Source organism: Stenotrophomonas sp. KH_029, from assembly GCF_057839765.1.
In genome coordinates this window covers 3,256,989-3,313,763 of record NZ_CM174498.1, presented here as the reverse complement: position 1 = coordinate 3,313,763, position 56,775 = coordinate 3,256,989, and the positions used below count along the sequence as shown (strand labels likewise).

Genomic DNA, 56,775 nt, shown 5'->3' with positions numbered 1-56,775 from the left:
GCGACTACCGGTGGCTGGTGGTGCCGATGCTGCTGGCCGCCAGTGGCATTGCGCTGGTGGTGCCGACCATGACCAATGCCACGCTGTCGTCGGTGGATGCATCGCGCGCCGGGATTGCCTCGGGGGTGCTCAACTGCGCGCGGCAGGTGGGTGGCATGCTCGGCGTTGCCCTTTTCGGCTACTTCGTTGGCGATGCGTCGCCGGCGGCGTTCATGCGCGGCATGCATGTGTCGATGGGCATTTCGGTCGGTCTGCTGCTGTGCGCAAGTGCGGTGTGCTGGTTCGGCATCCCGTCCCGCCGCGCCGCGCCTTGACGCGCGCGCGTGATCCGGCGGCCCGGGCGTGGTGGTTGGTGCAGGCACGGTTGGTTCAGGCGCATGGACCGGCCGCCGCGGGGCGCGTTCCATGGCCGAACATGCGCGCGAACCTGCATGCGTTTCACCCCGTGCCGATGCGGTGGCGGGAAGGGCGAACGCCAGTGGCCGCCTTCAGCCCGAACAAGGGACGCAACCAGCGCACGCGGCGGATCAGGTATTCGTGCAGCAGCAGGCAGCCGGCCACCGTGGCGATCAGTACCAGCAGCGGTTCCCACACCGGGCCCAACTGCAGCGGTTTGAGCCAGAACAGCGCGATGATCAACAGGCTCTGGTGCAGGATGTACCAGGGGAAGACCGCCTCGGTGCAGTACGGCAGCCAGTGGAAGGGGCGGTCCAGGTAGCGCCTGGCCCAGCCCAGCAGGGCCAGCAGCATGCCCCACAGGTAGAGCATTTCGCAGAACTTCGACTGCAGCTCCCAGAACGGTTCGGGCCACGTGCGCAGGCGCGAGTCGGCAGGCAGCCATGCGCCCAGTGCTTCCAGCAGGAAATACCAGCTGACCGCCGCAAGCACGGCAACCAGGCTGGTCCAGCGCAGGCGCATCACGCGCTCCCAGAATGCCGGCTCGCGCCCGAGCAGGTAGCCGATCAGGAACACGGTGAGGTACTTGGCATGCTGGTACCGGTCGTTGACCAAGGTGTTGGTGGCCGGATGCGTAGGAGCAAGCCAGGCCAACCAGAGCAGCAGCACCGCTGCCGGCAGGCCGATCAGCACCCAGGCCGGCGCCCGGGCCAGGCGCCCGGTGGCCCTGCGCATCGGCGCGGCATCGAGCAGCGGCTTGGCTGCGATCAGAAGCATGCTGTAGCACCACAGATAGGCCAGATACCACAGGTGGTTCCAGGTGATGCCGAATGCGGCGCCGGCAAAGCTGCCCTGCGGCCAGGGCCGAACCTGCCAGTAGCGCAGCAGGAACGACCAGAACCCGGGCCCGGCGTGCCCATTGCTGACCGCCTCGCAGTACGGTTGGATGGGAACCACCACGAACATGCCGAACAGCAGCGGCAGCAGCAACCGCCAACTGCGCATCAGCGCGAAGCGGCCGCGGCGCAGGCCCGGCCCGAGCAGGGCGATTGCAACGCCGGAGATCAGGAACAGCAGCGACATGCGCCAGCCGTTGACCAGGCGCATCGGCCACTGCAGGCCGGCGGTGGTGTGCACGCTCTTGAGGTGGAACCCCCATCCGTCCACGTAGGCCATGCCCAGGTGGTAGAGGATGAGCAGGGCGAAGGCGAGCACGCGCAGGGCGTCGATATCGTGTCGTCGGGTCATGCCGGCAGGTTGCGGTGAGGGCCGTGCAGCGTGCTTGCCACGCCGGCCGCTTGCCACGCGACAGGGCCGGTGTGGCAGGAAAAAGTGACCGGTGGTGGCTGTGGAGGGACCAATGGGGTGGCGCGCGGGGGGCGAAAAGCGGTCGCGCCGCTTACCCTGTCTGCCGACGGACCGAACCCGGTGGACCCTATGGCCATTCCCCAGAGCAGGACGGAACTATTGGCTGCGATCGATGCAAGCTTCGATGCGTTGCGCGAAGACCTCGGCGCTGTGCGTGCAGAGCAGGCGGCCGAATGCAGCATGGAAGGGCACGTCAAGGGCACATGGATGAGCCCTGCCAACCTGGTTGCCTATCTGCTGGGATGGAATGAACTCGTTCTGATCTGGTTGGCGCGGGATGCGGCCGGCGCAGCGTTCGTGTTGCCCGAGCAGGGGTATGGGTGGAACCAGTTGGGTCCGTTGGCGCAGAAATTCTATCGCGACCATGCCGATGTGCCCTGGCCCGAGCTGCTGGGCCGGCTGGCGACGGCCAAGGAAAGCATCGCCTCGGCTGTTCGTTCCCGCACCGAGCAGGAACTCTATGGGCGTGCGTGGTACCGCACGTGGACCATGGGGCGCATGATCCAGCTCAATACCGCATCGCCGTATGCCAACGCCCGCCGGCGCCTGCGCAGGTGGTTGAAGGAAAGACCCGCTAGCGCGCATGCAACACCGGCGTCGGCCTGACCCCGGTGCCGGTTGCCGTGCCGCCCCGGCCTCCCGGCCAGGGCGGCTGGTGCGGTCGCCGCCGGGCCGGCGCTGCTCGCGCGGGCAGGCTGGTCAGCTACTGGCCCGCTGCTGCAGGGAATAGATGCGTATAGCCGGCTGCCGCCACGAACTGGGGCAGCCGCCACAACTGGCCGTTGGGCCCCCATGTGCCATCGGCGGCGTCGGCAACCATGATCGAAGTGACCAGGCGCTGGCCTTCCGGCAGCTTCAGCGCGGTTTCAATCGCCTGGTGGATGGCGGCGGCGTAGGCGGCGCGGCGGGCGTGGTCCAGTACGCCTGCCGGTGCGAGGATCTGGACGAAGCAGGGGACAACCCGGGAATGGTCGCTGCTGCCACCGCAGAGCCATTGCCCGGCCTGGACCTCTTCAGCGATGACCCAGCAAAGCCTGCGTTGGCCGGGCTCCGGCCCCAGGCCACTGCATGCCACCGCTGCCGTGTCGACCGCGTTGAGCATGTCGTGCAGCTGGTCCGTACGTAGTGCCCCGGCCGGGGTTTTGATGATGATGGTGGGCATGATCTGTCTCGCGGAGTGGGGCGTCCATTGAAGGCCACAGCGGGGTGTCCCGAAAGTGGCGGATCTGACATCAATCGCGCACAATCGGCCAATGCAGGATTTCATCGTTGTGGTCCCTGAGGGCGCGTTCGCCTCCAGCGTCACCCTCACCCTCGATCTGCTGGCCACGGCCGCAAAGCTCGCGCCCAGGGCCGGCGCCGCTGTCCCGCGCTGGCGCGTCTGCGGCCTGGCTGCCGGCAGCGTGCGGTTGTCCGGCGGTCTGGTCCTCCAGGTGAATGCACTGCCTGCGACAGCCGAAAAACGCAGTTGCTGGATCGTGCCCGGCCTGGACATCGATGACACCGGGCAGCTCGACGCCCGCTTGCAACAGCAGGACGTGGTGCCGCTGGCCGCAGCGTTTGGCCACCACGCCCGGGCTGGCGGGACGATTGCCGCGTCGTGCTCGGCGGTCTTTCTGCTCAACGCGGCCGGGCTGCTGGAGGGGCGCTGCGTGACCACTACCTGGTGGCTGGCCGGTGCGCTGCGTCGTGCCGCGCCACGCACGCGTGTTGAACCCGATCGCATGGTGCACATGGACGGCGCGATCATTACCGCCGGCGCCGCGCTCGCCCACGTGGACATGGTTCTGCATCTGCTGCGACAGCGTTTCGGCGAGCGGCTGAGCGCGATGGTGGGCCAGGCACTGCTGGTGGAGCGGCGACGCCTGCAGTCGCCTTATATTTCCCCGGCGATGATGGCGCCCGACAACGAACTGGTTGCCAAACTTACCGCGCACATCGCCCGGACAATTCCGGCGCCGGTGTCCGTCGGTAGCCTGGCGGTGTTGGTAAACATGTCCACGCGTACGCTCTGCCGGCAAGTGACCCAATGCCTGGGCTACGGCCCGCACCGGTTGATCCAGTTGGTGCGCTTGAACAAGGCCCGTGTGCTGCTGGAAAGCAACGGCATTTCGGTGGAGGAGGTTGCCATGCGGGTAGGCCTGGGCGATGCCGCATCGTTGCGGCGGTTGCTGCGCAGGCAACTGGATGCCACGCCAAGCCAGATGCGCGGCTGAATTGGAGACGTTCTTGCGCATCGGCTTGTTTGATCCGGAATATCAATCAGGCCGCGCTGCAGAGGTTGACCCGGTCGCCAGAACCGACGGCATTTTCCCCGCAGCATGGGTACGCAGCAATCGGCTGCTTCCAGGGAAGATGCAGATGAACATGGGAATGAAGAGCATGGTGTTGATGTTGGCCATCCTGCCGGGCCCGGTGCTGGCCGCCGAACTGGTGCTGGCTGGCAGCGCGTTGCCACCACTGCAGGTGCCGGCCGGCACGCGGATCAGTGGCGGGCATGACCCGGCCCTGGCGCCTGCGGCGCAGGGCAATGCGCGGGCGCCGGCCGCGCCGCTGTCGCGGGTGGTGGTGGTGGCGGTCGGTTCCAGCTAGGCCGGCGGCTGGGAGTACATGACCACGCCGGGCCAGCTGTCGACCGTGCAGGACCATGGCGGGGCGGAGTTGAGCGTGGTGATCATGGAGGTGGGCTACGGCGGCTCGCCCAGCGCCAGCATGAACGGTGCGCTGCTGCCGCGGTCGGCCGAGTACAAGACCGAGCCGTTGTGCCTCAACGGCGGCGATTACACCCCCTGCAGCGTCGGGCAGACCTATGTTGCCTGGCTCCGCTACTACCAGGTGGACGGGTCGCAGGAAGGCAACTTCCACTACCAGAACACCTCGATCAACGCGCCGTTCAACACCTTGAGCACGGACATCTACGTCCGTTGAAGGGTCGCACCGCCGCGCGGCGACGGCGTACCCCGTGCGACCGTCGCCGCTGGGCCGATCCGGCACTGGCTGACAGACGCTGCCGGGTCACCTCGCGCCCTATGGCAACACCCGGGCCGCGGGCCGGGCCAGACGGGCCCCCCGTCATCGCGGCGTACCCGCCGCAGGCTATGCTGCGCGCTTTCCCGCCCCTGCACGCACCGCGATGAAACTGGCCATCCTTTCCCGCAACAGCAAGCTGTACTCCACGCGTCGGCTGGTGGAGGCCGCGCGGTCGCGCGGGCATACCGTGCGCGTGCTGGACCCACTGCGCTGCTACATGCGCATCGCCGCCGATGGTTTCAGCATGCATTACAAGGGGCGGCCGATCACCGGGGTGGACGCGGTGATCCCGCGCATCGGCGCTTCGGTCACCCGTTACGGCACTGCGGTGCTGCGCCAGTTCGAAATGATGGGCGCCCGCACCCCCAACCCCTCCGACGCCATCCTGCGTGCGCGCGACAAATTGCGCGCGCACCAGATCCTGGCGTCCAAGGGCATCGACATGCCGGTCACCGTGTTCGGTGACAACCCCGACGACACCGTGGACCTGCTGTCGATGCTGGGGCCGCCGCCGCATGTGGTGAAGCTCAACGAAGGTACCCAGGGCCGCGGGGTGATCCTGACCGAGAAGGCCAGCGCCTCGCGCGGCATCGTCGAGGCACTGCGCGGGCTGTATGCCAACTTCCTGATGCAGGAATTCATCGGCGAGGCCCAGGGCGCGGACCTGCGCTGCCTGGTGGTGGGCGACCAGGTGGTGGGGGCGATGCAGCGCCAGGCCCCCGACGGCGATTTCCGCTCCAACCTGCATGCCGGCGGCAGCGCCCGCGCGGCCAAGGCCAGCCGCGCCGAACAGCAGGTGGCGGTGCGCTCGGCCAAGGCGCTGGGCCTGAGCGTGGCTGGGGTCGACCTGATCCGCTCCAGCCGGGGCCCGCTGGTGCTGGAGGTCAACTCCACTCCCGGCCTGGAAGGGATCGAGGCCATCTGCCAGGCCGACCTGGCCGGGCGCATCATCGATCATGTGGCGTCGATGAAAAAGCCTTCAATTTCAAGAACTTGAATATTAATGGGGGAGGGCGGTCGCGGTTTTAACGAGGCTTTAATCGGGCCCGGCGTAGGCTTCGACGAACCGCAGCTCTGCCCTCCTCAGCAGGATCGGTAATCGGGAAACACACTTCAGGCCCAGGCGGCTTCCGCCTGGGCCTTTTTAATCGGGATCGTTTTAATCGGATCGTTGACACCGCGCAACCGCTGGTAGCCCCTGACAGGGCCGGCCCGTGGTGCTTTCAGGGCAGTGGGCGGTATGCCATCAGTCCCTTGTTCCGTCCCCGGCAGCCTCGTACAGTTGGCGTTCGTTCATGGAAGGATGGGAGTTTGCAGATGCGTAGCTATGTTGTATTGGCCCTTGCCGTGCTGGTGGTGGGGGCTGCCGGTGCCAAGCCGAAAGAGCCGGAAGTAAAGATGACTGCCGATGAGCCGATGGCGGCGCAGGTCCAACGGGTGGAAGCGGCCTTGCGCAGCGAGGCTTACAGTGAGATCTCTCTGGAAGACAAAGGCCGGGTGCAGCAGGCGTTGGGTCGCATCCAGCAGAAGATGGAGGGGCATGTCCTGACCGGCGAACTCAATGCGCACGACCGTACCCAGGTGTTCAACGACCAGGAAGTGGTGAATACGATCATGACCCGTGCCAGGGAAGACAGCCGCATGGTCTGCCGCCGCGAACGCACCACCGGCAGCAACATGGCGCAGAGTGTGTGCATGACCGTGGCCCAGCGCCGCCAGGCCGAAGCCAATGGCCGTGCGCTGTTGAATGACCACCAGCGGCTCAATAATTTCCAGCCGGGCAGTTGATCTTGACGCCCTCGCGGCGCCTACCGGTGTCTACTATTAAGAATGGAGCCTGTATTGTTCAGCAGGCCGCGCAAGGCAGCAGACGCTGCGGCTTACCGCCGCAGTGCTGCAGTTTGGGGCAATCCCTCATGAAACAGAGGTCACAGTGCGAATTCTTGTAATTGAAGACAACAGCGACATCGCCGCCAACCTGGGCGACTACCTCGAAGACCGCGGGCATACCGTGGACTTCGCCGCCGACGGCGTGACCGGCCTGCACCTGGCGGTCGTGCACGAGTTCGATGCGATCGTGCTGGACCTCAATCTGCCCGGCATGGACGGCATTGAAGTCTGCCGCAAGCTGCGCAATGAAGCGCGCAAGCAGACCCCGGTGCTGATGCTGACCGCACGCGATTCGCTGGACAACAAGCTGGCCGGTTTCGATTCCGGCGCCGACGACTACCTGATCAAGCCGTTCGCGCTGCAGGAAGTGGAAGTGCGCCTGAACGCGCTGTCGCGCCGCGGCAAGGGCGTGCAGACCCGGGTGCTGGAAACCGGCGACCTGGAGTACAACCTGGACACGCTGGAAGTACGCCGCCAGGGCAAGCTGCTGCAGCTCAACCCGACCGCGCTGAAGATCCTGCAGGCACTGATGGAAGCCGCCCCGGCGGTGGTTACCCGGCAGGAGCTGGAAACCCGCGTATGGGGCGAGGAACTGCCCGATTCGGATTCGCTGCGCGTGCACATCCACGGCCTGCGTGCGGTAGTGGACAAGCCGTTCGAGATACCGTTGATCCAGACCCGCCATGGCATCGGATACCGCATCGCCGCGCCGGAAGCCTGATCCGGTGAGTGCCAAGGGGGAGCGCCGGCGCGGGCCTTACCGGCGCCGGCTGCGCAGCCGCATCATCGTGTCGTTCGTGCTGTTGGGCTTCTGCCTGACCACGCTGTTCGCGTTCGCGACCAACTGGGCACGCATGCGCGTGGAGAACCAGCTGGTCGAGGACGTGCTCAACCGCAACATCGACGAGTACGCGCATCGCTACGCGCTCGATCCCACCCGCAGTCCCGACCTGCCGGTGCAGCAGATGCGCGCACGCCTGGTGCGGCCGGACAAGTTCGACGCGTTGCGCGAGGAAGAGCCGGACTGGTACGAGTTCGGCAACGGCAACCACAGCCTCAGTGGCGTGGATGAGCGTGGCCAGCCGTATTCCTACAAGCTGGCCGTGCGCAAGACGCCCGATGCCTGGTTCTTCCTGGCCTACGACACCACCGAAAGCATCCGCGGCGAGGCCCAGCTCAATCGCGCGCTGCTGATTTCCGTACTGGTGTTCAGCCTGCTGTCGCTGGTGCTTGGCTGGTGGTCGGCGTCCAAGGTGATGAAGCCGGTCTCGGACCTGGCCGCACGCCTGCGCGCCTACCGCGGTGGCACCAGCGAGCCGGCGCCGCTGGCGCCGCGTTTCCCCGACGACGAGGTCGGCCAGCTGGCCCAGGCCCTGGACGACTATTCCTCGCGGCTGACCGAAGTGGTGCAGCGCGACCGTGAATTCAATGCCGACGTCAGCCACGAGCTGCGCACGCCGCTGGCGGTGATCCGTGGCGCCACCGAGCTGTTGCTGGCCCGTCCGGGCCTGGACGAAAAAGTGCTGCAGCGCCTGCAGCGCATCCAGCGCGCCGAACAGCAGTGCACCGACCTGATCGGCTCGCTGCTGCTGCTGTCGCGCAACGAGCGCGGCCAGGGCAGCAGCAATGTGGCCCGGGTGGCCGAGCAGTTGCTCGATGCGCACCGCGCGCAGCTGGGCGGCAAGCCGCTGGAACTGGTGCTGGAAGGCGAGCGCGAGCTGGTCATCGACGCCCCCGAATCGGCCCTGTCGGTGGCGTTGGGCAACCTGATCGGCAATGCAGTCAAGTATTCGCAGGAAGGCTCGGTCCGCGTGGTGGTCACCGGCAACCGGGTCGATGTGGTCGACAGCGGCCCGGGCCTGAGCGCCGAAGATGCGGCCAAGCTGTTCCAGCGCGGCTATCGCGGCACCCATGCTGGCCATTCGCAGGGGGGCGGGATCGGCCTGTCGATCGTCAGCCGCCTGTGCGATCTGTACGGCTGGCAGGTCAGCGTGCGCCCTGGCGTCGAGCGCGGCGTGGTGGCCACGCTGACCTTCTCACCGGCCGCGTAGCGTCGGATTCTGGGGCTGGTCGCTGTTCACGGGGTATCTGTGCGGCGGCCGGGCAGGGGCCGGCGCCATCGCGGGGTCAGCGCCTGGCGGCCAGTTCCCGGTAGCATCGGTCCAGCCGCTCCACATGCGCCTGCAACTGCGCCGGGTCGCCGTCATTGACCACCACGTCATCGGCCAGTGCCAGCCGCGCCTCCCGGCTGGCCTGCGCGGCGATCATGCGGTCGGCCAGTTCGGCGGTGATGCCGTCGCGCTGCATCAGCCGTGCATGCTGTACCGCCACCGGCACATCCACCACCAGCACGCGGTCCAGCCACGGGTAGTGCTGGTGGCGGCCGCCGGCCTCGGCCAGCAGCGGAATCGCCGCGATCGCATACGGCCCGTCGGCCTGCTCGCAGGTCTGCCGCAGCAACTGGCGGATGGCCGGGTGGGTGATGGCTTCCAGTGCCTGGCGCTCCTGCGCCGAGGCGAAGATGCGCTGGCGCAGGGCGGCACGGTCGAGCTGGCCGTCGGCGAGCAGGATGCCCGGCCCGAACCGCGCCGCGATCCGGGCCAGGCCCTCGCTGCCGGGCGCGACCACGGCGCGCGCGGCGATGTCGGCATCGGCCACGATGACGCCCAGGGCCTCGAAGCGGCGGCTCAGTTCGCTCTTGCCGGCGGCGATGCCGCCGGTCAGGCCGATGATGCAGTCGCTCACCGGCCGGCCCTCAGCGCAGCCCGGCGAAGCCCAGGTAGGCGTTGATCAGCTGCTCGCCCCACATGAACACGATCCAGCCGGCGATCGCCAGGTAGGGGCCGAACGGAATCGGGGTGACGCGGTCGCAGCCGCGCGCATACAGCCAGGCCGAGCCGAGCAGGGCGCCGATGACCGAAGACAGCAGGATGATCGGCAGAATCCCCTTGAGCCCGCACCAGGCGCCCAATGCAGCCAGCAGCTTGAAATCGCCGTGGCCCATGCCTTCCTTGCCGGTGATCTGCTTGAACAGCCACCACACCGACCACAGCGACAGATAGCCGGCCAGGGCACCCAGCAATGCCGGCTTGGCCGGCATGTACAGGTTGTCGCTGGCCGCGATCAGGCCCAGCCACATCAGGGGCAGGGTCAGCTGGTCGGGCAGCAGCTGGGTGCGCAGGTCGATCCCGGACAGGGCAACCAGGAAACAGCTCAGCACGATCGCGCCGAAGCCCTGCCAGCCAAAACCGAACTGCCACACGCTGGCCAGCACCAGCAGGGCGGTCACCAGTTCCACCAGCGGGTACTGGACCGAGATCGGGGCATGGCAATGCCGGCACTTGCCGCGCAGCGCCAACCAGCTGAACAGCGGGATGTTCTCGTACCAGGACAGCTTGTGCTTGCAGTGCGGGCAGTGCGAGGGCTCCACCACGATGCCCGGTGGTGGTGGCTCGTAGATGTCCGGCTCTTCCAGCACTTCGCGCGCGTCGCGCTTCCACTGCCAGTCCAGCCGCTTGGGCAGGCGCAGGATCACCACATTGAGGAAACTGCCCAGCAGCAGCCCCAGGCAGGCTGCGGCCGGGTAGCCGAGGCCGGGATGCTGGTCGAGAAATGCCATTGTCTGTTATCCAACCACCGAGGCGAGCTTGAAGATGGGCAGGTACATGCCGATCACCATGCCACCGACGATGGTACCAATAACCACCATCACAATCGGTTCCAGCAGGCTGCTCAACGCGTCCACGGCGTTGTTGACCTCCTGTTCGTAGTACTCGGCCACCTTGAACAGCATCGCGTCCAGGGCGCCGGCCTCTTCGCCGATGGCGGTCATCTGGATCACCATGTGCGGGAACAGATTGGTCTGCTTCATGGCCATATTGACCGGGTAGCCGACCGACACGTCGTCGCGCATGCGCAGCACCGATTCTTCATAGACCTTGTTGCCGGTGGCGCCGGCCACGATTCCCAGCGCCTCCACCAGCGGCACGCCGGCCTTGAAGGTAACCGCGGTGGTGCGGGCGAAACGGGCGATCGCGCTGTTGTGCATCAGCTGGCCGATCACCGGCACCTTCAGGATCAGGCGGTCCATGGTGTGCTGCATCGACGGCGAGCGTTTGTAGGCGGCGAAGAAGCCGACCACGCTGCCGATCAGTACGATCAGGATCAGCCACCACCACGACACCATGAAGCGGGACATGTTGACGATCATCTGGGTGAAGGCTGGCAGGTCGGCACCGAAGCCCTTGAATACGTCCTCGAACTGCGGCACCACCCAGACCAGCAGAATGGCGCTGACCAGCATCGCCACCACGAACACCATGATCGGGTAGAACAAGGCCTTCTTGATCTTGCCCTTCAGGGCTTCGATGTTCTCCTTGTAGCTGGCCACCGTTTCCAGCACGGTTTCCAGCACGCCGGCGCCTTCGCCGGCCTTGACCAGGTTGCGGTACAGCTCGTCGAACTGCACCGGGTGCCGGCTGATCGCCTCGTACAGCGACGAGCCGCCCTCGATGTCCTGGCGGATGGTGTCGACCATCTTCTTCATGCGCTGGTTCTTGTGCCCGCTGGCAATGATGTCCAGCGACCCGACGATGGGCACGCCGGACTTCATCATGGTCGCCATCTGGCGGCTGAAGAAGGCGATGTCCTTGGCGCCGATCTTGCTGCCGGCCGCGCCGAACAGCGGCTTGGGCTTGGGCTTGACCACGTTCGGCGTGATGCCCTGGCGGCGCAGTTCGGCGCGCAGCAGGTTGGCGTTTTTGGCGGGCTGCTCGCCCTTCATCTTCACACCCCGCTTGTCGGTCCCCTCCCAGACAAACGGTTGCAGCTCGGTGGTGCTGCGGTTCACCGGTTCTTTCTTGATTGCGCTACGGCTCACAGACATACAGGCTCCCCAGCCACGCCATCCCCAGGCGGGCTATCTGAGCGGCATGGTAGCCGGTTCCGGGGGGGTGTGGCATCCCTATACGCGGTTGGACCGTGACCACAGGCCCAGACCGCCCGGGTCAAAAGGTGACGTAACACGTCACATTGCATAGTCGGTCGCAGAATACCGTGAAGGGGGTTCCAATCCCGAGGATTGCTGCCATCATTGCGCCGGGGAATGCTGGGGAGCATTGTCGAAAAGTTGGCACGCAACCTGCTTTGATCCACCCGCACGGGCGCTCGCCTAGCTCAGCCGGTCCGCCGGCCAGGCCGCGACCCAGTGTTCACTTTCTACCTACCTCTAGGGGATGTACGCATGAAGAAGCAGCAGGGCTTTACCCTCATCGAACTGATGATCGTCGTGGCGATCATCGCCATCCTGGCCGCCATCGCACTGCCGATGTACCAGGACTACGTTGCCAAGTCGCAGGTCACCGCAGGCCTCGCCGAAGTCACCCCCGGCAAGACCCAGTTTGAGGTCGCCATCAACGAAGGCAAGTCCGCAGCCGATGTGGCCGATGCAGCTGCCATTGGGCTGAAGATTTCGGACCGTTGCACGGCTGTTGACGTTGACTTCAAGGCGGATGGTTCGATCGCTTGCACCTTGGGCGGTAGCCCGAAGGTGAAGGATGAGACCATCACCTTGACCCGCGATACCGACGGTACCTGGACCTGCGCTACGTCGATCACCGAGAAGAAGTACATCCCGAGTGGCTGCACGGGTGCGTAATACTGGCTGACAGCCGGTAGTTGGAAAGGCCCCGCTGAGCGGGGCCTTTCTTTTGGCACGGATTCTGCTTGTGATGTGGGCAATGGCGGGGAGCCATCCAATCTTTGGAGGGGGAGATGCGCAGAAATTCGGGGTTCACGCTGATCGAGTTGATGATCGTCGTTGCGATCATCGCAATCTTGGCAGCGATCGCGATGCCGATGTATCAGGAATATGTTGCTAGAGCGCAGCTTTCTGCAGCTTTGGCAGAAATCCGTCCCGGCAAAACGACTATTGAAACTGTGGTACAGGATAGTCGCGATGTCGGGCTGGTCGATGCTGCGTATGTGGGATTGAAGATCTCTGAACGCTGCACCGAGATGAGTGCTGAACTCGCCGCAGACGGAGTCGCAAGTGTCACCTGCAAGGTGGCTGGGGGACCAATAGTCAGTGGCAAAGATCTAATCATTCGTCGTGACGCAAACGGCAGCTGGACCTGCGACGGTAGTGCCTTCGATGCCAAATATCGTCCGGCAGGGTGCTAGTACCCAGCCCCCATGCTGGCCATAATGCAGGTCCGCACTGAAGGATCCGGCCCATGAACGCCGTCATCACCGCCAATCTCGTCGGGATCACCGGCATCGCCCGCCGCCTGGTCCAGGACGGGGCGCTGGACGAGGCCGCCGCGCGGGATGCGATGGCCAAGGCGACTGCGGCCAAGCAGCCGTTGCCGCAGTGGTTTGCCGAAAAGAAGCTGGTCACCGCCGCGCAGCTGGCCGCAGCCAATGCGCTGGAGTTCGGCATGCCGCTGCTGGATGTGTCGGTGTTCGACGGCAGCCAGAATGCGATGAGCCTGGTCAGCGAGGAGCTGCTGCGCAAGCACCATGTGCTGCCGCTGTTCAAGCGCGGCGGCAAGCTGTTCATCGGTACCAGCGACCCGACCCATTCGCTGGATGAGATCAAGTTCCACACCAACCTGGTGGTCGAGCCGATCCTGGTCGATGAGGATCAGATAAAGCGCACGCTGGAGCAGTGGCAGTCCAAGCACGACACCATGAGTGGCGGCCTGGGCGGCGATGACGAGGGCATGGCCAACCTGGATGTGTCCAGCGGCGATGAGGACGGCGGCAGCAGCGATACCGGCGTGGACGCCAAGGGTGATGACACCCCGGTGGTGAAGTTCGTCAACAAGGTGCTGGTCGATGCGATCCGCAAGGGTGCCTCGGACATCCACTTCGAGCCCTATGAAGACGACTACCGGGTGCGCTTCCGCATCGACGGCCTGCTCAAGAACGTGGCCAAGGCCCCGGTCAAGCTCAACCAGCGCATCGCCGCGCGCCTGAAGGTGATGTCGCAGCTGGACATCGCCGAAAAGCGCGTGCCGCAGGATGGGCGCATCAAGCTCAACCTGTCCAAGACCCGCCAGATCGACTTCCGCGTGAGCACCCTGCCGACCCTGTTCGGCGAGAAGATCGTGCTGCGTATCCTGGATGGCAGCGCGGCCAAGCTGGGCATCGACAAGCTCGGCTATGAGCCCGAACAGCAGCGGCTGTTCCTGGAGGCCATCCACAAGCCCTACGGCATGGTGCTGGTGACCGGCCCCACCGGCTCGGGCAAGACGGTGTCGCTGTACACCGCGCTGGGCATCCTCAACGATGAAACCCGCAACATCTCCACCGCCGAAGACCCGGTGGAAATCCGCCTGCCCGGGGTCAACCAGGTGCAGCAGAACAACAAGCGCGGCATGACCTTCGCCGCGGCGCTGCGCTCGTTCCTGCGCCAGGATCCGGACATCATCATGGTCGGCGAAATCCGCGACCTGGAAACGGCCGAGATCGCGATCAAGGCCGCGCAGACCGGCCATATGGTGCTGTCCACGCTGCATACCAACGATGCGCCGCAGACCATCGCGCGCCTGATGAACATGGGTATCGCGCCGTTCAACATCACCAGCTCGGTGACCCTGGTGATCGCCCAGCGGCTGGCGCGGCGGCTGTGCAACAACTGCAAGCGGCCGATCGAGCTGCCGGCGCATGCGCTGCTGGCCGAGGGCTTCACCCAGGCCCAGATCGATGCGGGGATCAAGCTGTACGAACCGGTCGGCTGCGAAGAGTGCACCGAGGGCTACAAGGGCCGTACCGGCATCTACCAGGTGATGCCGATGAGCGAGGAGATCTCGGTGATCGTGCTGGGCGGCGGCAACGCCATCCAGATCGCCGAAGCCGCGCAGCGCGCCGGGGTCAACGACCTGCGCCAGTCGGCGCTGGTCAAGGCCGCCGCCGGTACTACCAGCCTGGCCGAGATCAATCGGGTCACCAAGGATTGACTGGTTGATGTGGTTGCACGGAGAGGCCCGCAGACGCGGGCTTTTTCATATGCGGACAACAACCGGCATGGGGTAGAGCCAGGCCATGCCTGGCTGTTGCGGGGCAAGACGCGCGCGTGTTGCGGGTCGAAGAGCAGCCACCCATGGGGTGGCTCTACCGGGGTTGGCGCGCGTGGTTCAGGTGGCCAGCCGCATGCCGGTCATGGCGCGCGGTCAGATGGCGCAGCCGCCCACCCGGTGAACCGCGCGTAGTGGAGCGGAGCAGTCCGCGCGACCTCAATCCATCCCCAACTTCTTCAGCTTGTAACGCAGCGCCCGGAAGGTGATGCCCAGCTGGGCGGCGGTGCGGGTTTTGTTCCAGCGGTTTTCTTCCAGCGCCTTCTGGATCGCGGTGCGTTCCATCTGCTCGATGTAGGTGGGCAGCGCGCCGTTGCCGGCAGGCAGGTCGACCACGGCTTCTTCATGCGCCGCGCCGCTGCCGTGGCGGTGGCCGCCGTGCTGCGGCAGGCGCAGGTCGGCCGCGCCGATGCTGTCGTCCTCGGCCAGGGCCAGGGCGCGTTCGAGGATGTTCTCCAGTTCGCGCACGTTGCCGGGGAACTGGTACTGGGCCAGGGCGTCCAGCGCCGAAGGTGCCAGCAGCGGGGTGGGACGCTGGTGGGTGCGCGCCAGCCTGGCCAGGATCGAGGCGGCCAGCTGCGGCAGGTCGCTGCGGCGCTCGCGCAGCGGGGGCACGCGCAGTTCGATCACATTGATGCGGTAGTACAGGTCGTGGCGGAAGCGGCCGTCCTCGACCAGCTCGCCCAGGTCCTTGTGGGTGGCCGACAGGATGCGCACGTCGACCGGCACTTCGGTGGCCGCGCCGACCGGGCGGATCGATTTTTCCTGGATCGCGCGCAGCAGCTTGACCTGCATCTGCAGCGGCAGTTCGGCCACTTCGTCCAGGAACAGGGTGCCGCCATGCGCGGCCTGGAACAGGCCGGGCTTGTCGGCATGGGCGCCGCTGAAGCTGCCCTTCTTGTGGCCGAAGAACTCGCTTTCCATCAGCTCGGAGGGGATCGCGCCGCAGTTGACCGGCACGAAGGCGCCGGGCGCGCGTGCGCTCTGTGCATGGATGGTGCGCGCCACCAGTTCCTTGCCCACCCCCGATTCGCCCAGGATGTAGACCGGCGCCTGGCTGCGCGCGACCTTGGCGATGGTGGTGCGCAGCACGTCCATCGCCGGTGAGTCGCCGAGCAGGCGGGCCGCCTGCTCGGTGGGCAGTGGCGCCTGCGCGGCGCGGTCGCTGTTGTTGAGTTCCAGCGCGTGCTTGACCAGCCCGCGCAGCACCGCGATGTCCACCGGCTTGCTGACGAAGTCGAAGGCGCCGGCCTTCAGCGCTTCCACCGCCAGGTCCATGCTGCCGAACGCGGTGATCATCGCCACCGGGGTGCGCGGATAGTGCTGGGCGATTTCGGTGACCAGCTCGATGCCGTTGCCGTCGGGCAGGCGCATGTCGGTGATGCACAGGTCGTACGGGTTGCTGGCGAGCAACTCGCGGGCTTCGGCGAGGTTGGCCGCGGTACTGATGCGCAGGCCCATCCGGCCCAGGGTCAGTACCAGCAGTTCGCGGATGTCACGTTCGTCGTCGACGACGAGGGCGCTGCGGTTGTCGTTCATATGGTGGGAAGATAGCCGAGGGCGGTCGATTCCGACAAATGTTTGACGGAGGGAAGGGGCAGGCTCATTGCGGCAGCATCGTGTGCGGGCCGGGCAGTACCAGCCGGAAGCAGGCGCCGCCGGCGGGCACCGACACATATTCCAGGCTGGCCTGGTTGGCGCGGCACAGTTCGCGGGCGATATACAGGCCCAGCCCGGTGCCATGCTCGGAGGTGGTGAAGAACGGGCGGAACAGCTGGCTGGCCACGGTTTCGGGAATGCCCGGGCCGCGGTCCATCACATCGATCACCGCCGCGCGTTCCTGGCGCGCCACGCGCAGGCGTACCCGTGCCGGGTCCTGGGCGATGCGCCCGTACTTGAGTGCGTTGTGGACCAGCACGGTCAGGATCTGGTGCAGGTGGCGCGGGTCGATCAGTGCATGCACCGAGGTTTCGGTGATGATCGGCTCGACGCTGTCGGTTTCCAGGCTCAGGCCCTGTTTGTATTCCAGCACGAAGCGGCGCACGAACGCGGCCAGGTCCAGGTTTTCCGGGTTGGCGCGCTCGCGCCGGGCCAGGCCGAGCACGCTTTCGACGATGCCGTTGGTGCGCTGGCATTGCTGGTTGATGATCTGCAGCAGGCGGCGGTCGGTGTCGCCGATCGCGCTGGATTCTTCCAGCAACTGGGCGGCGTAGTTGATCGCCGCCAGCGGGTTGCGGATCTCGTGGGCCAGGCTGGCCGAAAAGCGCCCCATCGCCGACAGCGTCAACGATTCGGCGCGGCGCGAGACCACGCTGGAATCGTCCAGGAACACCAAGGTCAGGTCGCTGCCGGCCAGCAGGCGGGCAAAGCGCGGCTGCACTTCGGGCTGGTCCGGCGACAACTGCAGCGGGGTTTCCTCGTTGGTCCAGCCATTGCGCCAGCGTTGCAGGCGCCGGCTCAGGTCCGGGGAGGCACTGCCCAGTTCCAGCCGGCCGCTGCCGCCGTTGCCCTCGGCGTCGCCGATCAGGGTCGAGGCCGCTTCGTTGGCCAGGGTGATGCGGTTGGCGCCGTCCACCACCAGCACCCCGGTGCGCATGCGGCGGATGATCAGTTCGTTGATTTCAAACAGGTTGGCGACCTCGTCGCCGCGCTGGTTGGCCAGCTGCTGGTTGCGCCGCGCGCGGCTGCCGACCTGGTGGCTGACGAAGGCCAGGGCCAGGTAGCTGGTGATGAACATCGCCAGTTCGGCCAGGGTGCGGGTGGGGTCGCCGCCTTCCAGCAGCTTCCAGACGTATTCGCCGGCGGTGGCGGCGCTGGCGGTCAGCGCCAGGCCCAGGCCCATCGACAGCGGCAGCAGGGTGGCCGCGGCGGCGATGTTGAACAGCAGCGACATCGACACCCCGGCACTGGCGCCGGGCAGCGCATGGGCCAGCAGGGTGGCGGCGATGATGTCCACCACCACCCCGCCGACCACGATCGGGCGCAGCCAGCGTTCGTTGCGGCCGATCACCAGCATCAGCAGCGACAGCAGCAGATAGGCGCCGCTGACCACCGCGGCCAGGCGCGGGTGGTCGGCGCTGCCGACGAGCATGCTCAACGGGCTGAACAGCAGGGCGGCGATCACCGCGGCAATCAGCAGCCGGTACAGGGCGAAGAAGTACAGCTCCCGCTTCGGTATCGATTCGATGCGGTCGATCAATGAAGCACTGGGTGACACGCCGGAACTCCCCTTCAGGCATGCGGCCAGTGTAGAGGGTGTGGCCGTGCATGGGGGGCTCGGCCGATGCCGGCGGGGCAGCGGGCGGGGTGGCAATGCCACCGGCGGGGGCCCCCGGCACCGGCGCGGGGTTTGCGCGGTGCCGCTGCAGGGCCGGCCGGGTGCCACCGCCGCGGGGGCTGCAACTGACTGAAAAACCGCCGGAAATGGACCGCCGCCAGGGGCGGGGCGCTGGTGTCTTTGCGCCTGCGCGCCGGCTCGTCCACAATAGTGGGCCCGCCGCGGTCCGTGCCGGTGCCCGTGAGGGAGCCTTGGAGATGCGTGCGGTCGTTCCTATTCCCACGGTGACGCATGAATTTCCACGAATACCAGTCAAAACAGCTGCTTGCCGAGTACGGCATTCCCGTCCCGGCCGGCAAGGTCGCGGCGACCCCGGACGAGGCGGTTGAAGCTGCCAACGCCCTGGGCCAGGGCCCCTGGATGGTCAAGGCGCAGATCCACGCGGGCGGCCGCGGCAAGGCTGGCGGCGTCAAGTTCTGCAAGACCACCGACGATGTGAAGGCCGCTGCGGCCAAGATGCTCGGTACCAAGATGGCCACCTACCAGACCGCCGGCGTCGAGCTGCCGGTCAACCTGGTGCTGGTGACCACCGCCGGTGAGATCGTCAAGGAACTGTACCTGTCGGTGCTGGTCGACCGTGGCACCAAGACCATCACCTACATCGCCTCTTCCGAAGGCGGCGTGGAGATCGAGCAGGTTGCTGCCGAGACCCCGGAACTGATCCATTCGTTGAACGTCGACTTCGTCGAGGGCGTGCAGGGTTACCACGGCCGCGATTTCGGCTTCAAGCTGGGCCTGACCGCCAAGCAGGCCGGCCAGTTCGCCAGCATCATGGTGAACCTGTACCGCCTGTTCAACGAAAAGGACCTGGCGCTGGTTGAAATCAACCCGCTGGCCATCCTGGACGACGGCAACCTGTACGCGCTGGACGGCAAGTTCGACAGCGACGACAACGCCGCGTTCCGTCAGAAGGCGCTGGTCGCCATGCGCGACAAGACCCAGGAAGACGAAACCGAAGTGACCGCTTCGGAGCTGGACATCAACTACGTCACCATGGACGGCAACATCGGCTGCATGGTCAACGGCGCCGGTCTGGCCATGGCCACCATGGACGTGATCAAGCTCAACGGCGGCGAGCCGGCGAACTTCCTGGACGTGGGCGGCGGTGCGAACAAGCAGCGCGTCATCGAAGCGTTCAAGCTGATCCTGTCCTCGGACAAGGTCGAAGGCATCTTCGTCAACATCTTCGGCGGCATCGTCCGCTGCGACATGATCGCCGAAGGCATCATCGCCGCGGTCAAGGAAGTGGGCGTCAAGGTTCCGGTCGTGGTGCGCCTGGAAGGCACCAACGTGGAAGAAGGCAAGCAGCTGCTGCGTGACAGCGGCATGGCCATCATCCCGGCCGACAACATCAACGACGGTGCCAAGAAGGTCGTCGAAGCTGTCAAGAACGCTGCCTGATCCGACACCGAAGGAAATCCAATGTCTGTACTTATTAACAAGAACACCAAGGTGATCGTGCAGGGCTTCACCGGCCAGCAGGGCACCTTCCACGCCACTCAGATGATCGAGTACGGCACCCAGGTGGTTGGCGGCGTGACCCCCGGCAAGGGCGGCACCACCCACATCGACCTGCCGGTCTTCAACACCGTTGCCGACGCCGTGCAGAGCACCGGCGCCAATGCGTCGGTGATCTACGTGCCGCCGCCGTACGCGGCCGATGCGATCCTGGAAGCGGCTGCCGCCGGCATCAAGGTCATCGTGTGCATCACCGAAGGCATTCCGGTGCTGGACATGCTGCGCGTCAAGAACGTGCTGACCCGCTCGCATCCGGACACCGTGCTGATCGGGCCGAACTGCCCCGGCGTGATCACCCCGGGTGAGTGCAAGATCGGCATCATGCCGGGCCACATCCACAAGCCGGGCAAGATCGGCATCGTGTCGCGTTCGGGCACCCTGACCTATGAAGCGGTCAAGCAGACCACTGAAGTCGGCCTGGGCCAGTCCACCTGCATCGGTATCGGTGGCGATCCGATCAACGGCCTGAACTTCGTCGACTGCCTGAAGCTGTTCAACGAAGATCCGCAGACCGAAGGCATCATCATGGTCGGCGAAATCGGCGGCGACGCCGAGGAAGCCGGTGCCGAGTACATCAAGCAGTTCGTGAAGAAGCCGGTGGTCGGCTTCATCGCCGGTGCGTCGGCTCCGGCCGGCAAGCGCATGGGCCACGCCGGTGCGATCGCATCGGGCGGCAAGGGCACCGCCGAAGGCAAGTTCGCGGCGATGGAAGCTGCTGGCGTGGTCACCGTCCGTTCGCCGGGCGACCTGGGCGCTGCCATCGCCAAGCTGGTGAAATAAGACCGCCAGCCGCGAAGCGGCTGACGATCGGGTAGGGCCGAGCCATGCTCGGCTGCTTGAAACAGAAAGGCCGCCTCCGGGCGGCCTTTCTGCGTCTGGAACCGGGCACGCCGATGAACCCCATCCACGCATGGCGTGGATCTACAATGCGTGCATTGCAACCACAGGCTGGACACCCATGACCTCGCTCCGCATTGCCCTGGCGCAGTTCGATTTCCCGGTTGGCGCAGTGGCGCAGAACACCGACAACATCATCGCGATGATCGCCGAGGCGCGCGATGAACACGGTGCCGACCTGGTGGTGTTCCCCGAGCTGGCCATCAGCGGTTACCCGCCGGAAGATCTGCTGCTGCGCCCGGGCTTCCTGCAGGACTGCGCGCAGGCGCTGGAGCGCATCGCGGCGGCCACCACCGGCATCGCTGCCGTGGTCGGTTGGCCGCAGGCCACCGGTTCGGTGGTGTACAACGCGGCCAGCGTGCTACGCGATGGCAAGGTCGAGCACACCTACCGCAAGCGCGAGCTGCCCAACTATGCGGTGTTCGACGAGCGCCGCTATTTCGATGTCGACCCCGACGGCGGCAGCTGTGTGTTCGAGCTGAAGGGCGTGCCGGTCGGCGTGCTGGTCTGCGAGGACCTCTGGTTCGCCGAGCCGCTGGCCGACACCGTGCGCCAGGGCGCGCAGCTGGTGGTGGTGCCCAATGCCTCGCCCTACGAGCGCGGCAAGCACGCCCAGCGCGACGCGTTGCTGGCCGAACGTACGGCCGAGAGCGGGGCGGCAATCGCCTACCTCAACGTGGTCGGTGGCCAGGACGCGCTGGTATTCGATGGCGCCTCGGTGGTGGCCGACGGCGACGGCACCGTGCACCCGGCCGCGGCGGCGTTCACCGACCAGTGGCTGGTGGTGGACTACGACGCGCCCACGCGCCGCTTCCTGCCGCGCGAATGGATCGATGACGGCGATGAGAGCATGGACGCGCTGGCCTGGCGCGCGGTGACCCGCGGCATCCAGGATTACTGCCGCAAGAACGGCTTCAGCAAGGTCTGGCTGGGCCTGTCCGGCGGCATCGATTCGGCGCTGGTGCTGGCCATGGCGGTGGACGCGCTGGGCGCGGACAACGTCACCGCGGTGCGGCTGCCGTCGCGCTATACCGCCGACATGTCCAACGACCTGGCCGCCGAACAGTGCCGCGCGCTGGGGGTGAAGCTGGAGGCGGTCTCGATCGAGCCGGTGTTCGAGGGGCTGATGAGCGCGCTGGGCCCGATGTTCGAGGGCCAGGCGGCCGATGTCACCGAAGAGAACCTGCAGTCGCGCAGCCGCGGGGTGATCCTGATGGCGCTGTCCAACAAGTTCGGCGGGCTGCTGCTGACCACCGGCAACAAGAGCGAATATGCGGTGGGCTACGCCACCATCTATGGCGACATGTGCGGTGGCTACGCGCCGCTGAAGGACCTGTACAAGACGGAGGTGTTCGGCCTGTCCAAGTGGCGCAACACCGTCGGTGGCGCCCCGGTGATTCCGCCGGCGGTGATCAGCCGGCCGCCGTCGGCCGAGCTGCGCGACAACCAGACCGACCAGGACTCGCTGCCGGCCTACGATGTGCTGGACGGCATCCTGTACCGCTTTGTGGACCAGGAACAGTCGCGCGAGGAAATCGTGGCCGCCGGCTACGCCGCCGAGGTGGTCGACCGGGTGCTGCGCCTGGTGCGCACCAGCGAGTGGAAGCGCCACCAGGCCGCACCGGGCCCGAAGGTCTCGCGGCGCGCGTTCGGGCGCGAGCGGCGTTATCCGATCAGCAACGGGTACAAGGGCTGACCTGCAGGCGCCGACTGTTGGTCGGCGTGAGGCATAAAAAAAGGCCCCTTTCGGGGCCTTTTCATTACTTCCGTTGCAGCTTGGCGTTGCGCTGGCCGGTGCTGGCCGATTTCTCGCCGGCGAACGGGTTCAGCTTGCGCACCATCCACGGGTATTTCGGCCACTTGCCCTGCAGCCACGGATGCTCGGGCTGGTTCAGCTCCAGCACGCGGCGGGCGTCGTCGGCCAGGGTCTTGTTGCCCAGGTGGGTGTAGGCCTCGCCCAGGGTCGCCACGGCGTCGTACTGGAAGGCGCTCTGCGGGTAGTTTTCCAGCAGGAAGTTGGCGCGGCCGGCGGCCGACACCCAGGCCTCGCGGCGCAGGTAGTACAGGGCGTTGTCCAGCTCGTGCTGGGCGAACACGTCGCGCAGCTCCAGCATGCGCTGGCGCGCATCGGCGGCGTAGCGGCTGTTGGGGTAGCGGTCCACGACGATGTTGAAATCGGCGTAGGCCTGGCGCGGGGTGGACAGATCGCGGCGGCTGGCGTCCAGCGACCACACCCGGCGCAGGAACACCGTGTTGCGGTTGCCGTTGGCCAGGCCCCGCAGGTAGTACATGTAGGCGATGTTGCGGTGGGTCGGGTAGGTACGGATGAAGCGGTCGACGCTGGACACCGCGTCATCGTGCTTGCCGGCCTTGTACTGGGCGTAGGCGGTTTCGATCATCGCCTGCTCGGTGTACGGACCATACGGGTACTGGGCGATCAGGCGCCGGAAGTTGGCTTCGGCCCCGCTCCAGTTGCCGCCTTCCATCAGGCGGTGGCTCTTCTCGTAGATCTGTTCGACCGGCAGGCCTTCGTCCGGAGAATCGCCCTTGGTACCGCGATGGCAGCCGGTGGCGACGAGGGCCAGGACCAGCAGCAGGGCGGCGGTGCGGGCGGGCGCAGACAGCAAAGAAGAGCGTCGGATCATGGGGTCAGGGCGGGACGCGGCTGGAATACGAGGGGTCGATGATAGCCTAGTGGCCTGTCCTGCGACTGAAAGTGGTCGCCAGGACCCCAAAATTGTCTCCCAGCGGTGCTGCCCCCATGTCCGATAACGTTTCTGAATCCGAATCCCCCCGCCAGGCCGTGGTGCCCGATACCGCCGCCGGCCGGCGCTTTGACGCCGTCCTGGCCGAACTCTTCCCCGAGTTCTCCCGTTCCAAGCTGACCGAATGGATCAAGTCCGGGGACGTCCTGCTGGATGGGGTGACCGTCCGCGGCCGCGACCCGGTCCGCGGTGGCGAGGTGGCCAGCCTGCATGTCGTGCTCGACACCCAGACCCACGCCGAGCCGGAGGACATCCCGCTGGAGGTCCTGTACGAGGACGAGCACGTGTTCGTGATCAACAAGCCGGTCGGCCTGGTGGTCCACCCCGGCGCCGGCAACCCCACTGGTACCCTGGTCAATGCGCTGCTGTTCCGCGACCCGTCGCTGTCGGTGCTGCCGCGCGCGGGCATCGTGCACCGCCTGGACAAGGACACCAGCGGGGTGATGGTGATCGCACGCACGATCCAGGCGCAGACCGCGCTGGTGGAGCAGTTGTCCGCGCGTGAGGTCCACCGCCAGTACCTGGCCATCGTGGTCGGTGCGCTGGTTTCCGGCGGCACCGCCGATGCGGCGATCGACCGCCATCCGCGCGACCGGGTGCGCATGGCCGTGCGCGAAGACGGCAAGGATGCGATCACCCATTACCGCCTGCGCGAACGTTTCCGCGCCCATACCGCGCTGGAGTGCCGCCTGGAAACCGGGCGTACCCACCAGATCCGCGTGCATATGGCGCATCTGCGCCACCCGATCATCGGCGACCAGCTGTACGGCGGGGCGCTGAAGCTGCCCAAGGGCGCCAGCGACGAGCTGGTCGCGGCGCTGCGCGGTTTCAAGCGCCAGGCCCTGCATGCCGAGACCCTGGAGTTCGTGCACCCGATCACCGGCGAGACGATCAGCAACAGCGCACCGCCGCCGGCGGACATGCTGGCCCTGATGGCCGCGCTGCGCGATGACAGCAGGAAGTTCGCCGAGCTGGAGCGCGGCCGCCGCTGATGGAGCGCCGCCCGCCCGTCCCGGTCCTGATGGCCGACTGGCCCGCGCCGCCCGGCGTGCAGGCCTGCACCACGCTGCGCTTCGGTGCGGGGGGCTCGTTGCCGCCGTTCGACCAGTTCAACATGGGCAACCGCTACGCCGCCGACGGCGACGACCCGGACCAGGTGCAGCGCAACCGCGACCTGCTCCAGGCCGGGCTGGGCCTGCCCTCGGCGCCGCACTGGCTGCGCCAGGTGCACGGCACCACCGTGCTGCGCATGGATGCGCCGCCGCTGGCCGCCGGGGTGGCGCTGGAACCCACCGCCGATGCGGCGGTGACGGCGGTGCCCGGGGTGGTGCTGGCGATCCTGAGCGCCGACTGCCTGCCGGTGGTGCTGGCCGCGCGCGATGGCAGTGAAATCGGCGCGGCCCATGCCGGCTGGCGCGGGCTGGCCGATGGCATGCTGGAGGCTACCGTGGCGGCCATGCATACCCCGGCCGCGCAGCTGCAGGCGTGGCTGGGCCCGGCCGCCGGCCCGGCGCATTACGAGGTGGGCGAGGATGTGCATGCCGCCTTTGTCGACCGCGATGCCGGTGCGGCGCAGGCCTTTGTGGCGACCCGTCCGGGCCATTGGAAGGTGGACCTGTACGCGCTGGCCCGGCGCCGGCTGCACAGCGTGGGGGTGGAGCCGGCGTGGATCAGCGGTGGCCAGTACTGCTCCATCGCCGACCCGCAGCGGTTCTATTCGCACCGCCGCGATCGCCGCAGCGGGCGCATGGCCACACTGGCCTGGATCGAGCGGTAGGTCCGACCGATGGTCGGACACCTTCCCATGACCGACGTTGACCCACCGCAGGAAGCGGTCATCGTCTTCGACGGGGTCTGTGCGTTGTGCAGCCGCTGGGTGCGCTTCCTGCTGCGTTTCGACTGCCGCGGCCGCTATTGCTTCGCCGCGATGCAGGGCCGCAACGGGCGGGCGCTGCTGCTCCGGCACGGGCTGGACCCGGACGATCCACTGTCGTTCCTGCTGCTCGAGCAGGACCGGGCCTGGACCGATACCGATGCGATCCTGCGGGTGCTGACCGGCCTGGGCGGCGGCTGGCGTCTGGCCGGCCTGTTGCGCGCGGTGCCGGGCCCGCTGCGCGACCGCGCCTACCGTGTGCTGGCCCGCAACCGCTACCGCTGGTTCGGCCGCCATGACGCCTGCTGGCTGCCCGGCCCCGGGCAGGCGGCACGTTTCCTCGACTGAGCCCGGCGCGGTGGCCGCACCGGTATATCAGCGCAGCACGCTGTAGGTGATCCGCTGGTTGCGTTGCCGCCCTTCCTCGCTGCGGTTGTCGGCGATCGGCTGGTCCTGGCCGTGACCACGTGCATGCAGCATGCACGGCGGCACGCCCAGGTCGTGCAGGCTGTCCACCACGGCCGTGGCGCGCAGCCGGCTCAGGGCCAGGCTGGCATGGGGGGCACTGCTGCTGTCGGTGTGCGCGCCTACTGCCAGCCGGGTCCCGGGCGGTGCGGCGCGCAGTGCATCGGCGGTGATGCGCAGGGCATCGCGGCTGTCCCCGCGCAGGCGCGCCGACTGCGGGTGGAAGTTGACCTGGGTGTGGTTCAGCGCGGCGGCCAGCTGCTCGGTGCTGTGGCCGGGCGGCAGGCGGGCCAGCGCGATCATCCCGCGGTCCCACAGGCCGTTGATGCGGTAGTGGGCGAAGTGCCGGCGCAACTGTGCCGAGATGGCCAGCCGCTGTGCTTCGGGCAGGGCGCTCATGTCGGCATTGAGGGTGTCGCCGGCGAATGTCAGCCGCAGGCCGTCGGCCTTGAGCTCGGACAGGTGCGCGGCCAGCCTGGGCAGCCAGCGCGGTGCGGCCGCCTGCGGGTCCAGCGCGATGTCCGCGTCGACCCGGTCCTTGCCGTGGCTGGCAACCAGGGCGTTCCACAGGATGCGCCGGTCGGACTCGGTGGGCAGTTGGCCGCGGGCCTGGATATGCCCGCCGCTGTCGACCAGCGACAGGCGCGGCGGGTGCTGGGCGACCGTGGCCGGGGCGACGGCGTTGCGTTGGGGGGCACGGGTCTTCTGGTGGATCCAGCCGGTCAGGCCGAGCAGGATCACCGCGACCAGCAGCCACAAGGTGCCGCGCATGGCGCTGCCGCGCAGTGCGTGGGTGGCATGCCGGTGCGCGCTGCGATGATGGGCGCGGCGTGCGGCGGTGCGCGCCTGCTGCTCCTCCTGTTCCAGCACCTGGACCAGGGCCGGCAGCAGGTCGGCCACCAGCACCGCGAACATGCCGGCGGGAAAGCCGGCGCGGCGGGCCAGCCGGGCCAGTTCGTCGACCCCGATCACCCGCTCGAGCTGGCTGCCCAGCAGCCGTGACGGCAGGCCACCGACGCGGCCGCCGGTGGGGAACAGGGCCCCCAGGCCGGCCGCTTCGAACCGTCGGTGCAATCCCTCCAGGCCGTCGGGTTGGCAGCGGATATAGGCCACCAGTACCTCGACCAGGGCCTTGCTGCGGTGCCCCAGCCCGGTCTGCCGGGCGGTGTCTTCAATGAAGCGGTCTAGCAATGACATGAATCGCGATCCCCGTTGTCACCAGGGCCGCGCAGGGAGCGCTGCGCTGGCCCGCCCCATGCGATATGCAGGGGCTCTGGGGGCGTCACTTTGATCAGCGGACGTCAATGCGAAATGAAATTCCGCGGGATCTTTCGCTTGCGAGGGCGCTTGTTTTCAAGCAATTTCGGATGCCTATCATCACAACTGGTTGGACAGGCGATGATTTCTGAAATTTGCGTGCTGATTGCGATAGCTGATGCTGCGTTTTCTGCCTGTCAGGCGAATTGTTTCATTCGCAATTAATTTGTGCTGAAAGCGACATCATGAGGGCGTCCCCACCGCCTCCGGAAAGTGGGTGCCGGTGCGCGTTGCGGACCACCGCCGGCACATGGCCGGCACTACCCCTCCAATGCCTCCAGGTAGGTCTGGCGCCAGTGGTTGATGTCGTGCGTGCGCAGGTGCTCCATCATCGCGTTCCAGCGTTCCACCCGTTTGCGCAGCGGCATGGTGGCCGCCGTGGCGATCGCATCGGCGACCCCGTCCAGGTCATGCGGATTGACCAGCAGGGCCTGCTTGAGTTCGTCGGCCGCACCGGCCAGCAGCGACAGCACCAGCACGCCAGGATTCTGCGGGTCCTGCGAGGCCACGTATTCCTTGGCGACCAGGTTCATGCCGTCGCGCAGCGGGGTGACCAGCCCGACCGCGGCGGCGCGGTAGAAGCCGGTCAGGGTGGCGTGGGTGAAGTTCTGGTTGACGTAGCGCAGCGGGGTCCAGTCCGGGGCGGCGTGGCCGCCATTGATATGCCCGGCGATCTGCTCCAGCTGGCTGCGCAGTTGGCGGTACTCGGTGACATCGGCGCGCGAGACCGGTGCGATCTGCAGGTAGGTCAGGCTGCCGTGCTGGTCGGGATGGCGCTCCAGATAGCGTTCAAAACCCAGGAAGCGCTCCGGCAGGCCCTTGGAATAATCCAGCCGGTCCACCCCGATCGCCAGCTGGCGGTCGCGCAGGCTGTTGCGCAGGTCGCGCACGGCCGGCTTGTTGGCGCCGGCCTTGGCCTGGCGCGCGATGTGTTCGGTATCGATGCCGATCGGGAATGCCGCCGCGCGGAAACGGCGCCCGCCCGGGGCTTCCAGTTGGCCATCGGCCAGCACCCGGCCGCCGCCGAACAGGCGCAGGTAGGACTGGAAACGGTCGGCATCGCGCTGGGTCTGGAAGCCGACCAGGTCGTAGGCGTACAGGCTGGAGAACAGCCGCAGGTGGTCGGGCATGGCCTGCAGCAGGTCGGCCGAGGGCATCGGCACGTGCAGGAAGAAGCCGATCCGGCAGCCGATGCCGCGCTCGCGCAGCAGCGACGCCAGCGGGATCAGGTGGTAGTCGTGGATCCAGACGATGTCGTCCTCGCGCAGCAGCGGCGCCAGCTTTTCGGCGAACAGCGCATTGACCCGACGATAGGTTTCGCGGGTGGCGCGGTCGTAGTCGACCAGGTCCAGGCGGAAATGCAGCAGCGGCCACAGCGTGCGGTTGGCAAAGCCGTTGTAGTAGCCATCGACGTCGCGCTTGTTGAGGTCCATGGTGATGTAGCGGATATCGCCGTCGACCTGCTCGTGCACGGTGCCGCTGTCGTCGCGGACCGATTTGCCGCTCCAGCCGAACCACACTCCACCGCGTTCCCTCAGCGCGGCCAGCAGGCCTACCGCCAGCCCACCGGCGCGCGATTCACCGGGGACGGCGACCCGGTTGGAGACAACTACCAGGCGGCTCATGATGCCTCCTGCCAGCTGCGCGACAGCCGCATCGCCGCGGTGATCAGGCCCACGTGCGAATAGGTCTGCGGGAAGTTGCCCCAGGCCTCGCCGGTATCGAAGGCCAGGTCTTCGGAGAGCAGGCCCAGGTGGTTGCGGCGCGCCAGCAGTTCCTCGAACATCTCCCGGGCCTCGTCCAGGTGGCCGATGGCGGCCAGTGCGTCGATGTACCAGAAGGTGCAGATGGTGAAGCTGGTTTCCGGTTCGCCGAAGTCGTCCGGCGCCACGTAGCGGTACAGCGCGTTGCCATGCTTGAGGTCGCGGCCGATCGCCTCGACGGTGGCGACAAAGCGCGCGTCGTTGGCCTCGATGAAGCCGATGTCGGCCAGCAGCAGCAGCGACGCATCCAGGCGGTGGCCGCCGTAGGTGTCGGTGAAGTGGCCCAGTTGCTCGCTCCACGCTTCGCGCATGATCCGTGCGTGGATGGTGTTGGCGCGCCCGCGCCAGTATTCGGCGCGGTCGTCCAGCTTCAGCCGCACGGCGATCTTGCACAGGCGGTCGCAGGCGGCCCAGCACATCGCGCTGGTGTAGGTGTGCACTTCGGTGCGGCCGCGGAATTCCCACAGCCCAGCGTCGGGCACGTCGTGCAGGGCGAAGGCCTGTTCGCCCAGTGGCTCCAACCGCGCGAAGGTATGCGCATCGCCAGGGTCCTGCAGGCGGCGGTCGAAGAACAGCTGGGTGGATGCCAGCACCACGCTGCCGTACACATCGTGCTGGCGTTGCACCCAGGCCAGGTTGCCGCGCCGTACCGGGCCCATGCCGCGGTAGCCGGACAGCGAGGCCACTTCGGTTTCATCCAGCTTGGCTTCAAAACCGATGCCGTACAGCGGCTGCAGGCTGCCATCGGCGGTGGCCAGGTTGAAGATGTAGCCGAGGAACTGTTCCATCGTACGGGTGGCGCCCAGGCGGTTGAGCGTGCGCACCACGAAGGCCGCGTCGCGCAGCCAGCAGTAGCGGTAGTCCCAGTTGCGGATGCTGCCCGGTGCCTCCGGGATGGAGGTGGTCATGGCGGCGATGATCGCGCCGCTGTCCTCGTACTGGCACAGTTTCAGGGTGATCGCGCTGCGGATCACCGCGTCCTGCCATTCCAGCGGAATGGACAGGTAGCGCACCCACTCACGCCAGTAATCCCCGGTACGTTGCAGGGCCTCCTGCACATAGCCGCTGAGCGAGCGGTTGAGCGATTCATCCACGCCCAGCACCAGGTGCAGCGGGTGGTTGAGCACGAACGGTAGCCCATCGCGGACCAGCCGCAGCGGCACATCGGTGGTCAGTCGCAGCACGTGGTTGGGCAGTACCCAGCGGATGTGGTTGCTGCCCCAGGTGCCGTCGGGCACGCGCGCGCCCCAGTCGGCCAGCGGGCGGGCGCGCACGATGATGCGCGGATTGCCCGCCAGCGGCCGTACCTGGCGGATCAGGCTGACCGGGCGGTAGAAGCGGTCGTTCTGGCGCCAGCGCGGGGCGAAGTCGATGATTTCCAGCGCGCCGCCGTGCTTGTCGTGCAGCACCGTGCGCAGGATCGCGGTATTGGTCAGGTAGGCCTGTTCGCTGCCGACCAGGTCTTCCAGCTCGATGGCGAAATCGCCGCCCTCGTGCTGGTTGGGGCGCAGCAGCGCGCAGAAAGTGGGGTCGCCGTCGAAGGTGGGCAGGCAGCTCCAGACCACGCGGGCATGCGGGTCGATCAACGCGCCGAAGCTGCCGTTGCCAACCACGCCAAGATTCAGATCGGATTCGCTCATGGTGCACAACATCTCGTGTCATGCCGCGGCATTGCGCGCTGCGCAGGGCACGGCGGCGTCGGGGGCCTCCGCCGGGAGGCCGGTGCAGGCCGGCGCGGTGCCGGGCCTGCGGTGTTTGCGGGCCTGGTCCAACAGGCCGGTTTCAACGGGCGGGCCTCAGTAGGCATTTTCGCGCAGCCAGGCATGCACGCTGCGTATGTGCGGCAATGCGAACACCGCCGCGCTGGGTGCGCGCGAACCGACCAGCACGCTCCAGCCGTGCAGGGCGTTGGCGGCGTCGAACCCGAATTCGTCGGTGAGATCGTCGCCCAGGAATACCGGCAGCCGCCCTCGGAACGGCGCCTGCTGCATCAATTGCCGCAGTGCGCGGCCCTTGTCGCTGCCTTCGGGAACGAATTCGACCACATGGTCGCCCGGTTGCAGCCGGTAGCCGGCGTGGCCGCGGATATGCCGTTCGGCGAATGCACGCACCTCCTGGGCGGCATGCGGCGCGCCGCGCCAGTGCAGGGCCAGGCTGCTGCCCTTGTCTTCGACCAGGACGCCGGGAGTGCCATGGGCAAAACGCATTGCCTGTTGGTGGACCGCATGCAGCCATTGGCTGGTGTCGGTACTGCTGGCCGGGCTGTCCAGTTGCCCATCGGCGCGGCGCAGCTGATGGCCGTGCAGGCCGGCGGCAGGCAGGTGCAGGGGGCGGAACAAGGCGTCGAGCTGGTCCAGTGGCCGGCCGCTGATCAACGCCACGGCGCCTTCCAGGCGGTCGCTGATCCGCCCGATCGCCTCGCGGACTTCCGGCAGCAGGGTGACGGCGTCGGGGTCCTGTTCGAACTCGATCAGGGTGCCATCCACATCGAGGAACAACGCGCAGGCGTCGTCCAGCAGCGGTGGCGACGGACGTGGGGGAAGGTCGTGTGCCATGCCCGCCACGATGCCAGCGTGGGCGTGATCGTCAGGTCATGGCGGTGCAGCCGACCGTGGGCCGGCTGCATCCATGATCAGAACGTATACCGCACGCGACCGTAATAATACGCGCCGTTGCTGCCGATCGGCGACAGCACGTCATACGGCAGGTTGCCGAAGTAGTGGATGTCTTCGTTGGACGGATCGGAGTAGTTGTCGGTGAGGTTCTGCCCACCGATGGCCACGCTCCACTGCGGGGTGATCTTGAACTCCACTTCCGCATCCAGCTGCCATTCGGCGCCATAGGTCTGGCGCGGAATGTAGCCGTCGCCGAAGTTGAACACGCGGGTCACGCTGCCATAGCGGTTGACCCGGCTGCTCAACGCCCAGCGGTCGTTGCTCCAGCTGGCGGCCAGCGCGGCGCGGGTACGCGGGGTGGCGTCGGTGAGGGTGTTGGTTTCCTCCACGCCGAACAGCACGTAGTCCGGGTCCAGCGCCAGCAGGCTGGCCGGGGTGGCCAGCACGTTCTTCAGCGTGGTCTTGGTGTAGGCGTAGGTGCCGGTCAGGACCAGCTCGCCATCGCCCAGCGACTGCCGCCAGTTGCTCACCAGTTCGGCGCCGCGGGTGCGGGTGTCGGCGGCATTGACGAAGAAGCTGGCGCTCTGCAGGCCGGCCACGCCGAACTGCTGCTGCACGTAGTCGGTGAGGGCGTCGCCGGTGATGCTTTCCGACAACGCGATGCGGTCGTCGATGTCGATCTGGAAGAAGTCCAGCGACAGGTCGAAGTGCGAACCGATACGGCTGGTGAAGCCCAGGCTGGTGTTGAGCGACTTCTCCGGCTTCAGGTTGGACGCGCCCAGGCCACGGGCGATGGGATTGTTGACCGACAGCACCCGGCCCTGCACCAGCTGGCCGGCGGCGTTGTAGCCGGTGGAGGTGGATTCATAGCCGATCTGGGCCAGCGACGGCGCACGGAAGTTGTTGGAGATGGCGCCGCGCAGCGCGAACGCCGGGGTGAACTCATAGCGCAGGCCGAGCTTGCCGGTGAGCTCGCCGCCGAAGTCATCGCTGTGTTCGTAGCGTGCGGCCAGGTCGCTGGAGAAGTGCTCGCCGTACTGGCTGGACAGGCTGGCATAGGCGCTGGCCACGTCGCGCGACAGGCTGGTGGCATCCTGCGGGGTCAGCCCGCCACCGGCCTGCGAGCCGGTCGGGCGGTCGGTGAACGGGCCGGCCGCGTAGCTGTTGGGATCGCCCGGACGGGTCTGGTAGTGGTCGCGGCGTGCTTCCACGCCCAGGCCCAGGCTGTGGGTGGTGTTGTCGCCCTGGTTGAACACCCGGCCCAGGTCGAGGTTGGCCACGGTCAGTTCGTTGCGGTAGTCGCCGGTCTTGAAGCGGGTCGGGCTGGTCGGGCCCAGCGAGGCGTTGAGCGAATCGCGCAGGCGGTAGGTGAAGCTGTTGGTGCCGTAATCCAGGCTGGCGTCGTAGTTCCACTCGCCCCATTGCCCCTTCGCGCCGGCCACGGCCTGCACGTCGCGGTTTTCGCCCTCGGAAATCGGACGGTAGCCGTTGGGGTAGACCTGTGCCCAGTTGGCGTCGCTGTCGGGGTAGCGGAAGTAGTTGGCGCCTTCGCTGTCGCGCTGGTTGAAGGTGCTGAAGAAATAGAACTTGGAGGTTTCACCGAACGGCAGCTCGGTGTTGATCCAGGCGTTGAGGTCTCGGGTCTTGCCGTCGCCCAGCACGTAGTTGCGCTTGCCCTGCAGGGCCAGGTTGGTGTCGCTCTGGTCCCACGGCGGGATCTGGTCGAAGCCGGCGCGGTTGGTGCCTTCGTGGTTCTTCAGCTCCAGGCCCACGCGCAGGAAGCCGCCGTCCTCGCCCAGCCGGGTGCCGACCTTGGCGCTGGCATAGCTGGTCTGGCCGTCGGTGAGGGTGCGGTCGATCGGCTTGAGGTCGGTGTGGTTGGCGCCGAAGCTGGCTTCGAACGCGCCGCCTTCGGGGGCGTCATCGAGGATCACATTGATCACCCCGGCCACCGCGTCGGAGCCGTACAACGCGCCGGCGCCGTCGCGCAGCACCTCGATGCGCTTGATCGCGCTGACCGGAATGGCATTGAAGTCGACCGGGGTGGTGCCCTTGCCGATCTTGCTGTCGGTGTTCACCAGCGCGCTGCTGTGGCGGCGCTTGCCGTTGACCAGGACCAGCACCTGGTCGGGCGAGAGCCCGCGCAGCTGCGCGGCGCGGATGTGGTCGGCGCCACCGGAGTTGGACTGGCGCGGGAAGTTGAACGAGGGCAGCAGCGCCTGCAGCGCGCTGCCCAGTTCACCGTTGACCACGCCGGCCTTGCGGATGTCCTCGGCGCTGAGCACGTCCACCGGCGAGGTCGATTCGAGCACGGTGCGGTCCACCGCCCGGGTGCCGGTGACGATCACCGTGTCCAGCGTGGTGGCCGAGCCGGGCGCGTCCTGCGCAAGTACGCCCTGGCCGAGCAGGGGGGAGGAGAGGACGAGCGCGATGGCAAGGCCAAGGCGCGACGCGGACGGACGGGACATGCGGACTCCAGCAGGACGACGAGGGGAGGGAGGGGCGGGGGAGAGCTGGCGTTGCCGACCAGTAGTCGGCACTACCAATCCATCCGGATGAAGCGATATATTATCTTGGCGTGATGGCCGATGTGATGCAAGTCCCATTGCCTATGGTCATCAACAGATAACCGCTGGTGATCCATGCAGGCATCGGATGTCCTGCACCCTTCCTCCCCCTGTACGCCTGCTTTCCTGGAGCCTTTCGATGAAGTCCTACGCTGTTCTGTTCGCCCTGGTGCTGGCCGCCAGCGGCTGCGCCACCGCCGCGCCCACCGCCAAGCCGGCCCCGCCGGCCACGGCCACCGCCACTCTGCAGGGCGATGCCGCCCGCCCGGATGCCGCCGCCGGGTGGGTGCGCAGCGAGCTGTACTTCGGCGTGGGCGAGGAAAGCGGCGCCTCCGAGCGCAGGCAGACCGACGCGATTACCGACACGCAGTGGCGTGCCTTCCTCGACAAGCAGGTCACCCCGCGCTTTCCCGACGGGCTGACCGTGTTCGACGCCTATGGCCAGTGGTTGTTCCGCGGCGCGGCCGAGCCCAACCGCCTGCGCACCAAGGTGCTGGTGGTGCTGCACGAGAACACCCCGCAACGCCGCGCCGACATCGAAGCGATCCGGCTGGCCTGGAAGCAGGCCACCGGCCACCAGTCGGTACTGTGGGCGCAGCAGGCGGTTGAAGTATCGTTCTGAGCCAGGGCGCCAGGGTGGCGCGGCAGGATGCAGGCATGAACCGGATCGATTCGTTGCGCTACGCGCTGTGGGGTTGGCTGCTGCTGGGCGCGTGTGCGCCGGTGGCCGCAGCGCCGCCCGATGCCGCCCCCGACGCGGCCCTGCAGCTCGTTTTCGCGCCGGGCCAGGCCGCCAACGCGCGGGTGCAGCCCGATGGCAGCATCGTGGTGCGGCTGTCGTCGGGCCGGCAGCAGCGCCTGACCGGGGTGGCCGATGCCGACGGCGCCGCGTGGTTGAGCGCCGAGGACGTCGATTTCGACGGTCGCCCCGAGCTGGTCGCGCGGGCACAGGTGGGCATGGTCAACGAGGCGGTGGCGGTGTACCGCTATGACCCCGGCCAGCAGCAACTGGTGGAGTTGCGCGCGATCACCCATGGCAACGACCAGTGCGGCAACCTGATGGGCCTGACCGTGGATGCCGGCAACCGCCTGTTGAGCAGTACCTGCCGCAGTGGGCCGATGTGGTACGTGGACCAGTACCGCTTCGACGGCGCGCGCCTGTACCTGTACCGCGCCGAGCGCATGTTGATGGTGGGCGACGCATTGGAGGCGTTCGTGCTGGTCAGGCAGACCGCCGAGAGCGGGCCGCTGGCGGTCTGGAGCACGTTCGATGTGGCCGGTAAGGTAGTGGAAACGGCCATCGCCGATGGTCTGGTGGCGCCGCGTGGCCGCGCGCCCCTGCTGGCGGTCAGTGGCCAGGTGGTGCCGGCGCGGCTGCCGCTGTACGCCAAGCCCGGTGACACAACGACCCGGCGCTATCTGCTGCAGGATGACCGGGTGGAACTGCTGGATGAAGCTGATGGCTGGATAAAGGTGCGTTACAACAACCCCCAGCGCGGCGCGGTGCTGGGCTGGGTGAACGTGCACGACCGGTAGTGCCGGCCGCCGGCCGGCTGCGCGCGATGCCCAGGCGGGAGGCCCCGCCCAGGGCGCGCATCCACGGCGCCTGGCGACGCCCGGCAGGATCATCACGCGCGCATCCACGCATGGCGTGGATCTACGGCCGGCGGGCTCGATATGCGGTACCGCCGCGCCGCGCACATCGGTGTCACCCGCGCATCGCTAGGCTCGAAGGTCCCGCTTTGAGGAAATCCCGCCATGAGCAAGCGCGTTGCCGAGATCGTGGTTGAAACCCTGCAGGTCGCCGGTGTCCGTCATTGCTACGGCATCGTCGGCGATACCCTCAACTACGTCACCGCTGCCATCCACCACAGCGAGATCGAGTGGGTGCACATGCGCCATGAGGAGGTGGCCGCGTTCGCCGCCGGCGCCGAATCGCTGGTCAGCGGGCGGCTGACCGCCTGCGCCGGCTCGTGCGGGCCGGGCGGGCTGCACTTCATCAACGGCGTGTTCGAGACCAACCGCAACCGCGCGCCGATGGTGCTGATCGCCAGCCAGGTGGTCACCGCCGAACTGGGCATGGAGTTTCCGCAGGAGGTCGATTTCAAGGCGGTCTATGCCAGCTGCAGCGTGTTCTGCGAGCAGGTGCACAGCCCGCAGCAGGCGCGCCGGGTGGTGGCACTGGCCTGCCAGGCCGCGATCAGCCGGCGCGGGGTGGCGGTGGTGATCCTGCCGGCCGACATCAGCGAGGCGATGGTGGGCGATGATGTGCCGTTCTCGGTGCATTACACCCAGCCGGTGCTGCGCCCCAGCGATGAGGAACTGCAGCGCATCGCCGCGCTGATCGGGCAGGGCAAACGCATCGGCATCTATGCCGGCGCCGGCTGCGAGCATGCCCATGATGCGCTGGTGGCACTGGGTGAGCGGCTGCAGGCGCCGATCGCGCACACCTCGCGGGCCAAGGATTTCGTCGAGCACGACAACCCGTACAACATGGGCATGACCGGCATCTTCGGGATCGAATCGGGCTACCACACGCTGATGGCCTGCGACACGCTGTTGCTGCTCGGCGCGGACTTCGCCTGGGGCCAGTACTACCCGGACAAGGCCACGCTGATCCAGGTGGACCGCGACGGCAGCCACCTGGGCCGCCGCCACCCGGTGGACCTGGGCGTGGTCGGCGATATCGGACCGACGCTGCAGGCGTTGCTGCCGCTGTTGCCGCCGCGCGAGGACCGCAGTTTCCTGGACGAGTGCATCGGCCACCGTGAGAAGGCGCTGGCCACCCGCGCCAAGGAAGAGCAGCCCGGCGAGGGCACGCTGATCCACCCGCAGCACCTGACCGCGCTGATCGACCGCCATGCCAGCGACGATGCGCTGTTCACCGCCGACGGCGGCTCGCCGATGGTATGGATCCTGCGCCATATCCGTACCAATGGCCGCCGCCGCACCCTGACCAGCCTGCTGCACGGCACGATGGCCAACGCCATGCCGCAGGCGCTGGGCCTGCAGAAGGCCTATCCGGGGCGCCAGGTGATCTCGCTGTCCGGCGACGGCGGCATCGCGATGCTGCTGGGCGACCTGCTCACCGCCGTGCAGGAAGACCTGCCGATCAAGGTGGTGGTCTACAACAACAGCTCGCTCAACTTCGTCGAGCTGGAGCAGAAGGTGGAAGGCCTGTTGGACAACTACACCACCCTGAAGAACCCCGATTTCGGCCGGCTGGCCGAGGTGATCGGCTTTTATGGGCGCACCGTGACCCGCTCGGAGGACCTGGAACCGGCGGTCCGCGATTTCCTGGCCCATCCCGGCCCGGCGCTGCTGGACGTGCATACCAGCCCCACCGAGCTGGTGATGCCGCCCCAGGTGGAAGCCAGGCAGGTGGCCGGTACCGCGCTGTATGCGGCCAAGGCATTGCTGAGCGGGCGGGTGGGGGATGTGCGCGACCTGTTGGCCAACAATTTCCTCAACAAGCCCTGATCGGGCCTTCCTCCGCGGCCGGCGTCACCACCAACGGTGGTGACCTACCGGGGGACCCATCGGGTAGGTGCCGACCGTTGGTCGGCATCGGCCGGGGTGCGCCCACGTACCCCGGCGTTCCATTCATGCGCCTGTTACTGGCGGCGGTGAGGCCCTACCATCGGCTACCCCCTCCCAAGGCAGTGCCCGCGCATGTCCGCCTCCGCTCCTGGCCGCTCCGCACCACCCCGCTGGTTCGTTGCCGGCGATCTCAATGGCTTCTTCGGCCTGGTGGTCGACAACCTGTCGATCCTGGGCTTCATCGCGATGGCCCTGGTCGGCATCTTCCAGTTCCCCGCCGACGTGGTGTTCGGCCGCATGTTCCCGGGCACCGCCTTCGGCGTGCTGGTCGGCAACGTGCTGTACACCTGGATGGCGCGCCGGCTGGCCGCGCGCACCGGCCGCGACGATGTCACCGCGATGCCGCTGGGCCTGGATGCGCCGACCAGCATCGGCATGGCGCTGCTGGTGCTGGGCCCGGCGTTCCTGGCCTTCAAGGCGCAGGGGCTGGCCCCGCACGATGCGGCGATCGCCACCTGGCAGCTGGGCATGGCCTCGCTGGTGATCATGGGCGTGCTCAAGGTGATCCTGTCGTTCTTCGGCGAGGCGGTCACCCGCGCGCTGCCGCGGGCGTCGCTGCTGGGCTCCATCGCCGGCATCGCGATCGTGCTGATGGGCTTCCTGCCGCTGCTGGAAACGCTGCGTTCGCCGATCGTCGGTTTCGTCACCCTGGGCCTGCTGCTGTACGTGTTGATCGCCAAGCGCAAGCTGCCGATCCGCGCGCCGGGCGTGCTGGTCGCCTTCGTGTTCGGCACGATCCTGTACTACGGCCTGGGTCTGGCCGGGCTGGGCGCGCCGGGCTTCAAGGTGCCCGAGTGGGTACCGCCGCAAGTGGTGCTGCCGTGGCCGACGCTGGGCTTCATCGATGGGCTGCCGACTGCGATCACCTACCTGCCGCTGCTGCTGCCGTTCGGCCTGCTGATGGTGGTGGGCGGCATCAACGTCTCCGAAAGCGCGCGCGCGGCCGGCGACGACTACCGTACCCGCGACATCCTGCTGGTGGAGGCGGTGGCCACGCTGGTGGCCGGGTTCTGCGGCGGCGTGGCGCAGACCACCCCGTACATCGGGCAGCCGGCCTACAAGCACATGGGCGCGCGCAGCGGTTACACGTTGCTGACCGGCCTGTTCGTCGGCGTCGGCGGCATGCTGGGGGTGATTTCCGGGCTGGTGCAGTGGCTGCCGCTGGCGGTGCTGGCGCCGATCATCGTGTATGTGGCCATCGACATCACCACCCAGGCCTTCCAGGCCACCCCGCGCGAACATGCCGGGGCGATGATGCTGGGTTTCCTGCCGTCGGTGGCCTACCTGCTGGCGATCAAGGCACCGGGCTGGATCGCGCCGGAGCAGTTGGCGGCGATGACCTCCACCCTGGATGGCCACGGCCTGCCCGAGCTGGCGGTGATCTTCACCCTGGGCAACGGTTTCATCATCACCTCGATGCTGTGGATCGCCGCGGTCGTGGCGATGATCGACGGCAGGCTGCTGCGTGCGTCGGCGTTGCTGCTGGTCGCCGCGGCGCTGACCCTGTTCGGCCTGATCCACTCGGTGGATCCGCGCGGTGGCATTTACCTGCCGTGGCAACTGGACGGCCTGCCGAAGATCATCATGTGGCAGTTCGCCGGGGCCTATGTGGCGCTGGCCGGGCTGCTGGCGTTGTTGTCGCTGCAGAAGCAGGAACGGTGACGGCCGGCACCGACCAACGGTCGGTGCCTACCCATGCCCGACGGTAGGTCACGACCGTTGGTCGTGACCGCAGCGTGCACCGACCGTTGCCCGGTGCCGAACTGCGGCAAGGCGATCACGACCAAACCGCGGCAAGGCGATCACGACCAACGGTCGTGATCTACCGGTCGCCGTCCAATTCCGGGTAGTGCCGGAAGATGCCGTTGGTGTTGAACGCCACGCGGCGTTCGCTGGCCAGGTAGGCGGCGATGTTGGGCCGCCGTTCCACCCGTTCCTTGAGCGCGTGCAGCAGTGGCAGCGCCGGCCACAGGGCCTGCATGCGGCGGGGGAACATGTACTCCAGCCCGCTCAGCAGCTGGAACAGCGACAGGTCCACATACGAGTGCTCACGCAGTGGGTGGCGCTCGCCGTTGTGGGCGAGCACGCCCTCGAAGTAGCCGAGGAATTTCGGCAGGCGCTCGCTGCGCATCGCCGCTGCACGTGCCTTGGCTTCGCGTTTCTGGTCCTGGTAGTACTGCGAGGCGGCGATCGGGTGGTGGGTGTCGTGCACTTCGGCGACCAGGTCGGCGATGGTCAACTGCAACTGCAGGGCCTGCCGGCGGCGCGAGGCAGCCTCCGGCACCAGGCCCAGTTCCGGTCCGATCAGGTCCAGGATCGCCGCCACCTGCGCCACTACCTGCTTGCCGGTGCGCACGAATGGCGGCGCGAACGGCTGCAGGCCTTCCACCTTGCCGTCCAGGTAGGGCTGCATGACCGCGTCGCCGTGTACCCGCGCCATGTCGGTGTAGGCGGCCGCGGCATCTTCCAGCGCCAGCCGGATGAACTCGCCGCGCCCCTGGATGCCGGTCCAGTAATACAGTTCGTAGTGCATGCGTGCGCTTCCCGGTCCACCAGCGGCCAGCATCGCCGTCGGGGCGGGAAGCGGGCGTGATCGCGGCGTCGGGGCGCCGTGCGGTGCACGGCCGGCCTCGCCAGCGGCTGAATGCCATCTCATGGCCCCTTGAAACACGCCGGGCTAACCGCATCTGATGGATAGTGCTGGCCTGGCCAGCGGGTTTCTATCGAGGATCACACCATGCGGATGGACAAGCTCACCTCGCGTTTCCAGCAGGCGCTGGCCGACGCGCAGTCGCTGGCCGTTGGCCGCGACCACAACATCATCGAACCGGTGCACGTGTTCACTGCGCTGCTGGACCAGCAGGGCGGCAGCACGCGCCCGTTGCTGTCCCAGGCCGGGGTCAATGTGCCGGTGCTGCGCGAGCGCCTCAACGAGGCGCTGGAGGCGTTGCCCAAGGTGTCCGGGCAGGAGGGCAACCTGTCCATCGGCAACGATCTCAACCGCCTGCTCAACAACACCGACAAGCTGGCCCAGCAGCACGGCGATGCCTTCATCGCCAGCGAGTGGTTCGTGCTGGCCGCACTGGATGACGGCGGCACCCTGGGCATGGCGCTGCGCGCCGCCGGGGCCGACAAGGCCCGCATCGACGCGGCGATCGACAAGATCCGCGGCGGCGAGAGCGTGCAGTCGGAAAATGCCGAAGACCAGCGGCAGGCGCTGGAGAAGTACACCATCGACCTGACCGCGCGTGCCGAGAGCGGCAAGCTGGACCCGGTGATCGGCCGCGATGAAGAGATCCGCCGCACCATCCAGGTGCTGCAGCGCCGGACCAAGAACAACCCGGTGCTGATCGGCGAACCCGGCGTGGGCAAGACCGCCATCGTCGAGGGGCTGGCCCAGCGCATCATCAACGACGAAGTGCCCGAGGGCCTGCGCGGCAAGCGCGTGCTGTCGCTGGACATGGGCGCGTTGATCGCCGGCGCCAAGTTCCGTGGCGAGTTCGAGGAACGCCTGAAGGGCGTGCTCAACGACCTGGCCAAGAGCGAAGGGCAGGTGATCCTGTTCATCGACGAACTGCACACCATGGTCGGTGCCGGCAAGGCCGATGGCGCGATGGATGCCGGCAACATGCTCAAGCCGGCGCTGGCCCGCGGCGAGCTGCACTGCGTGGGCGCCACCACGCTGGATGAGTACCGCAAGTACATCGAGAAGGACGCCGCGCTGGAGCGCCGCTTCCAGAAGGTACTGGTCGGCGAACCCAGCGTGGAGGACACCATCGCGATCCTGCGCGGGCTGAAGGAAAAGTATGCCGTGCACCACGGGGTGGAAATCACCGACCCGGCGATCGTGGCGGCGGCGACGTTGTCGCACCGTTACATCGCCGACCGCCAGCTGCCGGACAAGGCCATCGACCTGATGGACGAGGCCGCCTCGCGGATCCGGATGGAAATCGACTCCAAGCCGGAAGAACTGGACCGCCTGGAGCGCCGGCTGATCCAGCTGAAGATCCAGCGCGAAATGCTGAAGAAGGAAAAGGACGATGCGTCGCGCCAGCGCCTGGCCGACCTGGAGGCGGATATCGACGGCCTGGAGCGCGAGTTCTCCGATCTCAACGAGGTCTGGAAGGCGGAGAAGGCCGCGCTGCAGGGCACGACCCGGATCAAGGAACAGATCGAGCAGGCCAGGCTGGAGCTGGAGGCGGCGCAGCGCCGCCAGGATTTCGGCCGCATGAGCGAGATCCAGTACGGGCAGCTGCCGCAGCTGGAAAAGCAGCTGGCCGCCGCGCAGGAAGCGGAGAGCACCGACTTCAAGCTGGTCCAGGACCGGGTCACCGCCGAGGAGATTGCCGAGGTGGTATCGCGCTGGACCGGCATTCCGGTCAACCGCATGCTGGAAGGCGAGCGCGACAAGCTGCTGCGCATGGAGCAGATGCTGCATGAGCGCGTGGTCGGCCAGGAAGAGGCGATCAAGGTGGTCTCCGATGCGGTGCGGCGTTCGCGCGCCGGGCTGTCCGATCCGGACCGGCCCAGCGGGTCGTTCCTGTTCCTGGGCCCGACCGGCGTGGGCAAGACCGAACTGTGCAAGGCGCTGGCCGAATTCCTGTTCGACAGCAGCGATGCGATGATCCGCATCGACATGAGCGAGTTCATGGAAAAGCACAGCGTTGCGCGCCTGATCGGTGCCCCGCCGGGGTATGTCGGCTACGAGGAAGGCGGCTACCTGACCGAAGCGGTACGCCGCCGGCCGTATTCGCTGATCCTGCTCGACGAGGTTGAGAAGGCGCATACCGATGTGTTCAACATCCTGCTGCAGGTGCTCGACGATGGCCGTCTTACCGATGGCCAGGGCCGTACCGTGGATTTCCGCAATACGGTGATCGTGATGACCTCCAACCTGGGCTCGCACCAGATCCAGGACATGGGCAGCGACGACAGCCCGGAGGCCTACACGCAGATGAAGGCCGCGGTGATGGGCGTGGTGCAGGCGCACTTCCGCCCGGAGTTCATCAACCGGCTGGACGACATCGTGGTGTTCCACCCGCTGGACAAGGCGCAGATCAAGCAGATCGCGCGCATCCAGATGCACGGGCTGGAGAAGCGGCTGGCCGAGCGCGGCCTGCGGATCGAGGTCAGCGATGCGGCGTTCCAGTTGCTGGGCAACGTCGGTTTCGATCCGATCTACGGGGCCCGCCCGCTGAAGCGTGCGATCCAGTCGCAGCTGGAAAATCCACTGGCGCAGAAGATCCTGTCCGGCCAGTTCCTCAGCGGCGATGTGATTGCGGTCGACGCTGCCGAAGGCCACCTGGTCTTCACCAAGGGCTGAAGCCCAAGCAGGCGATGCGTCAGGGCCCGGTGGCGGTTTGCCACCGGGCCTTTTCATGCGCGGCCCGCCCGTCCCTGCGCCGTCCGAGCGCGGCTCGGACCTACCGGCATGCCGGAATCACGACGGTAGGTCCGGCCCGTGGTCGGACATGGTCGGACCCGGTTCACCAGCGGTATTGGTAACCGCTCATCGCGCCGAGCTGGGTCTTCTTCTGCACGATCGGGCTGTCGGCCGCATCGCCGAGCAGGCGGTTGCCTTCCACGCCGATGAACCAGCTGCTGCTGGCATTGATCGGGCGTACCCATTTCAGACCCAGTCCGGCACTGGTCAGGCCCGCCGATGCGGTGTGCCGGGCAAAGCCGCTGCGCGCCGACTGCGCCGCGCTGACCCCGTACCAGGTCTGCACATAGCCGGCATCGCCGTATTCGGTGGACACGCTGGCGCTGAGGCTGCCGCCGGCAACATCGAACAGCGGCACTTCCAGCGACAGCTGCAGCTGTTTGGTGGCCAGCCCGGTGTCGCCGCGGTCCTTGTCCTTGGGTGCGTACTGCGCGTTGGCGCTCAGCACGGTCGGCCCGATCGAGACACTGCCACCCACGCCGACCAGCAGCCGTGTATGGATGTCACCCATACCGCGAAGATGGTCCGAGCCGCCCAGCAGCGAGTCCTTGTCGCGGCGGCTGTCGCTGCCGCCGAGGTAGGCGCGGAGGTTGCCGTGCTCGCCCAGCGTGGTGCCCCAGCCCAACCCACTGCTGCCGAGAAACCAGCCCCCCGGCGCGCTGACTTCGAAGCCCAGCTGGGGTACCGCGGTATAGTCCTCGCTGCCGCTGTAACGCGGCGCCACGCCAGCGCCGACCATGACCTCCAGGCCCCAGCGGTCAGGGTCGGGGTTCTCATTGGCGGCATGGGCGGTAGCGATGGAGGCCAGGCTCAACGGGGCCACGGCGAGGATCAGGCAAATCGAATTCATGCGGGGTTCTCTGCAAGGGGATGACGACTGCAGAGCGGCACCGGCCCGCCCAGGGGCGGCGGGGAGACGACTGCAGGGATGCCATCTTGGCGATCCCGTCGCAGCGGTTCTTTCGGTATTTGTTGGAGAGTTGTAAACAGATGTAACCGGGGATGGCCGCGGTTCAGGCCGGCGCGCGCGGCCAGCGGATTTCCAGCCGTGCCCCACCCAGCGACGCACGCGATACCAGCGCCTGGCCACCGTGGCGTTCGGCGATGCGGCGCACGATGGCCAGGCCCAGGCCGAAGCCACCGGTATCGCGGCTGCGGCTGTCGTCCAGGCGGGTGAACGGTTGCAGCACGCGCACCCGGTCGGCTTCGGCGATGCCTTCGCCGTCGTCGTCCACGCGCAGGCAACAGGTAGCGTCGATCTGCAGCAGGCTGACCTGCACCTGGCTGCGCGCATGCCGCAACGCATTGCAGACCAGGTTGCTCAAGGCCAGCTGCATCAGCCGGGCGTCGATGTGCAGGCAGGCCGGCTCGCAGCGGCGCAGGGCCAGCCCGATGCCGGTGGCGGCCGCCTGGCGCAACGGGTCGGCCAGGCTCTGCTGCAGCCAGGGCAGGGCATCGACCCTGGGCCAGTGGCAGTCCACGCCGCGGTGCTCCAGCCGCTCGTAGGCCAGCAGTTCGCTGACCAGGCGGTTGAGTTCGGCCAGGTCGCTGCGCATGCCGTGCAGCAGGGCCGTGCGGCGCTCATCGCTGGCCTGCTCGACCAGGTCCAGGCCGAAGGCCAGCCGCGCCACCGGCGTGCGCAGTTCGTGCGACACCGCATGGGTGAGATCGCGCTGGCCCTGCACCAGGTCGGCGACCCGGGCGGCCATGCGGTTGGAGTGCTCCACGATCACCCGGATCTGCGAACGGGGCGACACTTGCGCGCGCGCATGCAGGTCGCCGGCGCCGATGCGGTCGGCATGGCCGCGCAGGATTTCCAGGTCGCGCCACAGCAGGCGTACCCAGATGAAGATGCTGGCACCCAGCAGCGCCACCACCCCCAGGTAGGCAAGTACGGTCATGTGCATGGCCATCGACACTTCGCCCGGCAGGCGCAGGCTGAGCCAGCGGCCGTCGTCGGCCTCGATCGGCAGCAGCACCCACTGGAAGGTGTCGCGAACCACGAAGTGCTGCGCACGCAGCATGGTACGTTCGGCGGCATCGAGCACCGGTGGGGTATCCAGCAGGGTCAGCCCGATGCCGTAGTGCGGCTGCCACTGCGCGAGCTGCTGGCGTTGCTGTTGGATGCTGCGGCCGGCCAGGCCGTCGCGCAGTGCGTATATCTGCCCGCGTATCTGCTGCACGAATACCTGGTCCAGCCTTGGCGAGTAGATCTGGTCCAGGATCAGGTTCAAGCCCAGTACCGACAGCACGAAACAGGCGCTGGTGACCAACCACAGGCGCAGGAACAAGCGCGTCATGGTTTACCAGCCGGCCGGGTTGAACTGGTAGCCGCGGCCCCAGATGGTTTTGATCCGGCGCGGTTCGCGCGGGTCGTCGCCCAGCTTGCGGCGCAGCTTGCCGATGCATACGTCCACGCTGCGGTCCAGGCCGTCAAAGCCGATCCCGCGCACCGCCAGCAGGATCTGGTCGCGCGACAGGATCTGCCCGGGCTGGCTGGCCAGCAGCCACAGGATCTCGAACTCGGTGGTGCTCAGTTCGATGCGCTGCTGTTGGTGGCTGACTTCGCGCTCGGCGCGGTCGATGCACAGGCTGCCGAAGCTGGCCTTGCTGCGGTTGCCGCCGGCCGGTTGCTGGCGCCGCAGCAATGCGCGCAGGCGCGCCAGCAGCAGGCGCGGTTCGATCGGTTTGAGCACGTAGTCGTCGGCACCGGACTCCAGCCCCAGCACCTGTTCCACATCGTCTTCGCAGGCGGTCAGGATCAGGATCGGCACTTCGGAGAACGCGCGGATCTGCCGGCACACCTCGATGCCGCCCACGCCGGGCAGCATCAGGTCCAGCACCACCACCTGCGGTGCCAGCTGGCGGCAGGCTTCCACCGCCAGATCGCCGCGGTGTACCGACTGCACCGCAAAGCCATGCTCGCCCAGGTAGTGCTGCACCAGCTCGCCAAGGCGGCGGTCGTCTTCCACCAGCAACACCTGCGGCAGTGCGGTGGGCAGGCTGCCGGGCATCCATTGGGCTGCGAACATGGTCCGGGGTTCCTTGCCGGTGGTGGGAGGCGAATATCGTCCTGTGGCGGCGAAGACTAGCAATGGGCCGTGCCGGAATCGCTGAACCCCGGGCAACGGTCACCATGCGCGGGCGTGCGGTGCGCGGCCAGGGCAAATCACCATGCGGCCTGAGTCCATGCGCAAACGGCATGAGCCGGCGCGCACCACTGCGGTATGGTCGGCTGCTCAACCGGAGCAGGCGCAATGGCAGAGCAAGGCAGCAATCCGCAGCAGCATTCCCCGCAGGCCCCGCAATGGAAGGCCGAAACCATCGCCGTGCATGGCGGCTACCGGCCCGATCCGACCACCCGTGCGGTGGCGGTGCCGATCTACCAGACCGTGGCCTATGCCTTCGATGACACCCAGCATGGCGCCGACCTGTTCGACCTGAAGGTGCCGGGCAATATCTACACCCGCATCATGAACCCCACCACCGATGTACTGGAGCAACGCATCGCCGCGCTGGAAGGCGGGGTCGGGGCGCTGGCGCTGGCCTCGGGCCAGGCGGCGATCACCTATGCGATCCAGACCATCGCCGAAGCCGGCGACAACATCGTGTCCTCCAGCGCGTTGTATGGCGGCACCTACAACCTGTTCGCGCACACCCTGCCGCAGTTCGGCATCCACACCCGCTTTGCCGACTACCGCGACCCGCAGGCGTTCGCCGCGCTGATCGACGAGCGGACCAAGGCGGTGTTTGTCGAGTCGATCGGCAACCCGCGCGGCAACATCACCGACCTTGAAGCGGTGGCGAAGATCGCCCATGCGCACGGCGTGCCGGTGATCGTCGACAACACCGTGGCCACGCCGTATCTGCAGCGTTCGTTCGACTTCGGCGCCGACATCGTGGTGCATTCGCTGACCAAGTACCTGGGCGGGCACGGCACCAGCCTGGGCGGGGCGATCGTCGATTCCGGGCGCTTCCCCTGGGCCGAGCACAAGCAGCGTTTCCGCCGCTTGAACGAGCCGGATGTGAGCTACCACGGCGTGGTCTACACCGAGGCGCTGGGGCCGGCGGCGTACATCGGCCGGGCGCGGGTGGTGCCGTTGCGCAATACCGGCGCGGCGATCTCGCCGTTCAATGCCTTCCTGATCCTGCAGGGCATCGAGACCCTGGCGCTGCGCATGGACCGGATCAACGCCAACACGCTGGCGGTGGCCGGCTACCTGCGCGACCACCCCGCGGTGGACTGGGTCAACTACGCCGCGCTGCCCGATCATCCCGAGCACGCGCTGGCGCGCAAGTACCTGCGCGGCCACGGTTCGGGCGTGCTGACCTTCGGCCTGCCCGGCGGGCGCGCGGCCGGCGCGCGCTTCCTCGATGCGCTGCAGTTGTTCACCCGGCTGGTCAACCTGGGCGATGCCAAATCGCTGGCCACCCATCCGGCCTCGACCACGCACCGCCAGCTGGATGCGGCCGAACTGGAACGGGCCGGGGTCAGCGAAGACACGGTGCGGCTGTCGGTGGGCATCGAGCATATCGACGACCTGCTGGCCGACCTGGCGCAGGCGCTGGCCAAGGTCTAGCGGTCGGCGCATGGCCGCACCGCTGCCACCTTTGCGCTGTGCGGCGGCAGTTTTGCGCGCCGCAGTTTGTTTGTGCGCTGGCGCCCCGCTGCGTTGACGACCCCGCTGCCGGCCTCTATAGATGTGCGTCCAGCAGGCGTGGGCAAGGTCAGCAATGAAGATGGGCCCGAACCGTTGCATCCCGTACTTTCCGGCGTTTGCCGCTGCGTTGGCCGGCATCGCGCTGATCGCGCCGGGCCGGGCCCATGACGCGCCGCTGCCGGCGCCCACCGCGCCACCGGCAGCGGCCTGCCCGGCGCTGCTGCAGGCCGATTTCAACGGCGTGCTGGATGCGCCCACCCGGCTCAGCCAGGCCCGGTTGATCGCCGCGCAGGCCGATACGCCCGGTTACTGCGAGGTCATCGGGCAGGTCGCACCGTCGGTAGGCTTCGTGCTGCGCCTGCCGGCCGACCACTGGAACGGCAAGTTCTTCCAGGAAGGTTGTGGTGGCTTCTGTGGGGGGTACAACCTTGAAGTGAAGGCCGGCCCGTATGGTTTCCTCGGCCCGCTGCGGCGCGGTTATGCGCATCTGGTCTTCGACGGCGGGCATGTGGCCAGCCCGATGGAGGCGCGCTGGGCGCAGGACAACCTGCAGGCGCAGTTCGATTTCGGGGTGCGCGCCCCGCACGTGGCGGCGCTGGCCGGCAAGGCGATCGTCGCCCACTACTACCGCCGCCCACCGCGCCATTCCTATTTCGCCGGCTGCTCGTCCGGCGGCCAGCAGGCCCTGTCCCAGGCGCAGCGGTTTCCGTGGGATTTCGACGGCATCCTGGTCGGGGCGCCGTCGCCGACGTTCTCCGGCCCGATGCTCAACTACCTGTGGGCCGGCCGCGCGCTGGCCGGCAAGGTCAGCGAGGCCGACCTGCAGCGGGTGCACGCCCATGCCGTTGCCCAGTGCGATATGGACGATGGGATCAAGGACGGCATCATCGGCAACCCGACCCATTGCCGGGCCGACCCGGCCGACCTGCAGTGCCGGCCGGGGCAGGCCTCGGCGTGCCTGAGCGCGGTGCAGGTGGCGGCCGTCGGGCAGGTGTACGCCGGGCCGACCACCTCCAGTGGCGAGCGGATCTACACCGGCGGGCCGTTGCGCGGCTCGGAACTGAACTGGATCCGCAGCGGCGGCGCTACCGCATATGTCGATGCGGCCGGCAACATCGCGCCCTGGTCGCGCGAGTACTTCGCCCACGCCGGCTTCATGCCGGCGCCGGGGGCGGGGTGGCAGGTGGCCGATTTCGATTTCGACCGCGACTACAAGCGGCTGCGCCTGGCCGAGTCGCTGTTCGGCGCGGCCGACAATCCGGACCTGCGCCGGTTCAAGGCCGCCGGCGGCAAGATGATCATGTACCAGGGCCTGCAGGACGAGTCGGATATTCCGGCCGATGCCATCGACTACTACCAGACGGTGCAGCGGACCATGGGTGGGCCCGAGGCCACCCGGTCCTTCTTCCGGTTCTTCGCGGTGCCGGGCATGAACCACTGTTTCGGCGGGCCCGGCGCGTATGCGATCGACTACCTGGCCTATCTGGAGGCGTGGGTGGAGCAGGGCCAGGCGCCTCAGAAAATGATCGGTGCGCATATCGCCGACCTCACCCCGGAGCGGATGCGACAGCTCACCTTCCCGCTGGACCCGGCCATCCCGGTGCAGTTCACCCGCCCGGTCTACCCCTACCCGCTGCGCGCCCATTACCTTGGCCACGGTGATCCGGATGCGGCCGACAGCTTCGGCCCGGTCGCGCCGGATGACGCCGATGCCGGTTCGGCGCGGGACCGTTGATGAAGGCCTCCGGACAACCGGCCAGGCGCCGTCCCGGCATCCGGGTGAACTGCGACCTGGCCAGCTTGGTGGACTGCCAACTGCAGCCGCGGCTGGCCGGGTTCCGCACCTTGCCGTGGCAGCCCTACGCCAACCGGTCAGGGTTGCGGTTGAGCGCGCCGACCCTGCACGATGCCGACGGCGACGGGTTCACCGAGATCGCCGACGCCGGTGACGGGCTGCACGCGATCATGACCGACTGGCGCGGCGATGCCGCCACGCTGACCGCTACCTGGGCCGAGACGGTGCCCGATCAGTACGGCTACCTGTACATCGGGCTGCAAGGCGATGGCCGCCTGGAGGTGGAAGGACTGGGCGCGGCGCGCCGCGATGGACCGTCGTGCGCGCTGACCGTGGCGCCACCGGGCGCGATCTATCTGTGGCGCACCCAGCCGGGCATCCGCCGCCGCGGGGTCAGCATCGCCTTCCACGCGCGTGTACTGCTGCAGCGTTACCCGGACCTGGCGCGGCAGTGCGGGAAAACACTGGGGCCCTGGCTGGAGAACCGCGAGACGCAGATGCGTGACTTCGACGTGCCATTGTCGCCACTGATGGCGGCGGCGGCCGGCAGCCTGCTGAACATGAAAATGGAAGGCGACTTCCGCCGTGCCTTCGTCTGCGCCACTGTCGAGCAGCTGCTGTGCCTGGCCCTGTCGGCGCTGGCCGGGCGCGGCACGGTGGCCAGTAGGCTGTCGGCGCGCGAGCGGGCCACCCTGCAGCTGGTGCGCGCCAGCCTGGATGCCAATCTGCAGCAGTTGCCCTCGGTGCAACAACTGACCCGGCAGTTCGGCATCAACCGCACCAAGCTGGCGGTCGGCTTCAGGCAGCTGTTCGGGGTCTCGGTATCGGGCTATGTCATGGAACAGCGCATGCGCGCGGCCTATGAACTGCTTGCAGATCAGCAGCGTTCGATCGCCGAGGTGGCCGCGGCAGTGGGTTACACCCACGTGTGTAATTTCGCCACTGCCTTCAAGCGCCGCTATGGCATGCCGCCAAGCCGCTGCCTGCCTGGGCGGTGAAACCGGGCGCTGCCGGCGGCCCGTGCGAGGATCGACCACTGCCGGCCAATGGCGCAAGATCGGCCACGCGCTGGGTCGGCGCCCGGCGCATGCTGGCCCCCACCCCGACATGGAGCCTGTCATGCGCCGCATCGCCCAGCTACGCCAGCGCCACGGTATCGACCGGGTCATCGCCCACCTGCAGCAGTGCCTGCGCGCCGGCCAGCCGCTGCCCGACCTGGACGCGTTGGCGGCAGTGGCGCACCAGTCGCCGTTCCACTTCCATCGGCTGTACCGCGCGCTGACCGGTGAAGCCCCCGGCCGCACCGTGGCACGGCTGCGCCTGCTGCATGCCCTGCAGCTGCTGGGCCAGGCTGACAGCCGGGTCACCGAGGTGGCGCTGACCGTGGGCTATGAGAGCCCGCAGGGCCTTGCGCGCGCCTGCCGGCAGGCGCTCGATGCCACCCCCAGTGCACTGCGCGCGGATGTGCAGCTGCGCACGCACTGGCAACAGCGGTTGTCGCTGCCGGCCGGCGATGCCGACGCCATGGACGTGCCGCTGCAGGTACGGGTGACCACGCTGGAGCCGTTCGACGTGGTGGTGCTGCGCAAGCGCGGCGCCTTCGATGACCTCGACCAGGCGTTCGGCCAGGTGTTCGCCTGGGCGGCCGAACATGGGCTGGCCGGGCACCTGCAGCAGCTGGTCGGGATCGCGCTCAACGACCACCGCGATGTAGCGGCCGATGCATGCGAGTTCGAGTGCGGGATGGGCTTTGGGCGCGTGTTGGCCGGCGTCCCGGCGCCATTGCGTGCGCTGACCCTGGGCGGTGGCGAGTATGCCGTGCTGCGCCATGTAGGCAGCTACGCCGGATTGGAAGCGGCCACCGACGCACTGCTGCGCCAGTGGCTGCCTGACAGCGGGCGCGCATTGCGCGATGCGCCGCTGTACTACCACTACCTGGACGATCCCGAAGACGTGCCCGAGGCGATGCTGCGCGCGGACATCTGCGTGCCGTTGCGGTGAGATCGCGCATCCACGCATGGCGTGGATCTACGGCCGTATCGGCGTATCAAACGGGTATTGCATCGTGCGCGCATGGGTAGATCCACGCCATGCGTGGATGCGGCCCACCCGCAAGCGCGTGCGCGGCCGCTTACACCACCGGGATGCTGTGCTTGCCCATGCTGCGGTAGGGCGGTGTGGCCATCACCATCTCGGCCAGCGAATAGGCCAGTTCGCGCTCGGCCATCACCGTGCCGTCGGCGCCGTGTTCGAGCAGGTGCTTGACCTCGGCATCGCTGTGCGCGCGCGCCAGCAGAGTCAGGCCCGGGTTGAGCGCGCGCAGCTTGGCCAGGGTTTCACCGGCTTCCAGCGGTTGCGGAATGGCCAGCACCGCGATCTTGGCGCGCTCGGGATGGGCCTCGGCCAGCACCTTGTCCGCCGCCGCGCTGCCGCGGATGCCGGGCAGGCCGGCGGCATGCGCGGCGGCCACGTGTTCCTTGTTGTCGTCGATCACCAGCACCGGCACGCCGCGATCGCGCAGCACCTGCGCCAGCGCGCTGCCGACCCGCCCGTAGCCGATCACGATGGCGTGGTCGTGCAGGTCCAGGGACGGGCCCGGCGGCAGGTCGGTTTCCACCACGGTCGGAGTGGTTTCCTGGTGCCTGGCCAGCCAGCGGTCGAGCAGGCCGAATACCAGCGGGTTGAGCATGATCGAGATCAGCGCGCCGGCCAGCACCAGCGCCTGGCCGGTGGGCGGCAGGATCTTCAGGGTGACCCCGAGGCCGGCGATGATGAAGGCGAACTCGCCGATCTGGGCCAGGCTGGCCGAAATGGTCAGCGCGGTGCCGGTGGGGTGGCCGAACGCACGCACGATCACGAACGCGGCTGCGGACTTGCCGAACATGATGATCGCCGCGGTGGCCAGTACCTGCCAGGGATGTTCGAGCAGGATGCTGGGGTCGAACAGCATGCCCACCGAGACGAAGAACAGCACCGCGAACGCATCGCGCAGCGGCAGCGAATCGTTGGCGGCCTTGTGGCTGAGTTCGGATTCGTTGAGCAGCATGCCGGCAAAGAACGCGCCCAGCGCGAATGACACCCCGAACAACATGGCCGAGCCGAACGCCACGCCCAGTGCGATCGCCAGCACCGCCAGGGTGAACAGTTCGCGCGAACCGGTGCTGGCGATGCGTTCGAGGATCCACGGGATCAACCGCCGCCCGACCACCAGCATCACCGCCACGAACAGGCCCAGCTGCACGAAGGTCCAGCCGATGCTGGCCAGCACGCTGCCGACGGTATGGGTTTCCTCGGCCGACGCCGGCCCGAACACTCCGGCCAGCACCGGCATCATCACCAGGGCCAGCACGCAGGCCAGGTCCTCGACGATCAGCCAGCCCACCGCGATCTTGCCGCGCTGGGTTTCCAGCAACCGGCGTTCTTCCATCGCGCGCAGCAGCACCACGGTACTGGCAGTGGCCAGGGCGAAGCCGAACACCACCCCGTGGATCACCGGCCAGCCCATCCAGGTGGCCAGGCCCCAGCCGAGCAGGGTGGCCACCAGGATCTGGCCGATCGCACCGGGAATGGCGATCGCCTTGACCGCGATCAGGTCCTTCAGCGAGAAATGCAGGCCGACCCCGAACATCAGCAGCATCACGCCGATTTCGGCCAGCTGGTTGGCCAGCGCCTGGTCGGCGACGAAGCCGGGGGTGAACGGGCCTACGCAGATGCCAGCAACCAGATAACCGACCAGCGGGGACAATCGCAGCTTGTTGGCCAGCGCGCCAAGGATGAAGGCGAGCCCAAGGCCAACGGCCACGATGTTGATCAGGTCGGAGTCATGGTGCATCGGGGCTCGCAATGTGGGGGATGCCCCGATTTTCACCGATGCGGCTGGATACGGCAAACCGTGGCGTGGTTTGCCCGTGCAGGTGGTCTCGTTCCTGGCCTACTCGGCCTGCTTCAGGCGAGCGCCGGTCGGGCCGTTCGCTGGAGCGGTGGTTAAAGGAAAGACCTGTTCTTCGCCGTCGGCGAAGAACATTACAACGATAGGCGCCAGCAGGGGGATTTCCTGCACCGCAGGTTTGGGTGGGCCAGGCACGATGTGACGGCGCAGCATGGTTGCGCAGTCACCAGAAATCGGACACCGGTCGATGACGATCTTCATGGTGTCCGCCTCGACGACGTAGCTGATTCCCGCTGCGTAGTACATGCTTTCGGCAGGTTCTTCGAACTGCACCTGGAGGGTGGAGTCGGACACCTTGGTCACCACGACCGGCTCGACGCTTGACTTGGAATAGCTCGGTTTCACGTGATCTCCTGCACATCCGGAAAGCGGGACCGCCGCCAGCGCCGCCCACGCGATGGCACGGCGCACCACGCGGCGTGCGCTGCTGGAGAGGTTCAGTGGGAGGTCTTGGCGATTCATGCCTGGATTCTGGCATGGCGCCGCGTGTGAAATACGTGTTGGGGAGCACAGTAGTGCCGGCCGTTGGCCGGCACTACCTTGGAGGGGCCAGGTCCGACGCATCGTCGGACCTGCTCCGTTCCGGCACCTGGGTGTGTCCGAGCGTGGCTCGGACCTACCGGCTTACCACTTGTAGCCGATGCGCCCGTATACGTAAGCGCCATTGAAGCCGTACGGCGAGTAGTTGCTGTACGGCAGCATGCCCCAGGTGGAGTTCTGCAGGTCCACGGTGCGGTCGGGGTACTCATCCAGCAGGTTGTCCGCGCCCAGGGTCAAGGTCCAGTTGTCGCTGGGCTTGTAGCTGACCGAGGCGTCCAGCACCCACGAAGCGTCATAGGTCTGGTCGCGCAGCGCGGTGGCCGAGTTGCGCACGGTGAAGCTGCCATAGCGGGTGGCGGCCAGGTTCAGGTTCCAGTGGTCGCTGCGCCAGGTGCCGCTTAGGATGGTCTTGTTGTGCGGGTAGCTGTCCTCGATGCGGCCGATTTCATCGCGGCCGATCAGCGACTGGGTGATGCCCAGCGTGCCGAACACCGGCGGGGTGGCGATGAACTTCTTCACCTCGGTGTCGTTGTAGCTGTAGGCGGCGGTCAGTTCCAGCGAGCTGGCAGCGAAGGGAATCGTGTAGCTGGAGACCGCATCCACGCCGCGGGTGCGGGTATCCACGCCGTTGGTGAAGTAGGAGAACGCGGTGACGCCCGGCAGCCCCAGCCCGCCCAGCAGCGAATTGGCCGCCGCATTGGTGGTGATGTTGGTGGACAGCACGATGCGGTCGTCGATGTCGATCTGGTACGCATCCACGGTCAGGTACAGCCGGTCCACCGGCTGCAGCACCAGGCCCACGCTGTAGGAGGTGGAGCTTTCGGCCTTCAGCGGGCTGGCGCCCAGGGCCTGCGCGGCCGCGCTGGTGGTGGGGAAGGTGCCGCGTTCGACGAAGGTTCCGTTGACGATCGTGCTGGTCACCGCCTGGTAGCTCTGCTGGGCCAGCGACGGCGCGCGGAAGCCGGAGGAGGCGGTGGCGCGCAGCGCGATCTTGTCGGTGAACGCATAACGCGCCGACAGCTTGCCGGAGAACTTGTCGCCGAAGTCCGAGTAGTCCTCGTAGCGGCCGGTCACGCCGGCGGAGAACTTGTCGGTGAGGTCCGCTTCCAGCCCGGCGTAGACGGCGTAGTTGTCGCGGTCGGCGTCCACCGCATTGAGCGGGGTGAAGCCGCCGAAGCCCTGCGCGCCGCTGCCGAAGTAGGAAGCGGGCTCGCCGGCCGACTGTTCCCACTTTTCCTTGCGGTACTCGCCACCGAAGGACAGCGTGACCGGATAGGCCAGGCCCCAGTCCAGGGTCTTGGTCAGGTCGGCGTTGACGATGTCCTGCCGGTACTTGAGCGTGCCGTCGTAGAAGGCGCGCGGGCTGGGCAGGCCGAGGCTGTAGTTGATGCTGTTGCGGGTGTGGAAGTCGATGGTGTTTTCGCCATGGTTGGCGCTGACATCCCAGGTCCAGCCGCTGTCGGTGTCGCCCTTGACCCCGGCCACCAGCGAACGGTCCTTGGAGTACTGGTGGATCTGCGGCACGAAGCCGTCGGGGTAGGTCTGCGCCAGCAGCGCGCCCTGGCCGCTGTTGGTGCGCGAGCGGTAGAAGGCGAAGGAGGTGATGTCGCGGTTGCTGGCCATCGCGGTGGCATAGGCCGAGACATGGTCGCTGAACTGGAAACTGGCGTTGACCGAGGCGGCGGTGGCATCCACCTGCGGGTCGCCGACGACGAAGGTGGTCTGGCCGATGTCGGGGAAGTTGCCGGTGTTCGGCGTGGTGCCCTGGTAGGGGCCGGCGCGATTGCTCTCGTCCTGCTGGCTGATCTGCCCGGCCACGTGCACGCTGCCGCGGCCGTCGGCGAAGCCGATCCCGGCATCGCCGGAGAGCTGGTACTTGTTGCCGTCGCCGGCCGAGTACTGGCCCGCGTCCAGGGCCAGGCTGCCGCCGGCGGCCGAGCCCTTGAGCACGATGTTGACCACCCCGGCGATGGCGTCCGAGCCGTACTGGGCCGAGGCGCCGTCGCGCAGCACTTCCACCCGCTCGATGGCCGCGATCGGGATCGCGTTGATGTCCACCGCCGAAGAGCCGCGGCCGATGCTGCCGTTGACGTTGATCTGCGCCGAGGTGTGGCGGCGCTTGCCGTTCACCAGTACCAGCACCTGGTCCGGCGACAGCCCGCGCAGCTGCGCCGGGCGGATGCCGCTGGTGCCGTCGGTCAGGGCCGGGCGCGGGAAGTTCAGCGAGGGCAGGGCGCGCGCCAGGGCGGTGGCCAGCTCGGTGGTGCCGGTGGACTGCAGCACCTCGGGGGTGATGATGTCGATCGGCGACTGCGACTCGGCCACGGTACGGTCGGCGACCCGGGTGCCGGTGACGATGACCGTGTCCAGTGTGTTGGCGGCGGTACGCGCCGGGGCGTCCTGGGCGGAGGCGGACAGGCTGGAGATACCGAGGGCGACCGCTACGGCGGCGGCGAGCGTACTGGTCTTGCGGTTCATCAGGATGTGGCTCCGGTAGGAATGGCGCGGCACCGGAACGACATCACGACAGCGGCAGGCAGGTCGGCGAAGGCGGGGTGTTGCGGTGCGCAATAACGAATTAACGGGATATTCATCACTTGTCAAATATTCGCCACATCCGTAAAAAACGTTGCAGCAGCAACCATTTACGTAAAGCGGAAGGGGCCAGACGAGGGTCCCGGGGAGGCGCAGGCGGGGGCGTGGGAGAGAGGAACGCGGCCCGCCGCGCATCCCGGGGCCCGTCAAGTATTCGTTAACGCTAGAATTGCGTCGCAGGAAAGGTGCTCACCAGCACATTCCATTCCGTTATATGGACCCCCAAGATGATTTCCCTTCGTAACTTCGCCTTGCGCCGTGGCGAGCGGCTGCTGTTGTCCAACGTCGACCTGACTCTGCACGCGGGGTACCG

At 67.5% G+C, this 56,775-nt stretch carries 47 protein-coding genes and 1 pseudogene (2 of these 48 running past the window's edge); 28 read left to right on the top strand and 20 right to left on the bottom strand.

From position 1 onward, the window contains the following. On the top strand, positions 1–314 hold the 3' portion of the coding sequence (locus AC3ITM_RS14880) for an MFS transporter (RefSeq protein ID WP_489266071.1). Its footprint begins 1,057 nt before the window's first position; only the last 314 of its 1,371 coding nucleotides appear in the window; its start codon lies beyond the left edge, outside the window; the stop codon is at positions 312–314. A gap of 124 nt (positions 315–438) precedes the next feature. On the opposite strand, the gene AC3ITM_RS14875 is transcribed toward AC3ITM_RS14880, so the two are convergent. Further along, positions 439–1,644, bottom strand: a complete 1,206-nt coding sequence (locus tag AC3ITM_RS14875; protein WP_489266069.1) for an acyltransferase family protein — start codon at positions 1,642–1,644, stop codon at positions 439–441. Positions 1,645–1,833: 189 nt separating this feature from the next. On the opposite strand from AC3ITM_RS14875, the gene AC3ITM_RS14870 reads away from it, so the two are divergent. Beyond that, entirely contained in the window at positions 1,834–2,370 is a 537-nt protein-coding gene (locus AC3ITM_RS14870) for a ClbS/DfsB family four-helix bundle protein (RefSeq protein WP_489266067.1), read from the top strand. Between the two features lie 97 nt (positions 2,371–2,467). Here the strand turns inward: AC3ITM_RS14870 and AC3ITM_RS14865 are convergent, their stop codons facing one another. Continuing rightward, positions 2,468–2,926 (bottom strand): hypothetical protein, encoded by a 459-nt coding sequence (locus tag AC3ITM_RS14865; RefSeq protein WP_489266065.1) that lies wholly within the window; start codon positions 2,924–2,926, stop codon positions 2,468–2,470. Positions 2,927–3,017: 91 nt separating this feature from the next. Here AC3ITM_RS14865 and AC3ITM_RS14860 point away from each other — a divergent pair, with 91 nt between their 5' ends. The 7 genes and pseudogenes from AC3ITM_RS14860 (at position 3,018) to AC3ITM_RS14830 (ending at position 8,735) form a co-directional block, all read left to right on the top strand. Continuing rightward, entirely contained in the window at positions 3,018–3,980 is a 963-nt protein-coding gene (locus AC3ITM_RS14860; protein WP_489266064.1) for a GlxA family transcriptional regulator, read from the top strand. A gap of 145 nt (positions 3,981–4,125) precedes the next feature. After that, entirely contained in the window at positions 4,126–4,356 is a 231-nt protein-coding gene (locus AC3ITM_RS14855) for a hypothetical protein (protein ID WP_489266063.1), read from the top strand. 15 nt (positions 4,357–4,371) lie between these two features. Further along, positions 4,372–4,692, top strand: a pseudogene (locus AC3ITM_RS14850) (DUF4879 domain-containing protein); the annotation flags it as partial. Positions 4,693–4,897: 205 nt separating this feature from the next. Further along, positions 4,898–5,791 (top strand): 30S ribosomal protein S6--L-glutamate ligase, encoded by an 894-nt coding sequence (gene rimK, locus AC3ITM_RS14845; RefSeq protein WP_489266062.1) that lies wholly within the window; start codon positions 4,898–4,900, stop codon positions 5,789–5,791. A 320-nt stretch (positions 5,792–6,111) separates the two neighbouring features. Continuing rightward, positions 6,112–6,582, top strand: a complete 471-nt coding sequence (locus AC3ITM_RS14840; protein WP_489266061.1) for a hypothetical protein — start codon at positions 6,112–6,114, stop codon at positions 6,580–6,582. Between the two features lie 145 nt (positions 6,583–6,727). Next, the gene (locus AC3ITM_RS14835) at positions 6,728–7,405 is read left to right on the top strand and encodes a response regulator transcription factor (protein ID WP_228887408.1); all 678 of its coding nucleotides are present in this window, start codon (positions 6,728–6,730) and stop codon (positions 7,403–7,405) included. Continuing rightward, positions 7,368–8,735, top strand: a complete 1,368-nt coding sequence (locus tag AC3ITM_RS14830; protein ID WP_489266059.1) for a sensor histidine kinase — start codon at positions 7,368–7,370, stop codon at positions 8,733–8,735. Before AC3ITM_RS14835 ends, AC3ITM_RS14830 begins: the two co-directional genes overlap by 38 nt. Positions 8,736–8,811: 76 nt before the next feature. Here the strand turns inward: AC3ITM_RS14830 and coaE are convergent, their stop codons facing one another. From coaE to AC3ITM_RS14815, 3 genes are read right to left on the bottom strand one after another with little or no spacing between them, the layout of a single operon-like run. After that, positions 8,812–9,429 (bottom strand): dephospho-CoA kinase, encoded by a 618-nt coding sequence (coaE, locus tag AC3ITM_RS14825; protein WP_489266057.1) that lies wholly within the window; start codon positions 9,427–9,429, stop codon positions 8,812–8,814. Positions 9,430–9,439: 10 nt separating this feature from the next. After that, a complete protein-coding gene (locus AC3ITM_RS14820) occupies positions 9,440–10,303 on the bottom strand; it encodes a prepilin peptidase (RefSeq protein ID WP_489266055.1) in 864 nt (287 codons plus the stop codon). A 6-nt stretch (positions 10,304–10,309) separates the two neighbouring features. Further along, positions 10,310–11,569, bottom strand: coding sequence for a type II secretion system F family protein (locus tag AC3ITM_RS14815; RefSeq protein WP_489266053.1), 1,260 nt, complete (start codon positions 11,567–11,569; stop codon positions 10,310–10,312). Between the two features lie 357 nt (positions 11,570–11,926). Here AC3ITM_RS14815 and AC3ITM_RS14810 point away from each other — a divergent pair, with 357 nt between their 5' ends. The 3 genes from AC3ITM_RS14810 (at position 11,927) to pilB (ending at position 14,645) form a co-directional block, all read left to right on the top strand. Beyond that, the gene (locus AC3ITM_RS14810; protein WP_489266051.1) at positions 11,927–12,340 is read left to right on the top strand and encodes a pilin; all 414 of its coding nucleotides are present in this window, start codon (positions 11,927–11,929) and stop codon (positions 12,338–12,340) included. Between the two features lie 116 nt (positions 12,341–12,456). After that, entirely contained in the window at positions 12,457–12,864 is a 408-nt protein-coding gene (locus AC3ITM_RS14805; RefSeq protein WP_489266050.1) for a pilin, read from the top strand. Positions 12,865–12,917: 53 nt separating this feature from the next. Continuing rightward, positions 12,918–14,645: a type IV-A pilus assembly ATPase PilB gene (gene pilB / locus AC3ITM_RS14800; protein WP_489266049.1), complete on the top strand. Its 1,728-nt coding sequence runs from the start codon at positions 12,918–12,920 to the stop codon at positions 14,643–14,645. Between the two features lie 276 nt (positions 14,646–14,921). Here the strand turns inward: pilB and AC3ITM_RS14795 are convergent, their stop codons facing one another. Together AC3ITM_RS14795 and AC3ITM_RS14790 are read right to left on the bottom strand one after the other, a co-directional pair. Further along, positions 14,922–16,301 (bottom strand): sigma-54-dependent transcriptional regulator, encoded by a 1,380-nt coding sequence (locus tag AC3ITM_RS14795; protein WP_489266047.1) that lies wholly within the window; start codon positions 16,299–16,301, stop codon positions 14,922–14,924. A gap of 64 nt (positions 16,302–16,365) precedes the next feature. Continuing rightward, positions 16,366–17,979 (bottom strand): sensor histidine kinase, encoded by a 1,614-nt coding sequence (locus AC3ITM_RS14790; protein WP_228887392.1) that lies wholly within the window; start codon positions 17,977–17,979, stop codon positions 16,366–16,368. A 351-nt stretch (positions 17,980–18,330) separates the two neighbouring features. Here AC3ITM_RS14790 and sucC point away from each other — a divergent pair, with 351 nt between their 5' ends. The 3 genes from sucC to AC3ITM_RS14775 all read left to right on the top strand — a co-directional run bounded on the left by sucC (position 18,331) and on the right by AC3ITM_RS14775 (position 22,210). Beyond that, positions 18,331–19,500 carry an ADP-forming succinate--CoA ligase subunit beta gene (gene sucC, locus AC3ITM_RS14785; protein ID WP_179460232.1) on the top strand — a complete coding sequence of 390 codons (1,170 nt, stop codon included), beginning with the start codon at positions 18,331–18,333 and terminating at the stop codon, positions 19,498–19,500. Between the two features lie 21 nt (positions 19,501–19,521). After that, positions 19,522–20,397 (top strand): succinate--CoA ligase subunit alpha, encoded by an 876-nt coding sequence (gene sucD / locus AC3ITM_RS14780; RefSeq protein ID WP_012511927.1) that lies wholly within the window; start codon positions 19,522–19,524, stop codon positions 20,395–20,397. Positions 20,398–20,575: 178 nt separating this feature from the next. Further along, entirely contained in the window at positions 20,576–22,210 is a 1,635-nt protein-coding gene (locus AC3ITM_RS14775) for an NAD+ synthase (protein WP_489266044.1), read from the top strand. A gap of 64 nt (positions 22,211–22,274) precedes the next feature. On the opposite strand, the gene AC3ITM_RS14770 is transcribed toward AC3ITM_RS14775, so the two are convergent. Beyond that, positions 22,275–23,159, bottom strand: coding sequence for an outer membrane protein assembly factor BamD (locus tag AC3ITM_RS14770; protein WP_489266042.1), 885 nt, complete (start codon positions 23,157–23,159; stop codon positions 22,275–22,277). 116 nt (positions 23,160–23,275) lie between these two features. Here AC3ITM_RS14770 and rluD point away from each other — a divergent pair, with 116 nt between their 5' ends. Genes rluD through AC3ITM_RS14755 form a run of 3 tightly spaced genes read left to right on the top strand, consistent with a single transcriptional unit; the run spans position 23,276 to position 25,500 of the window. Continuing rightward, on the top strand, positions 23,276–24,271 hold the full coding sequence (gene rluD, locus AC3ITM_RS14765; protein ID WP_489266040.1) for a 23S rRNA pseudouridine(1911/1915/1917) synthase RluD: 996 nt from the start codon (positions 23,276–23,278) through the stop codon (positions 24,269–24,271). Between the two features lie 29 nt (positions 24,272–24,300). Further along, positions 24,301–25,056: a peptidoglycan editing factor PgeF gene (gene pgeF, locus AC3ITM_RS14760; RefSeq protein ID WP_489266038.1), complete on the top strand. Its 756-nt coding sequence runs from the start codon at positions 24,301–24,303 to the stop codon at positions 25,054–25,056. Between the two features lie 27 nt (positions 25,057–25,083). Beyond that, positions 25,084–25,500 carry a thiol-disulfide oxidoreductase DCC family protein gene (locus AC3ITM_RS14755; RefSeq protein ID WP_489266037.1) on the top strand — a complete coding sequence of 139 codons (417 nt, stop codon included), beginning with the start codon at positions 25,084–25,086 and terminating at the stop codon, positions 25,498–25,500. A gap of 27 nt (positions 25,501–25,527) precedes the next feature. Here the strand turns inward: AC3ITM_RS14755 and AC3ITM_RS14750 are convergent, their stop codons facing one another. The 5 genes from AC3ITM_RS14750 to AC3ITM_RS14730 all read right to left on the bottom strand — a co-directional run bounded on the left by AC3ITM_RS14750 (position 25,528) and on the right by AC3ITM_RS14730 (position 33,780). Next, positions 25,528–26,814, bottom strand: a complete 1,287-nt coding sequence (locus AC3ITM_RS14750; protein WP_489266035.1) for an OmpA family protein — start codon at positions 26,812–26,814, stop codon at positions 25,528–25,530. A 380-nt stretch (positions 26,815–27,194) separates the two neighbouring features. Further along, on the bottom strand, positions 27,195–28,559 hold the full coding sequence (otsA, locus tag AC3ITM_RS14745) for an alpha,alpha-trehalose-phosphate synthase (UDP-forming) (RefSeq protein WP_489266033.1): 1,365 nt from the start codon (positions 28,557–28,559) through the stop codon (positions 27,195–27,197). Then, a complete protein-coding gene (locus tag AC3ITM_RS14740; protein ID WP_489266031.1) occupies positions 28,556–30,337 on the bottom strand; it encodes a glycoside hydrolase family 15 protein in 1,782 nt (593 codons plus the stop codon). The genes otsA and AC3ITM_RS14740 overlap by 4 nt, the downstream gene beginning before the upstream one ends. Positions 30,338–30,493: 156 nt before the next feature. Next, complete coding sequence (gene otsB, locus AC3ITM_RS14735; RefSeq protein WP_489266029.1) at positions 30,494–31,252, bottom strand: trehalose-phosphatase; 759 nt, start codon at positions 31,250–31,252, stop codon at positions 30,494–30,496. Positions 31,253–31,329: 77 nt separating this feature from the next. After that, a complete protein-coding gene (locus tag AC3ITM_RS14730; protein WP_489266027.1) occupies positions 31,330–33,780 on the bottom strand; it encodes a TonB-dependent receptor plug domain-containing protein in 2,451 nt (816 codons plus the stop codon). A 238-nt stretch (positions 33,781–34,018) separates the two neighbouring features. Here AC3ITM_RS14730 and AC3ITM_RS14725 point away from each other — a divergent pair, with 238 nt between their 5' ends. From AC3ITM_RS14725 to AC3ITM_RS14710, 4 genes are all read left to right on the top strand, one after another. Continuing rightward, positions 34,019–34,501, top strand: coding sequence for a DUF3574 domain-containing protein (locus AC3ITM_RS14725; RefSeq protein ID WP_228884035.1), 483 nt, complete (start codon positions 34,019–34,021; stop codon positions 34,499–34,501). A gap of 35 nt (positions 34,502–34,536) precedes the next feature. Beyond that, positions 34,537–35,415, top strand: coding sequence for an XAC2610-related protein (locus tag AC3ITM_RS14720; RefSeq protein ID WP_489266025.1), 879 nt, complete (start codon positions 34,537–34,539; stop codon positions 35,413–35,415). A 222-nt stretch (positions 35,416–35,637) separates the two neighbouring features. Continuing rightward, entirely contained in the window at positions 35,638–37,359 is a 1,722-nt protein-coding gene (locus AC3ITM_RS14715) for a thiamine pyrophosphate-dependent enzyme (RefSeq protein WP_489266023.1), read from the top strand. A gap of 192 nt (positions 37,360–37,551) precedes the next feature. After that, positions 37,552–39,141: a SulP family inorganic anion transporter gene (locus tag AC3ITM_RS14710; RefSeq protein ID WP_489266021.1), complete on the top strand. Its 1,590-nt coding sequence runs from the start codon at positions 37,552–37,554 to the stop codon at positions 39,139–39,141. Between the two features lie 160 nt (positions 39,142–39,301). Here the strand turns inward: AC3ITM_RS14710 and AC3ITM_RS14705 are convergent, their stop codons facing one another. Further along, complete coding sequence (locus tag AC3ITM_RS14705; protein ID WP_489266020.1) at positions 39,302–40,012, bottom strand: glutathione S-transferase; 711 nt, start codon at positions 40,010–40,012, stop codon at positions 39,302–39,304. 204 nt (positions 40,013–40,216) lie between these two features. Between AC3ITM_RS14705 and clpB the strand changes: the two genes are divergently transcribed. Continuing rightward, positions 40,217–42,802 carry an ATP-dependent chaperone ClpB gene (gene clpB / locus AC3ITM_RS14700; RefSeq protein ID WP_489266018.1) on the top strand — a complete coding sequence of 862 codons (2,586 nt, stop codon included), beginning with the start codon at positions 40,217–40,219 and terminating at the stop codon, positions 42,800–42,802. 163 nt (positions 42,803–42,965) lie between these two features. On the opposite strand, the gene AC3ITM_RS14695 is transcribed toward clpB, so the two are convergent. The 3 genes from AC3ITM_RS14695 to AC3ITM_RS14685 form a co-directional block, all read right to left on the bottom strand. Continuing rightward, the gene (locus AC3ITM_RS14695) at positions 42,966–43,772 is read right to left on the bottom strand and encodes a MipA/OmpV family protein (protein WP_489266016.1); all 807 of its coding nucleotides are present in this window, start codon (positions 43,770–43,772) and stop codon (positions 42,966–42,968) included. A gap of 163 nt (positions 43,773–43,935) precedes the next feature. Then, a complete protein-coding gene (locus AC3ITM_RS14690) occupies positions 43,936–45,222 on the bottom strand; it encodes an ATP-binding protein (RefSeq protein ID WP_489266015.1) in 1,287 nt (428 codons plus the stop codon). Positions 45,223–45,225: 3 nt separating this feature from the next. Beyond that, positions 45,226–45,954, bottom strand: coding sequence for a winged helix-turn-helix domain-containing protein (locus AC3ITM_RS14685; RefSeq protein WP_489266013.1), 729 nt, complete (start codon positions 45,952–45,954; stop codon positions 45,226–45,228). 225 nt (positions 45,955–46,179) lie between these two features. On the opposite strand from AC3ITM_RS14685, the gene AC3ITM_RS14680 reads away from it, so the two are divergent. From AC3ITM_RS14680 to AC3ITM_RS14665, 4 genes are all read left to right on the top strand, one after another. Beyond that, positions 46,180–47,502 carry an O-acetylhomoserine aminocarboxypropyltransferase/cysteine synthase family protein gene (locus AC3ITM_RS14680; protein WP_489266012.1) on the top strand — a complete coding sequence of 441 codons (1,323 nt, stop codon included), beginning with the start codon at positions 46,180–46,182 and terminating at the stop codon, positions 47,500–47,502. A gap of 160 nt (positions 47,503–47,662) precedes the next feature. After that, positions 47,663–49,318, top strand: a complete 1,656-nt coding sequence (locus AC3ITM_RS14675) for a tannase/feruloyl esterase family alpha/beta hydrolase (protein ID WP_489266010.1) — start codon at positions 47,663–47,665, stop codon at positions 49,316–49,318. Then, a complete protein-coding gene (locus tag AC3ITM_RS14670; protein ID WP_489266008.1) occupies positions 49,318–50,376 on the top strand; it encodes a helix-turn-helix domain-containing protein in 1,059 nt (352 codons plus the stop codon). Before AC3ITM_RS14675 ends, AC3ITM_RS14670 begins: the two co-directional genes overlap by 1 nt. A gap of 121 nt (positions 50,377–50,497) precedes the next feature. Further along, the gene (locus AC3ITM_RS14665; protein ID WP_489266006.1) at positions 50,498–51,379 is read left to right on the top strand and encodes an AraC family transcriptional regulator; all 882 of its coding nucleotides are present in this window, start codon (positions 50,498–50,500) and stop codon (positions 51,377–51,379) included. Between the two features lie 130 nt (positions 51,380–51,509). Here the strand turns inward: AC3ITM_RS14665 and ybaL are convergent, their stop codons facing one another. The 3 genes from ybaL to AC3ITM_RS14650 form a co-directional block, all read right to left on the bottom strand. Next, a complete protein-coding gene (gene ybaL, locus AC3ITM_RS14660) occupies positions 51,510–53,210 on the bottom strand; it encodes a YbaL family putative K(+) efflux transporter (protein WP_489266004.1) in 1,701 nt (566 codons plus the stop codon). Positions 53,211–53,309: 99 nt separating this feature from the next. Then, a complete protein-coding gene (locus AC3ITM_RS14655) occupies positions 53,310–53,789 on the bottom strand; it encodes a hypothetical protein (protein ID WP_489266002.1) in 480 nt (159 codons plus the stop codon). A gap of 162 nt (positions 53,790–53,951) precedes the next feature. Continuing rightward, positions 53,952–56,345, bottom strand: a complete 2,394-nt coding sequence (locus tag AC3ITM_RS14650) for a TonB-dependent receptor plug domain-containing protein (RefSeq protein WP_489266000.1) — start codon at positions 56,343–56,345, stop codon at positions 53,952–53,954. Between the two features lie 344 nt (positions 56,346–56,689). On the opposite strand from AC3ITM_RS14650, the gene AC3ITM_RS14645 reads away from it, so the two are divergent. Beyond that, on the top strand, positions 56,690–56,775 hold the 5' end (the start) of the coding sequence (locus AC3ITM_RS14645; RefSeq protein WP_489265998.1) for an ABC-F family ATP-binding cassette domain-containing protein. It continues 1,771 nt past the right edge of the window; 86 of the gene's 1,857 nt are visible here — the first part of the coding sequence; the start codon lies at positions 56,690–56,692; its stop codon lies off the right edge, out of view.

What these genes read in the sequence shown, in the direction of transcription:
- sucC (WP_179460232.1), top strand. Translation starts at nt 18,331, where the DNA reads ATGAATTTCCACGAATACCAGTCAAAACAGCTGCTTGCCGAGTACGGC.
- AC3ITM_RS14875 (WP_489266069.1), bottom strand. Translation starts at nt 1,644, where the DNA reads ATGACCCGACGACACGATATCGACGCCCTGCGCGTGCTCGCCTTCGCC.
- AC3ITM_RS14755 (WP_489266037.1), top strand. Translation starts at nt 25,084, where the DNA reads ATGACCGACGTTGACCCACCGCAGGAAGCGGTCATCGTCTTCGACGGG.
- AC3ITM_RS14710 (WP_489266021.1), top strand. Translation starts at nt 37,552, where the DNA reads ATGTCCGCCTCCGCTCCTGGCCGCTCCGCACCACCCCGCTGGTTCGTT.
- clpB (WP_489266018.1), top strand. Translation starts at nt 40,217, where the DNA reads ATGCGGATGGACAAGCTCACCTCGCGTTTCCAGCAGGCGCTGGCCGAC.
- otsA (WP_489266033.1), bottom strand. Translation starts at nt 28,559, where the DNA reads ATGAGCCGCCTGGTAGTTGTCTCCAACCGGGTCGCCGTCCCCGGTGAA.
- AC3ITM_RS14860 (WP_489266064.1), top strand. Translation starts at nt 3,018, where the DNA reads ATGCAGGATTTCATCGTTGTGGTCCCTGAGGGCGCGTTCGCCTCCAGC.
- rimK (WP_489266062.1), top strand. Translation starts at nt 4,898, where the DNA reads ATGAAACTGGCCATCCTTTCCCGCAACAGCAAGCTGTACTCCACGCGT.
- AC3ITM_RS14680 (WP_489266012.1), top strand. Translation starts at nt 46,180, where the DNA reads ATGGCAGAGCAAGGCAGCAATCCGCAGCAGCATTCCCCGCAGGCCCCG.
- AC3ITM_RS14805 (WP_489266050.1), top strand. Translation starts at nt 12,457, where the DNA reads ATGCGCAGAAATTCGGGGTTCACGCTGATCGAGTTGATGATCGTCGTT.
- AC3ITM_RS14695 (WP_489266016.1), bottom strand. Translation starts at nt 43,772, where the DNA reads ATGAATTCGATTTGCCTGATCCTCGCCGTGGCCCCGTTGAGCCTGGCC.
- AC3ITM_RS14670 (WP_489266008.1), top strand. Translation starts at nt 49,318, where the DNA reads ATGAAGGCCTCCGGACAACCGGCCAGGCGCCGTCCCGGCATCCGGGTG.
- AC3ITM_RS14840 (WP_489266061.1), top strand. Translation starts at nt 6,112, where the DNA reads ATGCGTAGCTATGTTGTATTGGCCCTTGCCGTGCTGGTGGTGGGGGCT.
- AC3ITM_RS14855 (WP_489266063.1), top strand. Translation starts at nt 4,126, where the DNA reads ATGAACATGGGAATGAAGAGCATGGTGTTGATGTTGGCCATCCTGCCG.
- AC3ITM_RS14775 (WP_489266044.1), top strand. Translation starts at nt 20,576, where the DNA reads ATGACCTCGCTCCGCATTGCCCTGGCGCAGTTCGATTTCCCGGTTGGC.
- AC3ITM_RS14725 (WP_228884035.1), top strand. Translation starts at nt 34,019, where the DNA reads ATGAAGTCCTACGCTGTTCTGTTCGCCCTGGTGCTGGCCGCCAGCGGC.
- AC3ITM_RS14830 (WP_489266059.1), top strand. Translation starts at nt 7,368, where the DNA reads ATGGCATCGGATACCGCATCGCCGCGCCGGAAGCCTGATCCGGTGAGT.
- AC3ITM_RS14715 (WP_489266023.1), top strand. Translation starts at nt 35,638, where the DNA reads ATGAGCAAGCGCGTTGCCGAGATCGTGGTTGAAACCCTGCAGGTCGCC.
- AC3ITM_RS14720 (WP_489266025.1), top strand. Translation starts at nt 34,537, where the DNA reads ATGAACCGGATCGATTCGTTGCGCTACGCGCTGTGGGGTTGGCTGCTG.
- otsB (WP_489266029.1), bottom strand. Translation starts at nt 31,252, where the DNA reads ATGGCACACGACCTTCCCCCACGTCCGTCGCCACCGCTGCTGGACGAC.
- AC3ITM_RS14675 (WP_489266010.1), top strand. Translation starts at nt 47,663, where the DNA reads ATGGGCCCGAACCGTTGCATCCCGTACTTTCCGGCGTTTGCCGCTGCG.
- sucD (WP_012511927.1), top strand. Translation starts at nt 19,522, where the DNA reads ATGTCTGTACTTATTAACAAGAACACCAAGGTGATCGTGCAGGGCTTC.
- AC3ITM_RS14650 (WP_489266000.1), bottom strand. Translation starts at nt 56,345, where the DNA reads ATGAACCGCAAGACCAGTACGCTCGCCGCCGCCGTAGCGGTCGCCCTC.
- AC3ITM_RS14730 (WP_489266027.1), bottom strand. Translation starts at nt 33,780, where the DNA reads ATGTCCCGTCCGTCCGCGTCGCGCCTTGGCCTTGCCATCGCGCTCGTC.
- AC3ITM_RS14690 (WP_489266015.1), bottom strand. Translation starts at nt 45,222, where the DNA reads ATGACGCGCTTGTTCCTGCGCCTGTGGTTGGTCACCAGCGCCTGTTTC.
- AC3ITM_RS14820 (WP_489266055.1), bottom strand. Translation starts at nt 10,303, where the DNA reads ATGGCATTTCTCGACCAGCATCCCGGCCTCGGCTACCCGGCCGCAGCC.
- rluD (WP_489266040.1), top strand. Translation starts at nt 23,276, where the DNA reads ATGTCCGATAACGTTTCTGAATCCGAATCCCCCCGCCAGGCCGTGGTG.
- AC3ITM_RS14740 (WP_489266031.1), bottom strand. Translation starts at nt 30,337, where the DNA reads ATGAGCGAATCCGATCTGAATCTTGGCGTGGTTGGCAACGGCAGCTTC.
- AC3ITM_RS14655 (WP_489266002.1), bottom strand. Translation starts at nt 53,789, where the DNA reads ATGAATCGCCAAGACCTCCCACTGAACCTCTCCAGCAGCGCACGCCGC.
- AC3ITM_RS14815 (WP_489266053.1), bottom strand. Translation starts at nt 11,569, where the DNA reads ATGTCTGTGAGCCGTAGCGCAATCAAGAAAGAACCGGTGAACCGCAGC.
- pilB (WP_489266049.1), top strand. Translation starts at nt 12,918, where the DNA reads ATGAACGCCGTCATCACCGCCAATCTCGTCGGGATCACCGGCATCGCC.
- AC3ITM_RS14865 (WP_489266065.1), bottom strand. Translation starts at nt 2,926, where the DNA reads ATGCCCACCATCATCATCAAAACCCCGGCCGGGGCACTACGTACGGAC.
- AC3ITM_RS14795 (WP_489266047.1), bottom strand. Translation starts at nt 16,301, where the DNA reads ATGAACGACAACCGCAGCGCCCTCGTCGTCGACGACGAACGTGACATC.
- AC3ITM_RS14685 (WP_489266013.1), bottom strand. Translation starts at nt 45,954, where the DNA reads ATGTTCGCAGCCCAATGGATGCCCGGCAGCCTGCCCACCGCACTGCCG.
- ybaL (WP_489266004.1), bottom strand. Translation starts at nt 53,210, where the DNA reads ATGCACCATGACTCCGACCTGATCAACATCGTGGCCGTTGGCCTTGGG.
- AC3ITM_RS14770 (WP_489266042.1), bottom strand. Translation starts at nt 23,159, where the DNA reads ATGATCCGACGCTCTTCTTTGCTGTCTGCGCCCGCCCGCACCGCCGCC.
- AC3ITM_RS14665 (WP_489266006.1), top strand. Translation starts at nt 50,498, where the DNA reads ATGCGCCGCATCGCCCAGCTACGCCAGCGCCACGGTATCGACCGGGTC.
- AC3ITM_RS14750 (WP_489266035.1), bottom strand. Translation starts at nt 26,814, where the DNA reads ATGTCATTGCTAGACCGCTTCATTGAAGACACCGCCCGGCAGACCGGG.
- AC3ITM_RS14810 (WP_489266051.1), top strand. Translation starts at nt 11,927, where the DNA reads ATGAAGAAGCAGCAGGGCTTTACCCTCATCGAACTGATGATCGTCGTG.
- AC3ITM_RS14705 (WP_489266020.1), bottom strand. Translation starts at nt 40,012, where the DNA reads ATGCACTACGAACTGTATTACTGGACCGGCATCCAGGGGCGCGGCGAG.
- pgeF (WP_489266038.1), top strand. Translation starts at nt 24,301, where the DNA reads ATGGCCGACTGGCCCGCGCCGCCCGGCGTGCAGGCCTGCACCACGCTG.
- AC3ITM_RS14870 (WP_489266067.1), top strand. Translation starts at nt 1,834, where the DNA reads ATGGCCATTCCCCAGAGCAGGACGGAACTATTGGCTGCGATCGATGCA.